Consider the following 45,776-nt stretch of genomic DNA (forward strand, 5'->3'; position numbering starts at 1 on the left):
AACACCTCCTCGCCCCGGACGAGCTGGATGACGTCCACGTCGAGCGGCGTCTCGGCCAGCACCTCACCCAGAGTCCGGCCGACGAGGGGGGAGTCCTCTCGCACGACCACCTCGGTCAGGTAGTCGGCCATCTGGAACTCCTCGGTCAGGTCCTCGCGCGGTCGGATGCGCTCCGGGACGAGCCACCGCCCGACCGTCAGCAGGTACGCCGTGCCGACCACGGAGACGAGGAGGCCGAGATGCGTGAACTCGAACATCGAGAACTCGTGGAGCCGGGTCGCTCCCTCCTGGGCCGCGGCGAGTTCGCCCGCGAGCTGGCTGGCCAGGATGTTCGTCGACGTGCCGATGAGCGTCAGCATACCGCCGAACATCGAGGCGTACGAGAGCGGCAGCAGGAGTTTCGACGGCGACGTGTTGCCCTCGTGGGCGATGTCGGTCACCATCGGCAGGAGGATGGCGACCGCCGCGGTGTTGTTGATGAACCCCGAGATGGGTCCGACGACGCCGATGGTCGCGCCGAGCTGCTTCGTCTCGCTGTCGCCCGTGACCTGGGATATCTTCCGGCCGAGTATCTGGACGACCCCGGTGCGCTGGACGCCGTGACTCAGGATGAACATCGCCAGCACGGTGATGGTCGCGGTGCTGGCGAACCCCGAGATGCCAAGCTCCGGCGTGATGCCGGTCCACGGTTCGAGGACCATCAGCGCGACCATCACGCCGATGGCGGTGACGTCGATGGGAACGGGTTCGGTGGCGAACAGGACGAGCGCCGCCACGATGATGCCGAAAACTATCAGCATCCCCGCCGTCGGTGCTGGCACGGTACAGGATGGTGACGAGCGCAACAAAAAGCAACCGAACCTGGCCCGCTGCAGTCACGACCTCGCGAAGGACAGCGAAAGCGCGGAGTTCGGGTCGCTATCGGGTGTCGACTCTGACCGTACTGCCCGTGACCTCGGTGATGCGTTCCTGGCCGATTCGGTACTCGTCCTGGTTCTCGTGGCCCTCTCCGAACACCGACTTGATGCGGTCGGTGATGCTGTCGTGCGGCTCGACGAGGATGTCGTCCCCTTCGACGGCGTCGACCGTGCCGATGCGCTCGCCGTCCGAGTCGACGACGCGCTTGCCTTCGTCGTCGGGCGTCAGTTCGACGCGCTCCGTCGCGTCGCGGCTCCCCTCGTCCATGGCCGTCGAGGTCGTCGTTCCGCCGGCGGTCGTGCCCTCGTCGGTCCTCCCTCGACCTATCTCGGGCGTCGTGTCGACGATGCCGGTCATGTGCTCGTGGTCCGTCTCCGACGGGGTTTCGAGCGACTCCACGTCGAGGGTCTCCTCCTCGACGAGTTCGCTCTCGGTCACTTCGCTCGTGACCACGTCGGTGTCGATGACCTCGGCGTCGCGGAGGTCGGCGGTGACGAGTTTCGTCTCGGTCACCTCGCTCTCGATTATCTTCCGCTGGACGGCCGTCCTCTCGGTCGGTTCGCCCTCGATTCGTTCGCGGGTGACCGTCTCGGTCTCCATGGTCTCCCTGTCGGTGACCTCCTCCTCGACGTCGTCGCTGTCGACGAGTCGCTCGTCACCGCTCGTCGTGTGGGCCTCGGTGGTGTCGCTCTCGACGGTCTCTTCGGCCGTCGTGTCGGTGTCGACCACCTCGCTCTGGATGTACTCGCGCTCGAAGGCCTCGCTCCTGATGCGGTACGTCTCCAGGACCTCGCTCTCGACGAACGCGCCGGTGGCCGTTTCACTCCCGACGATGTCGGTGTCCATCGCGCCGACGCCGGCGTCGGTGTCCGTTTCTGCCCCGACGGCGTCGGTGACCGTCTCGTCCTCGACGAGGCGGCAGTCGACGAGTTCCCGCCCCACGAGTTCGGTGTCGAGGACGTTGCTACCGATTATCTCGCTGTCGACGACCTCGCTCTCGACGGTCTCTTTCTCGACGACCTCGGTCTCGACGACGCGCGTTCGAACGACCTCCGTCTCCACGGTCTCCCCCTGGACGATCTCGTCGTCGATCGAGGTTCGGTCGATGACCTCGGCGAACTCCACCTCGTCGCCGACGCTGTCGAACTCCTGGTACATGAACGCCAGTTGCTCGTCCTCGAACCGGTCGAAGAACTCGTCCCACGACACCTCATCGTGTCCGGACCGGTCGGTTTCCGCGTCGTGGACGAGCCGGACGCTCGGTTCCTCCGTGCCGGCGGTCGTCCGCCGTACCGGTTCGAGGTTCCGTTCGTCGGCCCAGTTTCGAATCGTTTCGCGGTCTGTAGTTATCTTGCTCTCGACGGCATCTTCGTTCATAATCCCCCACCGAATCGGAACCCACCAGCGCTATAGTTAGTTATACCGGCCACCGCGTCTGGCCGGCGTGCCGTGCTTTACTCCTCTTCGCCGTGGCGCTCTAAGTCCGCGACGATGTCGAACGGGTGGTGGTCCTTGCGGATGCCGTCGAGCATCTTGAACGCCTCGTCGGGCGCGAGGAAGTGCGTCGTCACCACGCGACCGAGGTCGGTCGGTTCGAAGCCGTCGATGAACTCGTACTCCAGCAGTTTGCCGAGCGCGTGCTTGGTCGGCACGTCGCCGATCATCCGGTCGTTCAGGCGCTTGGACTGCTTCCCGGCGACGGTGACGTTCGCCAGCGTCTCCTCGACGGCGGCGCTCTCGTCGTAGAGGGTGCGCACGTCCTCCATCTCGCCTTTCAGCAGCTTGAACGCCACCTCGTCTTCGCTCATCTCCATGCTGTTGTGGTAGCTCCCGTCCGGTTCGACGAGGACGTACACCTTCCCGCGGTCGTGGTAGTCCGGGCGACCCGCCCGCCCGAGCATCTGGTGGAACTCCTGGACGGTGAGCCACTCGATGCCCATCGCCAGCGAGTCGAAGATGACCTGCGACGCCGGGAAGTCGACGCCGGCCGCCAGCGCCGCCGTCGTGACGACCGCGGCGAGTTCCTGGTCGGCGAACATGCGCTCGACCTTCTTCCGGCGGCCGTAGTCTAGACCGGCGTGGTACGGTGCGGAGCTGTACTCCAGCTTCCGGGATATCTCGTGGCAGCGTCGACGGGAGTTGGTGAAGATGATGGTCTGGCCGCGATACCCCTGCGAGGACTCGCGGTCGAACTCCCGGCGGACGAGCTTGTTCTCCACGTCGGGTTTCTCCTTCCCGTCTGCGAACGTGACGTGGCGTTCGAGGGGAACGGGTCGCTCCTCGAACTCGACGAGGTTCGCCCGGAGCGACTCCGCGAGGTCCGATGGGTTGCCGACGGTCGCCGAGAGGTACACCCACTGCGCACCGTCGTACTCCTGTCGGCGCTGCTCGCGCTGCTCGCAGTAGTGCTTGAGCCGCGAGATGAGGCCGTCGAGGCGGTGGCCGCGCTCGCCCTCCTGGAGGGTGTGGACCTCGTCGATGACGACGGTCCCGATGTCGCCGAGGTTCCGCCCCGTCCGGAGCGCGTGGTCGATGCCCTCGTAGGTGCCGACGATGACGTCCGCGTTCGGGTCGAACGCGTGTCCGTCGTCCCGGACACGGCTCGCGCCGACCCGGATGGTCACGTCGACGAGGTCGCCGTACTCCTCCTCGAAGTCCTCGTGTTTCTGGTTCGCCAGCGCGACCAGCGGGACGAGAAAGAGCATCTTCCCCTTGCCGTTCAGCACGCGGTCGATGCCGGTCATCTCGCCGACCAGGGTCTTCCCCGTCGCCGTCGCGCTGACGACGAGCTGGTCCTCGCCGTCCAGCAGGCCGTTCTGGACCGCGAGGCTCTGGACCGGCAACAGCTCCTCGAACCGCGGTTCGAGGAGGTTCTGGATGCCGGGATGCAGCGAGAGCGACTCGACGGGGACGGTGTCCACGTCCTCGACGTTCGCGCTGATCTCGTCGAACTTCGTCAGGTCCGGGTCGAGCTGTCCCTTCAACAGGTTCGTGATGCGTTCGAGGTCCTGGACCTCGACCAGGAGCTCTTCGAGGCGCTCTTTCGCCGAACTCGTCAGGTCGCCCTGGAACGCGAGTTCGCGCTCCAGCTCCTCTTTCGCGCAGTCGGGGCAGATGTACTCCTCGCCGGCGTCGATCGCCGTGTCGCTGTTGATGGGCGAGTAGCGTCCGGCGTTGGCACAGAAGCGACACGTCCGCACCGCCTTCGCGTCGAGCTGGTAGCCCGACAGCAGCGCCTTCAGTTCGTCGCGCGCCCCGCTCGACGTCTGCTGGGAGATGCGGATGCGGCCGGCTCCCCGCGCCAGTTCGACGAACTCGTCCGGGCTGCGCGGCTCCTCGCTGGAGCCCTGCTTGACCCGGAACCGTCCGGGGCGCGGCCCCGCGTCCGTCTCCTTCAGTTCGAGGACGGCCTGGAAGCGTCGCTCGCCGCCCTGCCGGACCACCACCTGGTAGCCCCGGTCCACCTCGTGAAGGAACAGCGTATCCACCTGCTGGGCCTGCTTCGACACGAATATCGGTACACGGTCGAGCTATTTCAGCGATTCGAATCGTTGGATTCGAGGTGCGTATCGTCACCGCGACGGTTCGGGGCGGAGCGACGCCAGCGGAGACGTACGAACGTGGACGGGTCCGGCGAACGACCACCGCCGGGACCACTATCAGGTTTTGCGAAACTTCTTACCTAATCGAGTGCCAAGGGTCACTGAATGGCCCGCGCGGAGAACACAGAACTCGTCGACCGGTTTGAGCAGTTCTACCGGCGCTACTACAGCGACGAGATCGGGGACCTCGCACAACAGTACCCCAACGAGCAGCGGTCACTGTACGTCGACTGGGACGACCTCTATCGCTACGACGCCGACCTGGCGGACGACTACCTCGCACAGCCACAGCAACACCAAGAGTACGCCGAGGAGGCGTTACGGCTCTACGACCTCCCGGTGGACGTGAGTCTCGGGCAGGCCCACGTCCGGATGCGCGGCCTGCCGGAAGTGACGGCCATCCGCGCCATCCGCGCCCGGCACGTCAACACGCTGGTCAGCGTGCAGGGTATCGTCCGTAAGGCGACGAGCGTCCGTCCGAAGATACAGGAGGCGGCGTTCGAGTGTCAGCGGTGCGGCACCCTGACCTACATCCCGCAGGAGGGCGGCGACTTCCAGGAGCCACACGAGTGCCAGGGATGCGAACGACAGGGTCCGTTCCGCATCAATTTCGACCAGTCCGAGTTCATCGACTCGCAGAAGCTCCGCATCCAGGAGAGTCCCGAGGGACTCCGGGGCGGCGAGACGCCTGAGAGCATCGACGTCCACATCGAGGACGACATCACCGGCGAGGTGACGCCCGGCGACCACGTCACCGTGACGGGCATCCTCCACCTCGAACAGCAGGGCAGCGGCCAGGACAAGTCCGCCGTCTTCGACGTGTACATGGACGGCGTGTCGGTCGAGATAGAGGACGAGGAGTTCGAGGACATGGAGATCACCGACGAGGACAAGCAGAAGATAGCGGAACTCTCCAACACCGACGGCATCTACGAGGAGATGGTCGACTCCATCGCGCCGTCCATCTACGGCTACCGTCAGGAGAAGCTGGCGATGATTCTCCAGCTCTTCTCCGGAGTGACCAAGCATCTCCCCGACGGCTCCCGGATTCGCGGCGACCTGCACATGCTCCTCATCGGTGACCCCGGGACGGGGAAGTCCGCGATGCTCCAGTACATCCGCAACATCGCGCCGCGCTCCGTCTACACCTCCGGCAAGGGGTCGAGTTCGGCGGGGCTGACCGCGGCCGCCGTCCGCGACGACTTCGGCGACGGTCAGCAGTGGACGCTCGAAGCGGGCGCGCTCGTGCTCGCCGACAAGGGCATCGCTGCCGTGGACGAACTCGACAAGATGCGGCCGGAGGACCGGTCGGCCATGCACGAGGCCCTCGAACAGCAGTCCATCAGCGTGAGCAAGGCCGGCATCAACGCGACGCTGAAATCGCGCTGTTCGCTGCTCGGGGCGGCGAACCCGAAGTACGGCCGGTTCGACCAGTACGAGTCCATCGGAGAACAGATAGACCTCGAACCGGCGCTCATCTCGCGGTTCGACCTCATCTTCACGGTCACCGACCAGCCGGACGAACAGGAGGACCGCCAACTCGCCGAGCACATCCTCCAGACGAACTTCGCGGGCGAGTTGAACACCCAGCGAACGGAGATGAACGCGCCGAACGTCTCTCAGGAGGCGGTCGACGAGCAGACCGACGAGGTCGCGCCGGCCATCGAGGCCGACCTGCTCCGGAAGTACATCGCCTACGCGAAGGCGAACGTCTTCCCGACGATGACCGACGAGGCGAAACAGGCCATCGAGGACTTCTACGTCGACCTGCGCTCGAAGGGGGCCGACGAGGACGCGCCGGTGCCGGTGACCGCCCGGAAGCTGGAGGCGCTCGTCCGCCTCGCGGAAGCGAGCGCCCGCGTACGCCTCTCGGACACCGTCGAGCGCGAGGACGCCGACCGCGTCATCGAGATCGTCCGCTCGTGCCTGCAGGACATCGGCGTCGACCCGGAGACCGGACAGTTCGACGCCGACGTGGTCGAGACGGGGACCTCCAAGAGCCAGCGCGACCGCATCAAGAACATCAAACAGGTCATCGCGGACATCGAGGAGGAGTACGACGAAGGTGCGCCGGTCGACGTGGTGCTCGACCGCGCGGACGAGGTCGGCATGGACCCCTCGAAGGCCGAACACGAAATCGAGAAGCTCAAGCAGAAAGGCGAGGTGTACGAGCCCTCGACCGACCACCTGAGGACGACGTAGGATGGACTGCATCTCCGCGCTCCGGAACATCGAGGACGCGCTCGCGGACTTCGAGGCCGGCGAGTCGGACCTGCGGGAGACGGAAGAGCGAGTTCTGACGGTGTTGCGAACGTACGCGACCGAGTTCGAGGACCCGGACCTCTCGGCGTATCGAGCGACGGGAGCCGACCCCGCGGACGGCGTCGTCGTCGTGGCGGAGAGCGAAGCCGACGCCCGCGCTCGCGTCGCCGACCTGCTGGACGCCGAGCAACTGGAGTTCGACCTCGAAACGATGTGAGTGTTGACAGTTCCATCGACATGGAAAAATAAATAAGCTTGCTCTCGGAAAGAGAAGACACGAAACTGCGCGTGCGAACGCATCAACGCCCGAAACCACACCCCGGCTTCGACCGGGTTATAGGGTCCATAATAATGGCGGTAGCCCGATGAATTCCACACGATGGCACGGGACGGACCACGCGGCGAGCGGACACGCAGTTCCCGGGAGCATCCACGAATGACCGAACTCACCGAGCTGGACGGGGAATCGTCTATCCTGCTGCTCTCGCCGTCCATGCACTCCGAGACCGACGACGTCTGCCTCGACCTGCTCTCGCAGGAGTCGCCGGAACGAGAGAACGTCCTCTGGGTCACGTTCACCCGGTCGCCGGACGGCTGCGTCCAGGACTGGCTCGGTCACGTCGGCGAACGTCCGGCGAACCTGCGATTCGTCAGCGTCGGCGAGACGGTCCGGTCGGCCGCCAGTTCGTCGCCAGTCCAGGAGACGCCGGCGGACGCCGTCATCGAGACGCTGTCGAACCCGGGCGACCTGACGGGACTCGGAATCAAGATAAGCGAGGTGCTCCAGCAGTGGCAGAACGACGGCAACCGGACCGTGGCCTGCTTCCACTCGTTGACCGCGCTGCTCCAGTACGCCGACGTGCAGACGGTGTACAAGTTCCTCCACGTGCTGACGGGTCGGTTCGCCACGGCGGGCGTCACCGCCCACTTCCACCTCGACCCGGCGGCGCACGACGACCAGACGATAAACACGCTCAAGTCGCTGTTCGACGCCGTCGCCGAGTTCGACGACGGCGAGTGGTCCGTTCGCACGCGCTAGTTAATTTTAAATCTATCAGGTAAGAAGGAACTCGTGTGCTGCTGGTGATAACGCACTCCCAGCCGGCCCGCCAGACGCTCCGGAACGTCTGCAACGCCCACGAGGAGTCCGGCGTCCGGCGTCTCGGCCGCGCGGCGCTGCTGAAGCCGACGGAGTTCGGCGCGTTCCTCGCGCTCAGACTCCGTGCGAAACACGAGGGAGCGGTCCAGCTAGAGCGGACCGCGCCACTCAACGAGTTTCGCGACGTGCCGGACGCGGTCAGGGAGGCGGCGTCGTCGTACGAGGACCGCGACCACGCGAGCACGCCATACGCCCAGTTCGCGGCCGGAACGGGGCACCCGTCCCCCGAGTCGATGCGCGGCGAGGAGCTATGAACGTCCTCGTCGCGGGCGAGCGTCGCTCGGGGCGGGCCGTCGACCTCTCGGCGCACGACCTCGACCCGACCGACGTCGCCGCGGCGGTCCGTGCCGCAACCGGTAACCCGGCGGACGGGAGCGGTCCCGGACGAGACGACCTGGTGGTGCGCTGTCCCGACCCGGGACCGGTCCACGACCGGGTCGGCGTCGTCGGTCCGGACGCGACCTGCCGGGTGCGCCCCGCGCTGGCGGCCGCGGCGCACTCTCGCGGCTGACCGCGCCGCAGGCCGACGAGATAGCGCGCCTGGAGCGGCGCATCGCCGACCTCGACGTGCCCGCGGTGTCGCTCCGGGACGCCCGCCGTCGCGTCGCGGAGGCGGCCGGTTCGGAGACGGAACTGCGCGAGCGTGTCGCCGCGTTGCGCGGCCGGGTGCAGGCGCTGCGCGAGGCGGACGCCGACCCGACCGATGCGGAGGAGCGCCTCCTCGAAGCGACGTGTCGTCTCTCGGAGGCCGAGACGGAGCGCATCGCCGCCGAACAGGCGCTCGACCGCGCCCGCGAGCGGGCCGAGTCCGCCCGCAACGACCGGGAGAGACGACTCCGCCTCCGGGACCGGAAAGCGAACCTCGAACGTGAGGCGCGCGCCCACCTCGCCCGGCAGGTCCGCGACGAGTTCGCCGACGCGGTCGCGGCGGTGCGGGACGACGGTTCGGCCGGGGCGGAACGGGACGTCGACGTGGCCGAGCGGGGCTCGAACGAGGCCGTCGCCGGAGCGACTCCGGAGGACGGCACGGCGGCCGCGATTCGGGACGGCGGCCCGTCCCTCCGTTCGCCGCCGGACGACGTGACGGCGGCGCTCGCGGTCGTCCGCGTCGCCGACCTCGCCGCGCCGGTCGTGCTGGCCTGCGACCGCTTTCCGTCGGCGGCCGCGGCGGCCGACCGCCTCGACGCGCCCGTCCTCTACGTTTAAGAGTGAAGACGGGACCACGCCCGACCATGGTGACGCTTCGCTGGTCGACCGACGCGCGGACAGGCGTGCACGGAACGGTGACGCTCGTCGAACTGGTCGTCGAGAACCCGGCCGAGACCGCGACCCGGATTCGGGTCGGCAACCGCCTCGACGGACCGGTCTGGCCGCCGCGGCGCGAGGGCGTCCCCGAATCCGGCTGGGACGACGGCGGCTTCGAGAGCGTCGTCGCGGCCGACAGCAGTCGCTCGCTGGGGTACGCCAGCCCCGCCGCCCCGGAGGACCCGCCCGTCGAGGTCGTCTGGACCGAACGCGCCGGGACGCCGACCGACGATTCCGGGTCCGGTCCGGCCGGCGGTGCCGGCCTCGACGCCGCGGCCGTCGCCGTCGACGCGGAGGCGACCGTGGCGGGTGCGATTCGCTCGCTCGGCGACCCCCGACCGCCCGCGGACGCGGTCGCGCCCTTGCCCGACGGCGAGCGGTCGGCCGACGACGAGCGGTCGGACGCGGAGGCGACCTCCCGGTCCCGGTCGCGGAGTGGCTGGCGGCGGTCGAGCGGCGGGTGGAGCGCCGGGAGGCGCTGGCGGACGCGCGGTCGCTCGGGGCGGCCGCCGACCGACTGGAATCGGCGGGCGGACTTGCGGGCGCAGAAGAACTCCTGGCCGCGACCCGCGAGGACCGCGCGGCGCTCCGGGCGCTCGAAACCCGCGCGGCCGACCTGCGCGAACGCACCGCGGCCGACGTTCCGCTGTCCGCGTTCCGGAGGCTCGCGTGATAGTCGCGGTCGCGGGCGGAAAGGGCGGCGTCGGCAAGTCGACGATCGCGCTGAACCTCGGCGCGGAACTCGACGGCGTCGTCGTCGACGCCGACCTCGCCATGGCTGACCTTCCGGCGGGTCGCGGGCCGGACCTCCACGACGTGCTCGCCGGACGCGCCGACCCCTGCGAGGCCGTCACGCGGGCCGGACCGGTCGCGTTGCTCCCCTGCGGACGGACGCTGGCCGGCGCGCGCGCCTGCGACCTGACCGGTTTCGCGTCGTCGATGGCGGACCTCGCCGCGGAGCGCGAGTGGGTCGTCGTCGACTGCCCGGCGGGAATGGCGGCGGACGCGGGCCTGCCGCTGGTCGCGGCGGACGCCTGCGCGCTCGTGACGACGCCCCGGCGGGCCGCGCTGGCCGACGCGGTCAGGACGCGGGCGCTCGCCCGTCGCTTCGACGCCGGTCTCGCCTGCGTCGCGCTGAACCGCACCGGTCGGGACCCGCCGACCGACGACGTGGCGCACACGCTGGGCGCGCCCACAACCGCGATTCCGGAGTCGGCGACGGTCGCACGGGCACAGCGGCAGGGTCGCCCGGTCGCGTCGCTCGCGCCGGAGAGCGTGGCGGCGGACCGCTTCGAGGCGCTGGGACGAGCGATTCGCCGGGCGTCGGTCGCCTCCCGTCGGGCGCGGGTCGAGTAACGTTCGGACCGACGACACGATTTATAATCCAGAGTCTTCTCATGGTCCGTAGATGAACGCGCGCCGTCGCCGCCGGATAACGGCCCGGGACGTCGCCGGATGGGACGACCTCGACGCCGTCGTAGAGACGCTCGGCTATCGCGGCCTCGACGATGCGAGCGCGCCGGAACTGACCGACGACCAGCGGAACGCACTCGCCGGCGCGGACGTCCGCTTTCTCGAACTGGCACCGGAGGCGCTCGTCGGCGTCGTCGAGGCCGCCGAGGGTCGGTCGCCGACGGACTACGAGGACGCCCTCGGCGGGCGGTTCGGTACCGCACTGGTCACCGACGACTACCGGCGGTTCACGTTCCTCACCCGCGAGCGGCCGTTTCGCCCGGGGGGACGCGTCTCGTACCGGCGGTTCGCCTTCGAGAAGCGCTATGTCGGTCCCGACGGCGGGCGGTTCTCCGTCCTCGACAGGCTGAACGGCGTCGCGGCCGGCGACCCGACCTCCGTCCGGAACCTCTACGTCGCGAGCGACGTGGTCGAGGCGTTCCACCGGGCGTTCGCGTCGCTTCGCGCCGACCTGACCGAGGCTGTGTCGGGCGTGACCGCGAGGAAGGCCGGCGACGCGAAGCGGCGGTACGTGCAGGTCCTCTTCGACCGCCTTCTCTTCCTGCAGTTCGTCCAGGCGAAGGGACTGCTCGACGGGAACCGAAGCTACCTCCTCGACCGGCACGCACTCGCCGAGTCGACGGCGACTGGCGTCGCAGAGACCTTCTACGGGCCGTTGTTCGGCGTCCTCGCAGGGGCGGACGACGACGTCGACGCGTCGTTCTTCGAGGACGACTCGCTGCCGTCCCTGGACTGTGGCCTCTTCGCGCCGACTGCGGTCGAGCGCGCCAACCCGGACGTCCGTCTCGGCGACTCCGTCGAACGGGAGAACGCGCTCTACCGCCGCGTCCTGGAGTTCCTCGACGAGTGGCGCTGGCGCGTCGACGAGCTAGCGGCCGTCGTCGAACCGAAGACCCTCTCGCCGTCGATTCTCGGCCACATCTTCGAACAGACGGTCGACCGGAAGGAGATGGGGGCGTACTACACGCCCGACGAGATAACGGAGTACATGGCCCAGGAGGCGATCTACCCGCGCCTCCTCGACGACCTCAACGAGCGAATAGACGGCCACTCCTACGAGTCGCTGGACCGGGCGCTCGACGACGGCACGCACCTCGAAACGCTGTACGCCGACGTCGTTCGCGGGACGAAGGTCCTCGACCCCGCCGTCGGCAGCGGCGCGTTCCTGCTCGCCGCCCAGCGAGCGCTACTGGACGTCTCCCTCCGGTGCATCGACGGCCTCCGCGAGCGGTACTCGCGCCCGACGACCGGCGACCCCCCGGAGACCGTTCGGGCGGCGATAGAGCGCCCGCCCGACGAGGACGAACCGTTCGCGAGGCGGACCATCGTCCGGGAGAACCTGTACGGGGTCGACGTCGACGCCGGTGCCGTCGAGACCTGCAAGCTCCGGCTGTGGCTCTCGACGCTCGCGGCGGTCCGGGACGACCCGGACGCGGTCGAACCGCTGCCGTCCCTCGACTCCAACCTCCGGACCGGCAACGCCCTCATCGGACTCGCCGACGCGGACGAGGACGCGCTCGGGGGACGCCTGCACGAGTGCGTCGCGGCGATCGCGGACCGTCTCGACGCGCGGGAGGCGGCGTCGGGCCGGGAGGCGGCGGCACTCGGTGAACGGGCCGAGACACTGCTGGACGAGTGCCGGCGCGAACTGGACGAACGGGTGCTGGCCGCGTTCCGCGACGCGGGAGTGGACGCGGTCGACGTCGAGGCGGTCCGAGACCACGATCCGTTCCACTGGCCGGTCGAGTTCGCGCGGGCGTACCGCGACGGCTGGTTCGACGTCGTCGTCGGGAACCCGCCCTGGGACCGGATTCGTCCGACCCGCGACGACTTCTTCTCGCAGTACGACGAGTCGTTCCGGAGCCTGCCGCCGGCGGCGAAAGACGACCGGGTAACCGAGCTCCTGGAGCGACGCGAGGGGCTGCGAGCGGAGTACGAGCGGTTCGAACGCGAACACCACCGGTTGGCGGAGTACTTCCGCGGGAGCGACGACTACGAGTTACAGCAGCCGGCGATAGACGGTCGCACGCGCTCGACCGACGCCGACCTGTCGGCGCTCTTCCTCGAGCGCGTCTACCGGCTGGCGCGCGAGGACACGCACGTCGCGCTGCTCCTGCCCGGCAACGTCTTCACCGGCCTCGCGACGAAGGACCTCCGGACCCGGCTGCTCGACCGCAAGCGCGTCGAGTCCATCCTCGGTTTCGAGAACAAGGGAACGTTCGACGACCTGCACGACCAGTACAAGTTCGGCGTCGTCGCGTTCGAGAACTCCGGCGAGACGGACGGTCTCAGAGGAGTCTTCGGCCAGACGGACCTCACCGTCCTACGAGAGCTCCGGAACGGTCGCACGGACCGACTGCTGGAGATTCCCCGGGCGGTGCTCGCCGACTACTCGCCCATCGCGGGGCTCTTCCCGATGGTCCGTTCCCAGGCGCAGGTCGACGTGCTGGACACCGTCGTCGACCACCCGCCGGTCTCGGAGCCAGACGGGGGAAGCTGGTACGCCGACCCCTACCGGGAACTCGACCGGACGCAGGACGCCGACCGGTTCGTCGAGACGGCGGACGACGGCGACTATCCGGTTCTCGGCGGCGCGAGCGTCTACCGCTACGCCTACGACGACCGCGTCCACGACCTCGAACCGCCGCGGTTCTGGTCGGTCGACGACGGCTCGGCCGCCAGCGCCAGACGGCGCGTCCGCGAGAAGGGCCGCCGAACGCTCAAGCGGGAACTGTACGAGTTCGCGACGGAGTCCGACGCCGTCCGGGAACGGTACGGCGTTCGGGCGACCGGGTCGATGCGGTCGACGGTCGACGACCTGCTCGAAGCGGCGCGGGGCGAACCGCTCCGCGCGGACGACGTTCGACTCGACTGCACCGAGTATCGCATCGTCTACCGCGACGTCGCACAGCCGACGGACGAGCGGACGATGATCGCCGCGGTGATTCCGCCCGGTCCCGTGTGTCACAACAAGCTCCACACAGTCCGGCCGTTCGAGATAGTTCCCTCGGTCTCGGACCTGGCGGAGCGGCCGCTCCACGGCGTCTACGAACGGGTGTTCACCGACGAGGAGCTGTTCGCTGCGCTCGGCCTGCTGAACAGCGTCCCGTTCGACTACTTGATGCGGACCAAGGTGGACAAGAGCGTCGTCATGTACAAGTTCCGGGAGTCGCAGGTCCCGCATCTCACCCGGGGTGACGACTACTTCGAGGCCGTCTGGCGGCCGGCCGCGCAACTGAACTGCTACGGCGAGCCGTTCGCGGAGATGCGTCGGCGGCTCGGCGGCCTCGCGGCCGTCGACCCGGACGACGAGGAGACCCGTCGCGAGAAGCAGGCGCGCGTCGACGCGGCCGCGTTCCACGCGTACGGGTTCGACGGCGAGGAAGTCGAGTTCGTCCTCGAGGACTTCCACCGCGTCACGTCCCCGCGCGTCATGGACGAGGACTACTTCGCGGCGGTCGAGGACGCCTACTACCGTCTGCAGTAGGCGACCTACTCCGGGCCGACGGTCGTTCGACCGGAGTCCCGGAGCGTCGTGTACGTCGACCGGAGCGTCACCGGCGTCACGTCCGCGGCGTCGGCGGCCTCGCGCTGGGTGAGCGGGTGATTTCGCTCGCGTGCGGCGGTGTAGAGACACGCCGCGGCGACGCCGACGGGGTTCTTGCCCGCGACGAGGTTCAGGTCGTGGGCCGCCTCGACGAGTTCCCGTGCGCGCCGCTCGACCGGGTGCGGCAGGTCGAGACGGGTCGCGAACCGCGCCAGGTACTCGCCCGGGTCGATGGGACCGGTCGGGAGTCCGAGGTCGCGGTTCAGTGCGTCGTAGGCGCATTTCAGCTCTTCGTGGTCGGCCCGGGCCGCGTCGTCGACCTCTTCGAGACTCCGGGAGATGTCGCGGATACGGCAGACGGCGTACACGGTCGCGGTCGCGAACCCCTCGATGGAGCGACCGCAGAGGAGGTCCTCGTTCTGGGCGGACTCGAACAGCGTACAGGCCTGCTCTCGGACGTAGTCGGGGAGCGAGAGCGCGCCGACGAGCCGGCGAATCTCGGTGAACGCGTACACCTTGTTCCGGTCGGACTTCGTCGGTATCCGGGCGCGGTTGTGCTGGCGTCGCATCCGGGCGACGCGCCGGCGCTTGCGGCCGGTGAGGCGATTGCTTCGCTTGCCGTACCCGATCTCCGTGGTCAGCCCGCGGTCGTGGCGCGAGCGCGTCAGCGGTGCGCCGGTGCGCTTTCGGTTCGAATCGCCGTCGCCCTCGAACGTCCGCCACTCCGGCCCGCGGTCGAGCTGATCTTCGGCGACGACCAGCCCGCACTCGGTGCAGACGGTCTCTTCGCCGCTCGTTCGCAGTTGGCCGTGACACTCCGGACAGCCTTCGACTGGCGCGTGTGCTTTGCTCATCACGTTCGAATCTTCGTCCGAGATGGTATTTAAACGAGCGCCGGAGACGGCGAACGAAACCCGCTCGCGGCGCTCGAACGTACCGGTAACCGGTAGGTTCCGCCCGCGGGGAGATATCACGACTGATACCTGTCTAGAAGTTTGAAGTAGGTGGCGGACGGACCTCCGAACGTGACGCTCTCCGACATCGTCGCGGGGCTGGAGGTGACGGCCGAGCAGTGCGACCGCGGCGTCGCCGTAGTGGACGACACGGACGGCGACCTCCGGGAGCGTCTCGTCCCGTTCGCGGACGACCTGCCCTGCGACCCCACCTCGGCGGCGACGGTCGTCGAATCGTTCACGGCGGGCGCGTCGGTCGGCGACGCCGGCCGTGACGCCGGGGTCGCGCCCGTCACCGCGGCGAAGACGCTCCACCTGCTCGGGCTCGACGGCGTCTCCCCCCTCGGCCCGACGGCCCGGGACGTGGTTGGAGACTGGCTGACGGCGGACCTCTCGCGGTCGGACGCGAAGGCGCTCACCGGCGCGAGCGAGACGGAGTTCGCGCTGGCGGCGTTCGTCGAGACCCACGACCCGCTGGACGGGGCCGTCAAGGCGGTCGAGGGAGCGCTCTCGCCCGCGGGCGACGCCACCGTCAGGAAGCGCGACGAACTGGGGGAGACGATGAGCGACGTCGGTGACCTGCTCTGACTCTCGTGTCGGAGCGACGTCGCCGCGTGACGAGCGAGTGACGTCGACGACCTGCACCGAGTTCATCTCGGAACGGCGTCGCACCGCGGTGGAGTGACGTCGGCAACCTGCCCCGACTTCGGACGACCGCGAACCGTCGCCTCCGCGGGGAGGTTTAAGGCGGTTCCGGCGCTACGTACGTCTATGAGAAGCTTCAGAATCGGGAGCGCCTTCGGCATCCCGATAAAGCTGGACCTGACGTTCCTGTTGATTCTGCCGGTGTTCGCGTGGATCATCGGGACGCAGATCGGTCAGTGGGTCGACATCCTGAACATGCTCTGGGGAGTGCAACTGACGGTCGAGCCGTTGACCGGCGGGTCGATGCCGTGGATTCTCGGCACGATAGCGGCGGTCGGCCTGTTCGCCGGGGTCGTCCTCCACGAACTCGGTCACTCGCTGGTGGCGATGCGCTTTGGCTTCCCCATCGACTCCATCACGCTGTGGATCTTCGGCGGCATCGCCAGCCTGACCGAACAGCCCGAAGACTGGCTCGAGGAACTTCTCATCGCCATCGCCGGTCCGGCGGTTAGCATCGCGCTCGGCGTGCTCTCCTACGCCGCGCTCTTTCTCGTCCCGGTCGACCTGCAGGCGGTGCGGTTCATCGTCGGCTATCTCGCGCTGATGAATCTCGTGCTCGCCGCCTTCAACCTCCTGCCGGGATTCCCGATGGACGGTGGTCGCGTCCTGCGCGCACTGCTCGCGCGCACTCGACCGTTCGCGCAGGCGACCCAGACCGCCGCGGAGGTCGGCAAGTTGTTCGCCATCCTGCTCGGTCTCCTCGGCCTGCTGCAGATCAACATCGTCCTCATCGGCATCGCCTTCTTCATTTACATCGGCGCGACCAGCGAGGCCCAGCAGACGGTGTTCGCGGCCGCGTTCAGCGACGTCCTGGTTCGGGACGTGATGACGCCCGCGTCGGAACTGAAGACGGTGTCGCCGGACGACTCGGTCGCCGACCTGCTCGACCGGATGCTCCGAGAGCGCCACACCGGCTACCCCGTCGTCGAGAACGGCAATCTCGTCGGCATCGTGACGCTGGACGACGCCCGCGAGGTCGACCAGGTCGAGCGCGACGCGTACCGCGTCGACGACGTGATGTCGGGCGAAGTCCAGACGATATCGGCCGAAAGCGACGCGATAGACGCCCTCCGTGCGCTCCAGCAGCACGGTATCGGTCGGATGCCCGTCATCGACGCGAACGGCGACCTGGCGGGCATCATCTCGCGAACCGACCTGATGACCGCCTTCAACATCATCCAGAGCAGCGGACGGTCGGAAGAAGACGTTCCCCAGCACGAACAGCCGCTGTAGCGGCGTACGCCCGCCGCCCGCTCCGACTGCGGTCTCGCCCTACGGTCGCTACTCGCGCAGCGACACCGACCGCCCGTCGGGGGTGAGCAACTGCGGATTGTACTGCGAGAGCGGGTGCGGTTCGAACCCCTCGACGCGGTCTTTCACGCCGAAGGAGTTGTAGAGGTTGGCGACGGGCAGGTGGACCCGCTCTTCGAGGAGCGTCGTGACGGTCTCCTCGTACAGTCGCTTGCGCTTCCGACGGTCGTCGACCTGGCGGGATCGCTCTAGGTTCTCCATCAGGTCGGGGTTCCGGTAGAACGTCGCGTTGGTCACCCCCTCCATGTTCCGGTGGAAGAGGGGGTAGAGGAACGAGTCGGGGTCCTCGGCCCCGGCCCACGACCCGACGAACATCGCGTACTTCGAGGAGTTGCCGCTCAGTATCGTCTCCCGGAAGCCAGACCACGAGTACTTCTTCGTCCGCGCCTTCCGGAACCCGAGCTTCTTCAGTTCGTGAACGATGGCCTCGGCGAACTTCTCGCGCATCAGGTCCTCGGGCACCGCGACGAGGGGACTCCACGAGCCGACGTCCGCCTCCTCCATCAGCGTCCGCGCTCTCTCCCGGTTCCTCTCGTGCGGGACGTCCTTCCACTTCTCCAGCGGGAAGCCCCACTTCTCGGAGACGTGGCGGGGGAGCGGGCTGTACTGACGCTCGCCGGTCTCCCCGACGAGGTGTTCGACCAGGTCGCTCATCGGGAGGAGGTAGTCGATGGCCTCCCGGACCTTCTTCTTGGACGTCGGGCCGTCGCTCGTGTTGAACCCGACGAACGTGGAGTGGTAGCTCCTCGTCTTCGTGACCCGCGAGCCCGGGAACTTCTTCGTCGCCGACCAGAGCTTCGGCTGGATGCGCTCGACGACGTCGTTCTGGCCGGTCTTGAGGCTCATCGACCGCGCCAGTCCCGCGTGGTTGCTGACGAACTTCACGTCCCGGATGCCCGGGTCGACGTTCTGCCAGTAGCCGTCCCAGCTCGTCAGGAGCGCGGTCGACCCGGGCTTGAAGACGTCGACCTCGTAGGGGCCGGAACCGACCGGCTTCTCCGTCCCGAACGCCTCCTCGTTGCCGTTCCGGGACGCCTTCGGGACGACCGCCCGGGTCAACGTGTGCTCGAACGCCGGATACGGGTGCTTCAGTTCGAACTCGACCGTGCGCTCGTCCGCAACCGAGACGCTCCGTATCGGCTCGACCTGCCAGAGGTTGGGCGACGGCGTCGTCCCGCGATAGGTCGACGGGTCGAGCGAGTACTTCACGTCCTCGGCCCGCACCGCCTGGCCGTTCTGGAACGTCGCCCCCTTCTTCAGCGTCACCGCGTACCGCTTGCCGTCGTCGCTCACCGTCGGCTCGCCGTTCGCCAGCACCGGCACGAGGTTCATCCCCCGGTCGTAGGCGTACAGCCCCTGGAAGACGAGGTTCGCCACCTGCGCCGACCACGGGTCGTCGATGACGACGGGGTCGAGCGTCTGCGGCGGTAGCACCTGCGCGTACCGGAGCTGCTCCGACTTGCCGACGACGCTGCCACAGCCGGCGAGCGACGCCATGCCGGCGACGCTGCCGATTCCCTGGAGCGCTCTTCGCCGCGTGAGTGTCGGTGTGTCGTCTGTCATCGTTTTGGTTCAATCGTCGTTCGAAAAGCCCGGTATCGCGCTCTCTATCGGTCCGCGCTCGAAGTACAGCAGTTCGCTCCCGATGACGAACACGCTGATGAGTATCACGAGGTAGAACGTGCCCGGGCTGTTGAGATAGAGGTTGTACAGCAACAGCGGGAAGAAGGCGGCCGTGCCGACCATGCCGACGACGGGCAGCGGCGTGACGAGACCGTCGATGTCGTCGCGCTCGCGGAAGGCGAGATAGCTCATACCGCCGAAGACGGCGATAAACGCGAGCGACGCGAACGACGTAATCGACGAGAGGCTACCGTACACGGCGAACGCCGCCGACAGCGCCCCGAGGACGATGACGATCTTCGAGGGAACCTCCTGGTCGCCGTCCGGGCTGAACCGTTCCGGCAGCATTCCCTCGTCGATGAGGGTCTGGGAGAACTGCGCGCCGCTGAACAGCGTCGCGTTCACCGCGCTCGCCGTGGAGAACAGCGCCGAGATGCCGATGACGAACGCGCCGACGCGCCCCATGTACGGCAGGGCGGCGTACAGCAGCGACACCTCGGGCGCGACGGCGATGACCGAAATCTCCAGCAGGCTCACCGTGGTGAACGCGACGAGCACGTACAGCAGCGTCGCCACCGGAATCGAGATGTATATCGCCTTCCTGATGTTCTCGACCGGATTCTCGAACTGCGACTGGTCGTACATGAGCAACTGCCAGCCCTGGAAGGCGACGAACGACATCGCCGCGCCGACGATGGGGCTGAAACTGACCGCGGAGAACCCAAACGTCAGCTTCTGGACGTTGAAGGAGTACCAGACGCCCCAGACGCCGAAGACGCCGATGACGAGAATCTTGAAGAAGGTGAGGACGTCCTCCGCCTTCCCCGTCTTGGAAGCGCCCATCAGGTTCAGGCCGACGAACGCCGCGATGAGCAACACGGAGACTACTTTCGGCAGGGAGATGCCCATGTAGTGGAGACGACCGAGCATCTCCGTGAAGAACGAAGAGAACGCGTAGGCGTACAGCGCCATCGACCCGATGTATCCGAACAGCAGGGTCCATCCCGTCATCCCCGCCACCGTCGAGTTGTCGACGACCTCCTCGATGTACGTCGGCGCACCGCCCTTGTCCGACGTGAGTTCGTTCAACTGGACGTAGCTGTACCCGGCACACATCGCCACGAACCCCGCGATGGCGAACGCGAGCCACGCTATCTTCCCCGAGATGGCGACGACGATACCGAACGCGGAGTAGATGCCGCCGCCTATCATCCCCCCGAGAGCCATCGCTACCGCTTCCTTCAATCCGAGCTGCTCTCCCATCGCGTGAAACTCGTCCTCCCAGCCACGGGAATCTGACGGCTGAATTTTCAATGTCGTTTAAGACGAGGGCGGTGACGCGGTGTCCGCGACGTCGTTCGCGTCTCAATCGGCGTCGTCGCTCTCGGTCGTCTCTAGCGCGAGCGTGTTCTGTAGCAGGTTCGCGTGGGCGCGTCGCATGCGCTGGGAGATGGACTGGACGGTGATGCCGAACTCGTCGGCCAGGTCCTCCATCGTCGCGTCTCGCGGCACCTCGAAGTACCCCGTTTCGAGCGCAGTCAGCAGCGTGTTGCGCTGCTCGGCCGTCACCTCGAAGTCGCCGAACGTCGCCGTGTTCGACCGGTCGAACACCTGCTTCAGCGAGTAGTCGTACTCCTCGTCGCAGTGGTCGTCGAACGCCGAGAGTGCGTCCCGAGTGGGGAACACCATCCGGAGGTCCCACACCTCCCCGTCCGTCCTGGCGTGAGTGACGGTCGCTTCGGCATCGCGAATCCCCCTCACAAGGTGGTCGACGTCCTCCGTCCAGTCGCCCCGGTAGAATCGCTCGTCGTCGACGTGTTCGAGCGTCCGGACGTTCGTCACGGTCTCGTCGTCGTCGACGTAGCGCTCGAACTCCTCGAGCGCGTCGCCGGCCACCTGGAAGTACGGCGTGAGACTCGACTCCGTCTGGACCACCCGTTCTATCCCCACGGTTACGTCCGGCCCGCTGCACACGGCGTGGGAGAGAACGAAGTCCTCCGGAGGCACCGCGAAGTCCGCGATGACGCTCATAGTCTCGCTTGGGGCGTCGAACAGTTATGTCTACTTGCCGCGCGAGACACGCCAGTCGGCCGTTCGAACATCTCTCCCGGGCCTTCGACTCGCGTCGACGCTCCGATTCGGCCTCCCGGCCGTCGGTCATTTTCGCGGCCGCTCGGCCGACCGCCGTGGGGAACTAGTTAGGAAGATTCTTCCCGCTCGCTCACGACTATCTTGGCATGAGCACGTTTACTGTTCGCGGACGCTTCCAGGCCCGTAACGGCTGGGAGCAGTTCGAGACGACCATCGACGCAGAGAACGAGTCCGTCGCCGAGGAACACACGTACGCCAACTTCGGCAGCAAGCACGGCCTCAAGCGCACGCAGGTCGACGTCTCGGAGGTCGAAGCCCAATGATGGGTGGCGGCAACCAGGAGCTCCAGCAGCTCCAGCAGCAGTTGCAGGAACTCGACGAGCAGAAAGAACAGCTCGAAAACGAGGTCGAGTCGCTCCGGGACGAGAAGGACGAGGTCGACGAGGCCATCGAGGCCATCGAGACGCTGGAGACCGACTCCGTCGTGCAGGTGCCGCTGGGCGGCGGCGCGTACATCCGCACGACCGTCGACGACATCGACGAGGTCGTCGTCGAACTCGGCGGTGGCTACGCCGCGGAGCGCGACCAGGACGGCGCGGTCGACTCCCTCGAGACGCGCAAGGACACCCTCGACGAGCGCATCGACGAACTCGAAGCCGACATCAACGACGTCGAGGAACAGAGCAGCGAACTCGAACAGAAGGCCCAGCAGATGCAACAGCAGCAGATGCAACAGCAGATGCAGCAGATGCAGCAGCAGGAAGACGACGAGAGCGAGTAATCGCCGATGTTCGACAGCCTGAAGGACAAGATCAGCGGGTTCCGCGAGGACGTCGAGGAGACGACCGAGGAGAAGGCCGAAGAGGCTGCCGACGAGGCCGACGCGACCGAGGCCGAACCGGAACCTGCCGAAACGAACGCGACCGAGGCGGACTCCACGGAATCGGACGCGACCGACGCGGAACCTGCGGAGTCGGACGCGACCGAAGACGAGGCGTCCGAGCCGTCGAACGGTGGCGGTTTCACCCAGAAGGCGAGGTCGTTCGCGCGCGGGGAGATCGTCATCGAGGAGCAGGACATCGAGGACCCGCTCTGGGACTTGGAGATGGCCCTGCTGGAGAGCGACGTGGAGATGAGCGTCGCCGAGGAGATTCTGGAGGGCATCCGCGAAGACCTCGTGGGCGCGACGCGGTCGTTCAACTCCGAGACGGCAGACGTGGTCGAGGAGGCGCTGCAAGACTCGCTGGAGTCGGTCATCAGCGTCGGTCAGTTCGACTTCGACCGTCGCGTCGCCGAGGCCGACAAACCGCTCACCATCATCTTCACCGGCGTCAACGGTGTCGGAAAGACGACGACCATCGCGAAGCTCTCCCGGTATCTCGAAGAGCGGGGATACTCGTCGGTGCTGGCGAACGGCGACACCTACCGCGCCGGGGCGAACGAACAGATTCGCGAGCACGCCGACAATCTGGACCGGAAGCTCATCGCCCACGACCAGGGCGGTGACCCGGCGGCCGTCATCTACGACGCCGTCGAGTACGCCGAGGCGCACGACGTCGACGTGGTGCTGGGCGACACGGCCGGTCGACTCCACACCAGCGAGGACCTGATGGACCAGCTGGAGAAGATAGAACGCGTCGTCTCCCCGGACATGACGCTGTTCGTCGACGAGGCCGTCGCCGGCCAGGACGCCGTCCAGCGCGCCAAGCAGTTCAACGACGCCGCCGAGATAGACGGTGCCGTCCTCACGAAGGCGGACGCCGACTCGCAGGGCGGTGCCGCCATCTCCATCGCGCACGTCACGGGCAAACCCATCCTCTTTCTCGGCACCGGTCAGGGGTACGACGACATCGAGACGTTCGACCCCGAGCGCCTCGTGAGCCGGCTCGTCGGCGAGGACGAGGCGTAACGTCCGACCCCGTCTTTCCGCCGCGACCGTCGACGAGGAGCGGCGTCGCTCGCGACGGTTCGGCGGAGGGGAGAATCCGGACTAGAAAAAGCATTTAAACGAGTACGGAGCCAAGAAGGGACAACGATGGTACTCGACAATCTCGGCAGTTCTCTTCGCGGGTCGCTCGACAAGTTGAGCGGCAAGTCGCGCGTCAGCGAGGAGGACGTCGAGGAGATCGTCAGGGAGATTCAGCGGTCGCTCCTGCAGGCCGACGTCGACACCAGCCTGGTGATGGACCTCTCGTCCTCTATCGAGGAGCGTGCGCTCGAGGAGGAACCGCCGGGCGGAACGACGGCCCGCGACCACGTACTCAGCATCGTCTACGAGGAACTGGTCGACCTCGTCGGCGAGTCGACCGACCTGCCGCTGGAGAGCCAGACCATCCTGCTCGCCGGTCTCCAGGGGTCGGGGAAGACGACCACCGCCGCCAAGATGGCGTGGTGGTTCTCGAAGAAGGGGCTACGGCCCGCAGTCGTCCAGACGGACACCTTCCGTCCCGGCGCGTACGACCAGGCGAAAGAGATGGCCTCCCGGGCCGAGGTGGAGTTCTACGGCGATCCGGACAACGACGACCCCGTCGACATCGCCCGGAAGGGACTTGAGGAGACCAGCGACGCCGACGTACACATCGTCGACACCGCGGGTCGCCACGCGCTCGAAGACGACCTCATCGACGAGATAGAGCAGATAGAGCGCGTCGTCGACCCGGACCGCAACCTGCTCGTGCTCGACGCCGCCATCGGTCAGGGCGCGAAACAGCAGGCCCAGCAGTTCGACGAGTCCATCGGCATCGACGGCGTCGCCATCACGAAACTCGACGGGACCGCGAAAGGTGGGGGCGCGCTGACCGCCGTCAACGAGACGGACTCGTCCATCGCCTTCCTCGGTACCGGGGAGACGGTCCAGGACGTCGAGCGCTTCGAGCCGAACGGCTTCATCTCCCGGCTGCTCGGGATGGGCGACCTGAAACAGCTCACCGAGCGCGTCGAGCGCGCGATGGAGGAGACCCAGGAGGAAGACGAGGACTGGGACCCCGAGGACATGCTTCAGGGCTCGTTCACCCTGAAGGACATGCGAAAGCAGATGAACGCGATGAACAAGATGGGGCCGCTCGACCAGGTGATGGACATGATTCCGGGCATGGGCGGCGGCATGATGGACGAACTCCCCGACGACGCCATGGACGTGACGAAAGACCGGATGCGGGACTTCGAGGTCGTCATGGACTCGATGACCGAGGCGGAACTGGAGAACCCGCGCGCCATCGGTGCGAGCCAGGTCGAACGCATCGCCCGCGGTAGCGGCAAGGGCGAGGAGCGCGTACGCGAACTGCTCGAACAGCACAAGATGATGGCCCAGACGCTCAAGCAGTTCCAGGGCATGGGCCAGGGCGGCGACATGGAGCGGATGATGAAGAAGATGCAGGGCGGCGGTGGCGGCGGCGGTGGCGGCATGGGCGGGATGGGACCGTTCGGGTGAGATGTCCGCCTCCCGGCCCACAGAGCTATCGACACCGCCGTCGACCGGTCGTACCATGCCGTCCGTCCGGTGTCACGGCGCGGACCTCTACTTCGAGGACGAGGGAACGGGACCGCCGGTACTTCTCCTGCACGGGGTGATGGCGGGACTTCGCTTCTTCGAGCCGCAGCTCTCGACGCTCCCGGCCGACCATCGGACGGTCGCGCTCGACTACCGGGGCCACGGCCGCTCGCTCGAAGAACCGGACCGCTTCAGCCGGACCGTCGGGGAGTTCGCCGCGTCGCCGTGACCGCGACGACGTTCGACCGTCGCCCGCGACGAACGTTTTTTTGTCCGGGGGCGGTGACACGGGAATAGATGAGCGTCCGCGACGTCGCCGTCGATGCCTACCGCGAAGCCCTGCCTGCGCTGGGTGCGAGCGTGGTCGGCGGCCTGTTCGCGGGCGTGGTCCTCGGCGGGATGCGCGCGGAACTCCGGGCGGTGCCGGGCCTGCTGGTGCTGGTGCCCGCGCTGCTGGCGACGCGCGGCAACGTCTACGGCTCGCTCGGCGCGCGGCTCGCCTCCGGTCTCCACCAGGGGCTGGTCGACCCGGAGGTCGTCGCGAGCGACGAGCGCGTTCGGGCAGCCGTCGCGGCGGCACTCGCGAACGGCGTCCTCGCCAGCCTGTTCGCGGCGGCCGTCGCGTTCCTCGTCCTGCAGGTGCTCGTACGGCCGGTCGCGCCGCTGCCGACGCTGCTCGCCATCGCGCTCATCGCGGGCGTCCTGTCCGGCGTGGCGCTGACCGTCGCCGTCGTCGTGGTCGTGTTCGCCGGCTACCGACGCGGCCAGAATCCGGACACCCTGGTCGGACCGCTCGTGACGACGACGGGCGACGTGTTCGGCATCGCCTTCCTGTTGCTCGCGGTGCGAATCGTGCTCGCGCTCGGGGGTGGGTGAGTGCCGACGTCCTGGACCGTTCGCGCCATCACGCGGGCGACGCTCCCGGTTCTGCTCGCGCTCACCGTCGTCGAAATCGGTAGCGGACTCGTCCTCGGATCGTTCGAGAGCGAACTGCTCCGGTACCCCTCGCTGCTCGCGCTGGTCCCCGTCATCATCGGCACGGCGGGCAACCTCGGGAGCATCCTCGCGGCGCGACTCTCGACAGCGTTCCACCTCGGCACCCTCTCGTTCGAACGCGGCGACGAACTCCTGGCGGGCAACGCCGCCGCGACCATCGCGCTGTCGGTGACCGTCTTCCCCGTCGTCGGTGCCGGCGCGTGGGTGTTCACGCGAGCGACGGCCGGCACCCAACTCGGGTTCGCGACGGTCGTGACCGTCGCGCTGGCCAGCGGCGTCGTGCTGGCGTTCGTCGCGATCGCGGTGACGCTCGTGGCGACGTACGCCGCCTACCGACTCGAACTCGACCCGGACGACGTGGTCATTCCGGTCGTGACCAACGTCTGCGACGTGCTCGGCGTGCTCGTCCTATTCGCCGTCGTCCAGGTGCTGGTGTGAGTCCGGCCGTCTCTCCTCGACTCGAACCACACGGATTGAAACCATCACGGCGGAAACAGGGTAGACAACGGACAACTTCGGGCGACTTCGATTCGAACCCATGCAACCCATCAAGGACAGCGTCCACGACCACGTCGAACTCCCGCCGGTCGCCGAGGACCTGCTCGACACGGACCCCCTCCAGCGACTCCGGCACGTCAAGCAGTTGAGCACCGTCCGCCTCGTCTACCCGTCGGCGAACCACACGCGCTTCGAGCACAGTCTCGGCGTCGCCCACCTCGCGGACCGCGCGCTGGACCACCTCGGAGTCGAGGGCCACCGCGCGAAGATGGTCCGCGCGGCCGCGCTTCTGCACGACGTGGGTCACGGTCCCTACGGCCACCAGACCGAGGGCGTCATCGAGCGCCGACTCGGCCGTCACCACGACGAGGTCGGCGACCTGCTGGCCAGCGGGGAGCTCGCGGCCGTGCTGGAACGCCACGACCTCGACCCGCGCCGGGTGGCCGCGCTCGTCGCGGGCGAGGGGGAACTCGGGCAACTCGTCGCGGGCGAACTCGACGTCGACCGGATGGACTACCTCGTCCGGGACGCCCACCACACCGGCGTCCCCTACGGCACCATCGACCACGGTCGCCTGCTCCGGGCGCTGCGGTTCGCGGGTGGCGAACTCGTCCTCGCGGAGGGCAACGTCCGGGCCGCCGAGAGCCTGCTCGTCGCCCGCGCGCTGATGAACGCGACCGTCTATCGCCACCACGTCTCCTGCATCGCGGGCACGATGCTCGAACGCGCAAGCGAGCGCCTGCTCGACGCGACCGACCTCTCCCCGGAGCGGTTCCGGCGGCTCACCGACGCCGAACTGCTCGCCGCGCTGCGCGACTGCGACGCGACCGCCGAGATGGCCGACCGGCTCAGGGGACGGAACCTCTACAAGCGCGCGACGTGGGCGGAGTGGGACGCGGTGCCCGAGGCCGTCGTCGCCAGCGACCACGAGGCGATTCGGCGCTACGAGCGCGAGATAGCGGCCGAGGCGGACGTCTCGGAGGAGGAGGTCGTCCTGGACGCGCCCGGCGAACCGAGCATGCCCGAGTCGTCCACCCGCGTCGTCGTGAACGGCGAGATTCGACGGCTCGACGACCAGTCTCCGCTCGTCGAGGGGCTACAGGCCGCCCACCGAACCCAGTGGCGACTCGGCGTCTACGCGCCCGAAGCGGAGACGACGGTCGTCGGTGAGGCGGCGGAGGCGGTACTGGGCCTCACTCCTTCAACGCACCCGCGGTCAGACCGCTGACGATGCGCTCCTGAGCGATGACGACCAGCACCGCGACGGGGAGGACGCCGACGATGCTCGCGGCTGCCATCAGGTTGTAGTACGCCTGGAACTGCCCCTGGTAGTTCAGGATGCCCCAGACGATGGGGGCCCAGTGCTGGGCCTGCCCGTCGGTCATCAGGAACGAGAAGAAGAACTCGTTGTACACCGAGATGAAGGTGAGGACGCCGGCGGTGGCGACGCCGGGCGCGGACAGCGGCATGATGACCCGGAACAGCGCGCCGATGCGGGTCGCGCCCTCGACGCGCGCGGCGTCCTCCAGCCCGTCCGGTATCTGGCCGTAGAACGTCGTCAGGATGAATATCGTCAGCGGCATGTACAGCCCCGAGAACGGCGTCACGAGCGCTCCCGGCGTGTTGAACCAGCCCGGGCTCGACACCCCCAGGACCGAGACGTTGCCGGTGAAGAAGTTGAACAGCGGCAGGATGAACGCCGCCGGGGGGAAGTACGAGATGGCCAGCAGGAGGAGCAACAGGCCGGTCCGGCCGCGGAACTCCAGGCGACCGAAGGCGTACCCGGCGAAGCTCCCGATGAAGAGGACGATGACGGTCGTCGTCAGCGCGATGGCGATGCTGTTGAACATGTACCGGTGGAACGGGAGGAGCTGGAACATCTCGACGAACGACCCGGGGTTGAACCCCTTCGGCACCAGTCCCATGTTGGAGATGCGAGCCAGCGGCGTCAGCGCCAGCACGAGCAGCCAGTAGAACGGGAACAGCGTCGTGACGATGAAGAAGATGGCGGCGACGTAGAACATCGCCCGGTACGCCTTCCGGGGGTTCTGGATGGTGCTCTGCACCCAGCGCGTGTACGGTCCGTCCTCGGGCTCCTGTTCGTACGACATGGTTAGCTCACGTCCGCGAACCAGACGATGTACACCATCGCCACCGACCCCACGATGACCGCCGTGATGAACGCCACCGCCGCCGACGTTCCGTATCGTCCCGAGCTGAACGTATCGACGACGAGACACGTGAGGGTGGGGATGTTGCTACAGCTCGTTATCGTCTCGACGATTCCGAACACCCGCATCGCCTGAATCGTCCGGAACAGCATCGCCACCAGGAGCGTCGGCAGCACGAGCGGGAACGTTATCATCTTGAACATCTGCCACTTCGACGCGCCCGACACGCGACCGACCTTGTACAGCGTTCGGTCGACGCTCTGCAGGCCCGCGAGGATGAGCAGCGCCATGAACGCCGACGCCTTCCAGATGTCGGCGACGATGAGGATTATCATCGAGTCGACGCTGTTGATGAGCGGCGTCGACGAGAACACGCCGAGGTCCTGCATCAAGCTCGTGCCGAAGCCGATGCCCGGCTGGAACAGCAGGTAGAAGATCATCCCCTGGATGGCGATGGGGACCGCCCACGGGATGATGATGGCGACCCGTACCCAGCGCCGTCCCCGGAAGTCCTGGTCGAGCACGAGCGCCTGGCCGAAGCCGACGAGCGTCTCGAACGCCACGCTCACGACGGTGAAGATGAGCGTCACGACGATGGCGCTCGAGAACGGCTGGCTCAGACTGAAGAAGGGGTTCCCCAGGATGCTGTCGCGCTCGCCTGTCATGAGGGCGACGTAGTTTTCGATTCCGACGAACTCGTCGACGTAGCCCCCGCCGAAGAGATTGTCCGCGTGGAGCGACAGCTCGAACGTCCGAACGAGCGGCCAGAACGCCATCGCACCGACCAGCAGGAACGCCGGAAGAACGAGCAGGTACGCGAACTGCTCCTCGTCCAGCCGCTCGGTCCAGCTGGCGGGGCGTTTGACCAGCGTTCGCACGGAGCTGCGCTCCGTACTCATCGGGTCAGACGCTCCCCTCGATGTCCTGTAGCGTGCTCTTCAGCGCCGACATCGCCTGGTCCGGCGCCTGCTGCTGGGCGAGCACGGCGTTGACGCGGTCGGCGATGGCCGTCGACTCGTCGGGCCAGACGACGGTGACGGGGCGCGGAATCGCGTTCTCGCCGGCCAGCCGGAGCGTCTCGAGGTAGTCGCCCCAGACGTCCACCTGCTGTGCCTGCTGGGTCTGCAGGAAGGTGCTGTCCGGCGGGAAGTAGCCGAGCTGGCTGAACTCGTACTGCCGGAAGGCGGGTTTGGCGACGGCGTTGAGCACCTCCACCGCGGCCTGCTTGTTCTGGGAGTTGGGGTTGAGCGTGAGGTGCCAGCCGCCGAGGGCGGCCGCCGTGCCGCCGGTCCCCTGCGCCTGGGCCTGGTTCGGTCTGACCCCGTAGGGCATCGGCATGACGCCGAGCTGGTCGCCGAACTTCTGGGCCGCCTGGAAGAGCCCGGACGGCCACCAGCGCATCGCGACGGCGTTCTCGTTCATGAACGCCGACTGCGACGGCCCCTCCGTCCACTGGAGCACGGCCTCCGGAGATATCTGCTGGTACCCCTCCAGCGAGAACTGGTCGTCCTGGCCGTGGACGAAGGTCCGACCGGCCCGGAGCGCCTGGATGACGGGCTCGGCGTCGACCGTGACGGGCCGGTCGCCGACGGGACCGAAGAGGTTCTCGCGGCCGCCGAAGTAGGCGCCGCCGAACGACGTCATCAGTTCGTTGAACGTACAGCACGACAGGCCCTCGTAGGCGTTCGCCTGCCACGAGTAGCCGTACTGGGTGTTCTGCTGTTGCTGGGTCTGGCTGATGACCTGAGAGAAGCGCTCCCACGAGATGGGTTCGGTCGACCAGTTCTGCCCGTCCGGGTCGAACCCGGCGTCGGTCACCCAGTCCTTGCGGTACTGGATCGTCGGCAGGTCGGTGAAGTACGGCACGCCGTAGAGGTCGCCGTTCGGCGCCGACGCGGTGTTGACGCTGGCCGTGAAGTTGTCCTGCTTGATGCGGTTCACGGTCTCCTGAGACAGTTCGTCGCTCAGATTCGCTATCTGATTCCGGGCGATGAACGGTATCGTCCACCCGCTGTCCATCCGGAGGATGTCGGGCTGGTTACGGCCGGCCTGCAACCACTGGCGATACTGCTGCTGGACGTCGTCTGAGATGTTCGAGGTTACGATGACCTCGATTTCGACGTTCTGGGACATTCCCGCGTCGCGTAGCGCCTGGGTTATCGCGTCGACGTTCTGCTTGTCGACGGGATTGCCCGCCCACTGAATCGTGGTCGCTCCCTGTCTCGTCGCGGTCGCGAACCCGGAAACCCCCGTGAGCCCCCCGGCCGCCCCGACGGTCTTTACGAACTTCCGTCGCGTCGTGGCCTTTCGTGCCATTTGTTTCCGCTCCCCACCGGAATACCACAGACGTTCTCAAATGAGTTGCGTATCAGTCGTGACAAGTAGCAGTATAATCACATTCACTCGGACGATTGGTTGAAACCGACCGGTAATCGGGTGAGTGTACGAGGGCGGCGCTCGTCGCATCGATTATACGTTCGATAAGTCTGTTAACACGTTCTGTAATCGAATGCAAGACATGGATACGCTCGCTTATGTGATGGATAGTAACCATACCGGACGTCGTACTGCGAGCAAATGTCGAACTCGGAACTTCTCGGGATAGTCGCCGGCCAACTCCTGGCGGTGGCGGTGCAGGCGGTCCAGTTCGTCGGCTTCTGGACCTCCGTGTCGCTGCCGCTGCTGTACGTGCCGCTGCTCGCAGACGGCCTGGAGGCCGGAGCGGAGCTGTTCGCCGGACTGGTAGCGCTACACGTCGTCTCGCTGGTGCTCGGTCACGAGTACGGACGGGACGAGGTCACCGACGACGTCACCTGACGCCGACTGCGGTCATCCCCGCTCGCCGCCCACCTCGTCGACGGCCTCGGCTTTCGCCCGGGAGCGCTCGACCACGTCCGGTCGCCCCTGGACCGCGAGCGACACCGTCTCCCCGCCGTAGTCGACGCCCTCGACGGTCGCGTGGTCGTACGCCCACGAGACGACTCCCATCGCGTCGTCGCAGTTCGGCATCGTCAGTTCGGCGCGCTCGGTCGGCAGTCGTTCCCGGAGGGCGGCGACCAGCCGCTCGACGTTCGTCCCCGCCGTGACGCTGACCGGGACGACCGCAGGCGCGAGTTCCGCGGCGACGGCCCGTCGGCGTTCGCGCTCGTCGTCGTCGAGCAGGTCGACCTTGTTCAGCGCGGTCACGACGCGCTCGCGCTCGACGTCCTGTGCGTCGAGGACATCGAGCGACACCGAGAGCTTCTCGCGGAGTTCCTCGACCGGATCGCTGGCGTCCGCGACCAGGACCACGGCGTCGGCCGCCGCCGCCTCCGACAGCGTCGCGCTGAACGACTCGACCAGCCAGTGGGGCAGGTCGTCGACGAATCCCACGGTGTCGGTCACCAGCGCCGGCCGCTCGGCGAGCGTCGCCCGGCGTGTCGTCGTCTCCAGCGTCTTGAACAGCCGGTCCTCGACGGCCGCCGTCGCGTCGCGGTCTGGATGGTCCGGCTCCGCGGCGAGGTCGAGGTCGTCGGCGAGTCGGTGCAGCAGCGTCGACTTCCCGGCGTTCGTGTAGCCGGCGAGCGTCACGAGGTCGAATCCCTGCTCGCGGCGGCGTTCGCGGTACTGTTCGGCCGGCTCAGGCAGGTCATCGAGCTTCGACTCCAGTTCGTCGATGCGGTCCCGGACGTCGTACAGCCGCGTCCCCTTCTCCGCCCACCGGTTGAACATCCCCTCGTCGCTCTCCTCGCGAATCCGGGGTAGTTCGTACTTCAGTCGCGCGAGTTCGACCTGCAACTGCGCGCGACGCGTGCTCGCCTGCTCGCCGAATATCTCGAGGACGAGGCGGTAGCGGTCGTAGACGCCGGTCCCGTCCGGGAGCGCGTCTCCCAGCTGTTTGCTCTGGCCTGGCGACAGTTGGTCGTCGACGACGACGCGGTGCGCTCCGGTCGCTGCAGCGCGGTCGGCGAGTTCCTCGACCTTCCCCGCCCCGAGATACGTGCCGGGGTCCTCGGGGCGGACCTGCGTGACCGCTCCGACGACCTCGTAGCCCGCGGCCGCGGCGAGCGCGCGAATCTCTTCTGTTTCGACTGGCTTCGCGTCGGCACGCCGCGCGACGAGCGCCGGCGTGCCGGTTCCCGAATCGTGTTGCATTGCTGTGTAATGACGTGGTATCGGCTAGCGAACGATACCGATCGGCCGGAGTCGAGCCGCGAGTCCGGCCGGCGAACGAAAGAGAACCGGGTAACCGCTACGCTTCCGACGTGGCGACTCCGGAAGCAGGGCCGACGACCCGGCTTAGTGGAAGGATAAGGTCTCCATGGGCCTCGACTCACCAGTCGCGCGACTATCATTAATAATTTCCCCGCCGTGCGGCCCGACTCCGCTCGACGCCCCCTGCCCCACGGGTCGACGCCGCTCGCGGCCGAGCGTCGGAGACCATCACGGGCTCAAAATCGTCGCCGAACGCGAATTTGATATCGCACTATAGGATTTATTCCAACTGCTTTTAAATACGGTAGCGTCGTCCGCCATGGAGTCGTCCGTCATTCGAGACGCTCCGATGCACCTCGCGACGTTACGCGAATCGGATGGTCCGTTCGCGGCCGTCGATCACGGCCTCGGCCCCCATCGGCAGCGGAAGAACCGGCGCCGCGTGGCCGAAGTCGAGGTCGAACACCACCGGCAGGCCGTCTGCGTAGTCGGCGACGGTGCCGGCGATGGCCTCGCGCTGCCGCCGGCGGAACTCCTCGCGGTCCTCCCGAGCACCGCCCGGCGTCTCGGGCTTGCCGACGAGTAGGGCCGCGAGGTCGTCGAGGACGCCCCGTTCACCGAGCGCGACGAAGAACCGCTCGACCTCGCTCGCTCCGGGCGTTTCGCCGGAGGTTTCGACCGCCAGCGCGCAGTCGTCAAGCGAGTCCGGGTCGAAGTACGGCGCCCCGGCGAGCAGGTGGGTACGGAGCATCGACAGACAGCCGCCGACCACGGGTGCGCGCACCCGTTCGTCGGGTCCGTGCCACTCCCAGCCGTCGGCCGGGAACCAGGTCCGGGGTTCCCGGTCGTCGAAGTCGTAGTAGTCGTCGCTCCACCGGGGTGCGGGACGGACCCGACCGAACGGCGTCTCCCCGAGCGCCCGTTCCACGTTCGCGCGCGTGTAGGGGTGGACGGCGGGGTCGGCGGCCAGGTCCGGGAACAGCTGACCGCCGTAGAAGGAGACGAGACCGGCGCTGTTGAGGAAGAGGTGGAGGTGGGTGTTGTCGCTGGACCCGAAGAACCGCTTGGGGTTCCGGGCGACGGCGTCGGCGTCGAGGTGGTCGAGCAACTGGACGGCGCGGTTACCGCCCATCGCGGCGACGACGGCGTCCGTCTCGTCGTCCCGAAAGGCGTCCATCACGTCCTGCGCTCGGGCCTCGGGTCGGTTGCGAAGCCACGCCGTGTCTCGGGTCGCCGTATCGAAGAGCTTCGTCCGGACGCTGAACGACCGGAGACGGCGCAGACCCTCGTCGAACCCGTCGGGCGGGGCGTGGGAGGGAGCGATGACGGCGACGGTGTCGCCGGCCGTCACGGGCGGCGGATAGTCGCAGTCGAACATGCCAGCGAAAGGAATCCGGGTTCGGAGTTACGTGTTCTGGCCGGGGAACCCCGCATTCTTTAAATGTTGTATCGTATGTCGCTATACAGAATCCCTTTCCGACCGTCTTGCTCTCCTCACTCTCTTCGGAGGTACGGAAACACACCCGCCAGAAATACAATCGCCGCTGGATGTCGAAGTACTACCTCGTCGTCGGGGTGCCCTATGACTGCTATGACTGAGACGACTTCATCCCGGGACGGGCGTCATCTGGTCGGAGAGGTGACTCGATGGTTTCTGCTCACCGGCAACCGCCTCCTCGTCTCGCTCGTCCCGTTCGCGATACTGGGGGCGTACATCCTTCGCGTGGCGACCATCGCCCGACGAACGGCGGCGTTCGGCCCGTTCGTCCCCGAAACCGACCGTCGGTCGAGCGGCGACGAGACGTAGGGTCCGGGGGTCGACGCGGACTTCGACGAGGGTGGACGCCCCGGTAGGGGGAACCTTCTCTCGGAAACGTCGCGCGTGAGGTGTGACGGGGCCGAGTCGCTACCGGTACACCTCGCCGCGGGGTTCGTACTCCATCTCCTCGCGCACCTGCGTCGCCGTCTCCGCTCCGAACTTCCGTTCGACGAGGTGGAGTGCGAGGTCCAGTCCCGAGGTGACCCCGCCCGCGGTCAGCACGTCGCCGTCGTCGACGACCCGGGCGTCGACGACCTCGGCGTCCGTCGCCCGCAGGTCGTCGAGCGCGCTGGCGTGCGTCGTCGCCGGCCGTCCGTCGAGGAGGCCGGCGCGTGCGAGCAACATAGCGCCGGTACAGACCGACGCGACCGTCGTACCCGCCTCGCTCGCCGCGGCGACCGCGTCCGGAACCGCACCGTGCTCGGCCTCCGTCCACGCGCCCGCCTCGTTACGGTCGTTCCAGCCGCCGCCCGGGACGACGAGCAGGTCGGGCGACAGGTCGTCCAGGTGGGCGTCGACCTCGACGCCGAGGCCGTGGCTCGCTGCGACCCGTTCGCGGTCGTCGAGCGTGCACAGCGACGTCCGGCAGTCCGCGCCGGCGTTCGCGGCGTTCTTCAGCACCTCGAAGGGGCCGATGGCGTCCAGTTCGTCGAAGCCCTCGTACAGCAGGATGGCGACCTTCATGCGACTGGACGACGGTGAACCCCTACCGGCAAAAGGGTTCGCACGGCCGGGCCGCGACGGTGCGTCGCCGGCGACGCGCCGATGGAGCCGACCTCACCGCGCTTTCGACGTCTCGACGGGACCCGGCCAGCGTTCTCGACGTATCGTCGCCGCCTTCGGCGAAAATTCCTTTCCGAATACGGGACGAAGACTTCGGCGTATGTCGCCCAGAGAGTGGGAGTATGAGACGATTCGTCCGCCGCGGGAGTCGACGAAGAAGGAAGCGGCCGACCCGAAAGGGAAGCTGAACGAACTCGGCGCGGAGGGGTGGGAACTGGTCGAGAGCATCGAGTACGTCGGCGGAGGGACGAAGTTCCTGGTGTTCAAGCGGCCCGTCGAGGGCGAGGAGTCAACGGATGCCTGAGAGCGACGGCGGGGGCATCAGCACCGCGAACACGATGCGCGAACGGGCCGGAGAGAGTCATCTCAAACTGCGATTTCTGCTACAGAGCAATCGACTGGTGGTGACGGCCGTCCTGGCCGCGTCGGTGTTCGTTCTGTTCGTCCTCGCGGGCGTGTTCGTCTATCCGAACTTCGCTTCGCAACTGCGGGGGAGCGACACCCTCGAGACGATGTTCTCGACGATGATCAGCGTCGTCGTCACCGGGACCACCCTCGTCGTCACCATCAACCAGCTGGTGCTCTCCCAGGAGACGGGGCCGCTGGGCGACCAGCGCAAGCGGATGAGCGACGCGATGGACTTCCGTACGTACGCCAGTGAACTGATGGGGAAGACGACGCCGTCGGACCCGTCGGCGTTCCTCCGGGAGATAATCGACGTCAGCGAGACCCGCGCCAGACGGTTGCGAGAAGCGGTCGCGGACAGCGAGAACGACGACCTGCGCGACGAGGTCGACGAGTTCGTCGACAGCGTCACGGGCAACGCCCAGACAGTCAAGGAGGAACTCGACGGGGCGTCGTTCGGTTCGTTCGAGGTGCTGTTCGCCGCGCTCGACTTCAACTACTCCTACAAGATATTCCAGGTCGAGCGAATCAGCGACGAGTACGCGGACGACCTCACCGACGACCAGGCGGCCGCGCTCGACGACCTTCGGACTTCGCTGACGATGTTCGGGCCGGCGCGCGAGCACATCAAGACGCTGTACTTCCAGTGGGCGCTGGTCAACCTCTCGCAACTCATCCTCTACGCCGCGGTGCCGGCGCTCATCGTCGCAGGAAGCATGCTGGCGTTCGCCAGTTCGACGACGCTCCCCGGCACCACGTTCGGCGTCGCGAACGTCCTCTGGGTGACGGGCGTCGCGTTCACGGTGACGCTCGTTCCCTTCCTGCTCTTCACGTCGTACGTGCTCCGCATCGCGACCATCGCGAAGCGCACCCTCGCCATCGGCCCGCTCATCCTCCGGGACTCCCAGCGGTAGCGGAACGGGTCCACGGACGCCGACGCAGTCGACCGGGCCGTAGCGAACGACGAAAACGAGACGTTCCCTCTCAGGCGTTCTGGACCTGCTGGAGCACGTCCGGCGCGTCCTCCAGCGCCTCGTCCAGCCTGTCGGCGTCGGGGCCGCCGCCCTGTGCGAAGTCCGGCGGACCGCCGCCGCCACCGCCGACCTTCGCCGCGAGTTCGCTGACGACGTCGCCGGCGTTGACGTCGCTTCCCTCGGGGACGGCGACGACGAATGTCGCGCCGTCGGCTCCGCTGCCGATGACGGCTATCTTGCCCTCCTCGACGAGGGCGTTCGCGGTCGCGCGGAGTTCGTCCATGTCGGCATCGATGCGCTGGACGACGGCCGCCGTGTCCCCGACCGTGACCTCCTCGCCGCCGCCACCGCCGCTGGCGCGGGCCTCGGCGAGTTGCTCTTTCAGGTCCTCGATGGTCTTGCCCCGTTCTTTCCACTCGCGGAAGAAGCGCTCGGCGGTCTCGGGCACCTCCTCCGTGGAGACGTCGAGCGTGTCGGCGGCCGCGCGGAGGTCGTCCTCGGCCTCCTGGGTGGCCTCGATGGCGGCGTCGCCCGCGGCGAACGTGATGCGCTCGACGCCGTCCTGCACTCGTTCGGTGTTCAGTATCTTGATAGCGCCGACGTCGCCGGTCCGCCGGACGTGCGTGCCGCCGCAGGCCTGCACGTCCTCGGCGACGTGGATGAGCCGGATGTTCGTGCCGCCCGGGATGCCGCCCTGGTAGAGGTCGAAGCCGAACTCCTCTTCGGCCTCGTGGCGGTTCGGCCACTCCTGCTGGATGGTCGTGTTCTCCATCACGATGTCGTTGGCGAGGAGCTCTATCTCCTTGGCCGTCTCGCGGTCGATGCGCTCGTAGTGGCGGACGTCGATGCGCGAGCTGTCGGTCCCCTTCTGGGCCCCGGCCTGGCGGACGTGGTCGCCCAGCACCTGACGGGCGGCGTGGACGACGATGTGGGTCGCGGTGTGGTGGCGCATCAGCCGCCGGCGACGCTCGACGTCGATCTGGCCGCGGACGATGTCGCCCTTGCCGACCGCCTCCTCGGTGCGGTGGAGGACGACGCCGTTCTCGATGGTCGTGTCCTCGACCTGGACCGTCTTCTCGTCGGTCGAGATGGTTCCCCGGTCGCCGGGCTGGCCGCCGCCCTCGGGATAGAACATCGTCTGGTCGAGCACCACGTCGTACCCGTCTTCGCGTTCGAACACGTCGAGCACCACCGCCTCGAAGTCGGTGCGGTACTGGTCCTCGTAGTAGAGGCGTTCGGTCTTCGGCAGGTCGGCCAGCCGGTCGTCCTCCTCGACCTCCTCCTCGAACGCCTGCCCGCTATCGTGGCGGTCGGCGACGATGCTGTAGAAGTCGTCGGGGACCTCGACCGCGACGCCGAACTCGTCGGCGATCTCCTGGACCATGTCCGGCTGGAGGCCGTGGGAGTCGTACAGTTCGACGAGCTTCTCGGTCGGGATGGGCTCGCCCTCCTCGGCGTGCTCGCGGGCGAGGCGACGCACCCGGCGACCGCCCTGGTCGAGCGTCTCGCGGTACTTCTCGACCTCGGTGCGGACGATGTCCCGGATGGTGTCGCGGTTCTTGTAGTCCAGGCGCTCGGCCTGCATGTCGACGAGTTCGTCGAGCGGAGCGTCGACGCCGACGTTGTCGCAGAGGCGCTTGGTGCGCCGGAGGACCATCCGTGCGAGGTAGCCCGTACCGACGTTGCTCGGGACGATGCCGTCGCCGAGCATGTAGGCGAGCGTGCGGCAGTGGTCGGCGATGGCGTAGATGTCCTCGAGCGGTTCCAGCAGGTCCTCGAGGCGCGTCGTGGAGACGTCTAGCTTCTCGGCGATGTTGTCCCGGGCGGCCTCCATGTCCTCGGCCTCGTCGATGTCCATGTGGCCGGCGAGCTTCGAGGCGCGGTGGACGAGTTCGGCCTCCTCGTCGGTGTGGTCGATGCCCGCGTTCTCCTTGAGGAACGATATCATCTCGGGGTAGACCGCCTCGTAGACGGTCGGGGTCCCCTGGGACATCCACGTCCACCGTTCGAGGCCGTACCCGGTGTCGACGATGTAGGTGTCCATCTTCGAGTAGCGGTTGCCGTCCTTCATCTCGTACTCGCCGTCGGGGTCCTGCTCCATCGACATGAAGACGAGCGTGGCGAGTTCGGCACCGCGGTAGATGACCTCGATGGCGGGCCCGGCGTTGCCGCCGCCGACCCACGGGTCCTCGATGTAGGTTATCTCCTCCAGGTTCGCGCCCATCGACTCGAAGAACTCGTCGCAGTACTGGACCGTCTCGTCCTTCCAGTACACCTCGCCGGAGTAGGCGTACTGGTCGCCGACCTCCTCGCGGGCGTTGAACGCGTGGTGGGCCATCATCTCGAAGGCCATCGTGTGCCGGCCGGTCTTGCCCACGTTGTCGATGTCCTGCATCCGGATGCAGGGCTGGCTGATGGTGAGGGGGTTCGCCGGCGGCGGCGTCTCGCCCGACGTGACCAGCGGCTGGAAGTCGTAGATCGACGCCTGGGTGAGCAGGACATCGTCGCGCCAGCGGTTCGCGGCGACGGGGTAGGGGTCGATGCGCTCGTGGTCGTTTTCCTCGAAGAACGAGAGGAACGCCTCTCGCATCTCCGTGAGCGACAGTTCCTTGTCGAAGCCCGGATTGTCGATGAACGAGTACTCCTCGCAGGGAGGCTCACCACACGTCGTCCGGTCGTGGTCGCGCGTCCAGAAGTGGTCTCCACACTCCGAACACTCCTTTCGCACGAAGTCGTTGTCCTCGAAATATTCGAGGCGATACTCTTCCTCGAGTTCACTCATTCGTGGTTGTTCCTCGCCCGTCAGCGGGTAAAACAGTTCCGCAAGTACTACCTCCGGCGAATAGGGGCGTCGAGCGTGCGTTCGGCGAACGTCGCGCGAGCGTTGCGCGGCCGGTCGTCGACGGTCTCTCGCTGAAGGGGAAATTCCCCTCGCGGTCACCTCGCTGCGTCTCTCCCCGGCGACGCTGCCGCCGACGCCGGCAGGCGAATCGCCGACCGCTCTCAGAGAGTGAACGTCTCGAACCGGCGGACGGCGTACCGGTAGGCGGCGGGCGGTGCGACGACGCCGAAGAGGACGGCGACCGCGCCGCCGGCCAGTCGGACGGTCTCGGCCCCGGGAGCCAGCGGGACGCCGGCGAGGTCCGCGAGGAAGGCGACGAGGCCGGCGACGACTTTGGGGGCACCCTCGACTGCGAACAGCGCCGCGCCGCCGAAGCCGAGGACGACGACGATGGAGTAGGGCGCGAACGCGGTCTTGCTCGGGACGACGACCCGCCGGCTCCGGGTCACCTTGACCTCGCTGAACCGCGGGAAGGTGGTGCCGACGCCGAGCGCGACGACAGTGCCGGCGACCGTGACGACCGCACTCGCAGCGGCCAGCGCCAGCCAGCGTGCGGGGGCGAGCGGACTCAGGTAGCCCGTGAGCGCGGTCGCCGCGACGACGAGCGGGAGACCGACCAGCGTCGCCGCCAGCACGTGTCCGCGGACGAACCGGTCGCCGTCGACGGTCGAGGTGAGAGTGACGGGGAGCATCGCGCCCTCGTCGCCGAGGGGGTTGAGCGCCGACGCGCCGACCGCCCAGGTGCCGTAGAACGCGAGGAAGACGGGCAGCGACCGGGGGATGAACCCGTTTTCGACGGCGTTGCGAAGCGGCGTGACGAGGAAGAAGAGGGGGTAGGCGACGTAGACGAGCCGCAGCGGCGAGCGCTTCGTCCGCCGCCAGACGTTCGCGGTGACGGTGCGCGTCTGACGGTGGGCGACGCCGGCGAGGAACCCGAGACTCGACTCGCCGGCGGCGTTCCGTTTCGTCCCCGACCCTCCCGTCCGGGACTCGCGCGACTCGGGGCGGACGCGGTCGGTGTACCAGAGCCGGGTCGCCGCGCGCACGTCGACCGCGAGCAGGGCCGGAATCGCGACGGCGACGAGCGCGACTGCGCCGGCGACCCGGGCGAACGAGGGGTCGACGCCCGTCGTCCCGACCAGCAGCGCGTCGCCGAAGTACGCCATCGGGGCGTCCCGGAGGACGGTGCCGAGGCGTAACAGCACGTCGCCGAAGGCCTCCGACGTGATGGCGGCCATGTAGACGAGGAAGGCCGCGACGAACACGACGCTCCTGTAGCGTGCGAGCAGTTCGGACTGCGCGAACGCTATCTTGAGGGCGACGCCGACGACGTGGCCCGCGAGCAGAGCGGTCGCTAGCAGCGCCGCGGCGGTGACGGGGACCGCGACGACGGGCACGGGCGTCCCGAGCGCGACGCTCCAGGCGGCGCTCGTCGCGAGCAGCGGAACGACGGCGATGGAGAACAGGCGACCGAACTCCGCGAGAACCAGTCCGCCGACCACGTCGCGGGCCGGCACGGTCGTCAGCATGCCGGCCTCCCGGTCGATGCGGCCCGTCTTTCCGACGGTGCGCATCGCCGTAATCACGCCGACGCCGACCCAGGCGACGGCGGTCGCACCGCGTGCGGCGGCGAGCAGCGGCAGGTTCGCCGCGATTCGGTCGCCGAACCGGTAGATGCCGTACGCGCCGCCGACGGTCGGGACGCCGACGAACAGCAGGAGGAAGACCCCGAAGCCGAGCATCTGAACGGTGTTGTCGGTGATGGCGCGGACGCTCCGGCGGTACTCGACGCGGGCGATGCGGAGGCTCCGGCGTGGCGTCGGCCAGTTCATCGCTCTACTGCGGCCGGTTCCTCGCTCGTCACGTCGAGGAACACCTCCTCCAGGCTCCGTTCGGCCTCCGCGCGGTGGGTGAGCCGTTCCGGGGAGTCCTCGGCGACGAGGTCCCCGTCGTACAGCACGCCCACCGTGTCGGCGAGTTCCTCGACGACGGGCAGGATGTGCGTCGAGAGGAAGACGGTCATCCCGCGGTCGGTGAGTTCGGAAATCAGGTCGCGCACAGTCCGGGCGGCGCGGGGGTCCAGCCCCGACGTCGGTTCGTCGAGGAAGACGACCGCGGGTTCGTGGAGGATGGCCTGGACGAGCGCCGCCTTCTGTTTCATCCCCTTCGAGTAGGTGTCGACGCGGTCGTCGGCGTCCGCCAGGAGGTCGAACCGGTCCAGCAGCGCGTCGATGCGCTCGTCGGCCGCCCGTTCGTCCATGTCGCGCAGACCGGCGACGTACCGCAGTTGTTCCCGGCCGGTGAGTTCGTCGTACAGCGGCGGCTCCTCGGGGAGGAAGCCGACGTGGCCGACGACCGCCTCGCGGTCGGCGACGGAGTGGCCGGCGACGCGGGCGGTCCCGCTCGTCGGACGAATCAGCGTCGTCAGCATCCGCATGGTCGTCGTCTTGCCCGCGCCGTTCGGTCCGAGGAACCCGTACACCGACTCGGCGGGGACGCTCAGCTCCAGGTCGTCGACGACGGTCGTCTCGTCGTACCGCTTGGTCAGCCCCTCGGTCTCTATCGCCGGGTCGGCGGGCGAGCGACTCATCGCCCCACCTCCCGGCGGTGGCGACGTGAGCGGAGGACCGGGGCAGCCCGAGAGCCGTGGCAGGCGTACGTCATATCCCTACGAGCACGCTGGGGGGTGAAAAGACCATCTCTCGGGCGGAAGAGAGCGTTCTTCGCCGACCGGAACGCTCCCGCCGAACTGGAGGTCGACCGTCTCCGACGACGAACCGAAGCGGGGTCCGGACGACGGAGCGACGGGAAGCCCAGCGAGTCCGGAGGGCGTTCTCGGTCAGTCGTCGAGCGCGAGCGAGGCGAGCATCGCCTCCAGTTGGACGCGCTCGTTCGCGCCTTCCGTGATGCGGTAGTCGGCCTCGCCGACGCGGTCGAGGATGCGCACGGCGTCGTCGTCGTCGAGGTCGAACTCCCAGACGGAGCGGTGAATCTGGTCGATGACGTCGCCGCCGGCCATGCCGCGCTCGGTGAGCAGTTCGTCGAGCGTCGAGCGCGCCTTGCTGAAATCGCCCGCGAGCGCCATGCTGACCATCTCCTCGATGTCGTCCGGGCGGGCGGTGCTGGTGATGGTGAAGACGGTGGACTCGTCGACCGTCTCGCCCATCACGGCGGCGGCCTGGAGCGCATTGATGGCCTTGCGCATGTCACCGTCGGCGGCGTAGACGAGCGCGTCGACGCCGCCCTCGGTCGTCTCGATGTCCTGGTCGGCCGCTATCTCGCGGACGTACTCCGCGATGGCCTCGTCGGAAAGCGGGCCGAACCGGAAGACGGCGCACCGCGACTGGATGGGGTCGATTATCTTGCTGGAGTAGTTACACGACAGGATGAACCTGGTGTTGTGCGAGAACTGCTCCATCGTCCGGCGGAGCGCCGACTGGGCGTCGTCCGTCAGCGAGTCCGCCTCGTCCAGGAAGATGATGCGGTAGTCGTACCCGCCGAACGACGAGCGGGCGAAGTTCTTGATGCGGTCCCGGACCACGTCGATGCCGCGCTGGTCGGAGGCGTTCAGTTCGAGGAAGTTGTCCCGCCAGTCGTCGCCGTACACCTCGCGAGCGATGGCGAGCGCGCTGGTCGTCTTGCCGACGCCGGCCGGCCCGGAGAAGAGGAGGTTCGGGAGGTCGTCCTGCCGGATGTAGCTCTGTAGTCGGTCCGTGATGTCGTCGTGGCCGGCGACGTCGGAGAGCTCCTGCGGGCGGTACTTCTCGACCCAGATATCGCCGCGCCCGGCGGCGCTCTCCTCGTCGGCGTCCGTCGCCTCCTCGGCGGCTTCGGCCGCCTCGGCGTTCGCCCCGGCCTCGTCCGCGTCAGCCTCGGTCATACTCCAGCAGAGGTACCTGTTACCCTTAAAGCCCGCGAGAACGGCCGCGCCGCGGAGCGATAGGTGGCGGTTGGATTCCGCCGTCCGAACCGGAAACATCCGTTTCGGGAGTTATAAGCACTCAATTACTATCCCGACGGTCGTCGTTCCCGGCCGACATGATGGAACGCTCGGCCGCCGTCCTCGCGGTCAGCGTCGTCCTGGTCGCCGCGCTCGCCGCGGTTCCGGCGACGGTCGCGGCCCAGGAGACGCGAACGGGCGGAACGGTCGTCGTCGAGCGCGGCGAAACCGTCGACGGCGACCTCACCGTCACCGCGGGGAGCCTCGTCGTTCGCGGAACCGTGAACGGCGACGTGACGGCGCTCTCGGGCAACGTCGACGTCCCGGGGACGGTGAACGGCGACCTGGTCGCGTTCGCCGGCAACGTCCGGGTGAGCGGCGACGTCGCCGGCTCGGTCAACGCCGCCAGCGGGACCACGATACTCGAACGGGGCGCACGGGTCGGTGCGGTGGAGTCCGCGAGCGGGACCGTCGCCCTCAACGGGACGGTCCGCCGGGACGCCGTCGTCGGTGCGGGTTCGATATCCCTCGGCCCCAACGCGAGCATCGGCGGCGACCTGCGGTACAACGGCGAACTCACCCGTGCTGAGGGCGCGCAGGTCCAGGGGTCTATCATCCAGAGCGACGAACTGCGGGTCGGTCCGGCCCCGGTCGTGCCGAACTGGGTCGGCGCGGTGTACGGCTTCTTCGTGAACCTCCTGCTCGGCGTCGTCCTGCTGGCGGTGTTCCCCACGTTTTCCGAGAGCGTCGCCGGTCGAGCGCGCGCTACTCCGCTGCTCTCTGGAGGCGTCGGCCTCGCGTTGCTCATCCTCGTTCCCCTCGTGCTCGTCATCTTCGCCATCACCATCGTCGGCATCCCCATCGCGGTCCTCGGCGCGCTGCTGTTCGCCGTCCTCCTCTGGGCCGCGGCGGTGTACGGGGCGTATGTCGTCGGTGCGTGGTTGCTCTCGCTCGCGGACGAGCGCAACCGCTGGCTGGCGCTCCTGCTCGGACTGCTCGTCGTCGCGGTGGTGACGAGCATCCCCATTTTCGGGGGACTGGTCCAGTTCTTCGTCCTCCTGCTGGGGCTGGGCGCGCTCTCGCTGACGCTGTGGGCGCGCTACCGGGGGCGGCGCGAGGAACCGACGCGACCCTCACAGCGCGGGCACGGGGGCGACGAGGGACCGACCACCTGAGACCGGGCGACGACACGCTAAAGGCGAGACGGGCGAAACGGGGAGTATGAACGTCACCGTCGAGGTGGTCGGCGAGGACACCCACGAGTTCGAGGTGGAGGAGGCGACGTACGCCGACCTGCTCGCGGAGGTCGGTCTCAGCCCGCACGAGGTGTCCGTGATGGTCGACGGTCGGCCGGTCCCGGAGGACCGACAGGTGGACGCGGCGCACGTGAAGGTGCTCCGGCTCATCAAGGGCGGATGACAGTCCGCGTCGCCGACCCGGACGACCATCTCGCCGTCATGCGTCTCCTCGACGCCGCGATGCTGGAAGCCAACGCCGCCGCCGTCGAAGCGCGCATCGAGGCGGGCGACGTGCTGGTCGCGGTCGAGGAGGGCCGGGTGCTGGGCGCTGCGGTGCTCGAACCGCTCGACGACGGCGTCTTCCTCCGGTCCATCGCGGTCCGGCGCGCCCGCCGCGGGAACGGCATCGGAACCGCGCTCGTCGACCGGGCGACCCGGCGTCACGGACGGCTCACCGCCGAGTTCGACGAGCGCGTGCGACCCTTCTACGCCTCGATGGACTTCGAGATGGAACGTCTGAGCGACGACCGGTTCCGGGGGTCGACCGGGGACGACCTCTGAGCGTCCGCGTCTCGCTCCGCCGCCCGACCGCCGGCCCCGTCGGCGACCGTCGTCCGGTTGCGGACGATGACGACGTCGTAGGCCCCGTCGGACGCGACGCTGGTACCGACGCTGGCGAGCGAGGTGACGACGTGGCCGGCGTCGTCGCTGCCGACGAACACCATCGTCGCGGCGGCGTCTTTCGCCATCCGGCGGATGCGTCTGGCGATGGTTCCCGGCTGCGCGTACCGGTCGACGACTGCGAACCGGAACTCGGCGGCCCGCGCGACCGACGCGACCCGCGTCCGGAGGTGGCTCACCACGTCGTCGAGGTCGAACGCCTCGTCCTCGCCGAGCCATCCTCGCTCCCGCGCGTACGCCGCGTTTCCTTCCGGGACGACGCTCACCACGAGCACGTCCTCTCCGAGGGCGCGGTCTATCTCTGCCGCTCTCCGGAGCGCCGTCGCGGACAGTTCCGAACCGTCGAATGGAACGACCAGTGTCATGTGCGAGGATAGTGTCTCCGGGCTGATATCATCCTCCGGCGATTCCCGGTCTCCGGGAACGGTCTCGCCGCGGCCGGCCCCGTCGGCATCCGAGTCGACCGTCCTCGGGCGACTGCGAACCCAAACACTGACGCGCGTCGCCCGCCAACCGCGACCATGGACGAGACGAAACGGCGTCGACTCGCGGGCATCTGGCTCGCGTTCGCCGTCCTGATGGCGTACATCACGCTCGCCGACGGGTTCGTGATGGGCGTCGGCGACCTCCTCGGACTGCTCGTCGCCCTGCTCGGCGTCGCGCTGGCGGTCGTCTACTACCTGAATCCGAGCGGCCTCCTCAGCCTCGACTCCACGTGAGGCACTGTTCAGATTAGCTGATTCCATGCGAAGGCGAGCGTTTGCAACCAATTTTCGGCGGAGCGGTGTGTTGCGTG

General features: G+C 67.9%; 43 protein-coding genes and 2 pseudogenes (1 of these 45 cut by a window edge). 27 read left to right on the forward strand and 18 right to left on the reverse strand.

The genetic code is table 11. From position 1 onward, the window contains the following. The 3 genes from ACRYA2_RS13760 to ACRYA2_RS13770 all read right to left on the reverse strand — a co-directional run. On the reverse strand, positions 1-800 hold the 5' portion of the coding sequence (locus tag ACRYA2_RS13760; protein ID WP_433629179.1) for an SLC13 family permease. The gene continues 1,015 nt to the left of window position 1, outside the view; only the first 800 of its 1,815 coding nucleotides appear in the window; its start codon is at positions 798-800; its stop codon lies off the left edge, out of view. A gap of 118 nt (positions 801-918) precedes the next feature. Next, a complete protein-coding gene (locus ACRYA2_RS13765) occupies positions 919-2,295 on the reverse strand; it encodes a hypothetical protein (protein WP_433629054.1) in 1,377 nt (458 codons plus the stop codon). Between the two features lie 77 nt (positions 2,296-2,372). Next, positions 2,373-4,427, reverse strand: a complete 2,055-nt coding sequence (locus ACRYA2_RS13770; protein WP_433629057.1) for a DEAD/DEAH box helicase — start codon at positions 4,425-4,427, stop codon at positions 2,373-2,375. Between the two features lie 198 nt (positions 4,428-4,625). Between ACRYA2_RS13770 and ACRYA2_RS13775 the strand changes: the two genes are divergently transcribed. The 9 genes and pseudogenes from ACRYA2_RS13775 to ACRYA2_RS13815 all read left to right on the forward strand — a co-directional run bounded on the left by ACRYA2_RS13775 (position 4,626) and on the right by ACRYA2_RS13815 (position 14,206). Beyond that, the gene (locus tag ACRYA2_RS13775) at positions 4,626-6,722 is read left to right on the forward strand and encodes a minichromosome maintenance protein MCM (RefSeq protein WP_433629060.1); all 2,097 of its coding nucleotides are present in this window, start codon (positions 4,626-4,628) and stop codon (positions 6,720-6,722) included. A 1-nt stretch (position 6,723) separates the two neighbouring features. Then, the gene (locus tag ACRYA2_RS13780) at positions 6,724-6,999 is read left to right on the forward strand and encodes a DUF7854 family protein (RefSeq protein WP_433629063.1); all 276 of its coding nucleotides are present in this window, start codon (positions 6,724-6,726) and stop codon (positions 6,997-6,999) included. Positions 7,000-7,218: 219 nt separating this feature from the next. Beyond that, positions 7,219-7,821 carry a DUF7504 family protein gene (locus tag ACRYA2_RS13785; protein WP_433629065.1) on the forward strand — a complete coding sequence of 201 codons (603 nt, stop codon included), beginning with the start codon at positions 7,219-7,221 and terminating at the stop codon, positions 7,819-7,821. A gap of 35 nt (positions 7,822-7,856) precedes the next feature. Then, the gene (locus ACRYA2_RS13790) at positions 7,857-8,195 is read left to right on the forward strand and encodes a DUF7855 family protein (protein WP_433629067.1); all 339 of its coding nucleotides are present in this window, start codon (positions 7,857-7,859) and stop codon (positions 8,193-8,195) included. Next, positions 8,192-9,147 (forward strand): annotated as a pseudogene (locus ACRYA2_RS13800) (DUF7856 family protein). Before ACRYA2_RS13790 ends, ACRYA2_RS13800 begins: the two are co-directional and overlap by 4 nt. A 26-nt stretch (positions 9,148-9,173) precedes the next feature. Continuing rightward, positions 9,174-9,590, forward strand: a pseudogene (locus tag ACRYA2_RS26635) (DUF7857 domain-containing protein); the annotation flags it as partial. Positions 9,591-9,706: 116 nt separating this feature from the next. Continuing rightward, entirely contained in the window at positions 9,707-9,919 is a 213-nt protein-coding gene (locus ACRYA2_RS26640; RefSeq protein WP_472850127.1) for a DUF8080 domain-containing protein, read from the forward strand. Continuing rightward, on the forward strand, positions 9,916-10,602 hold the full coding sequence (locus tag ACRYA2_RS13810; RefSeq protein WP_433629078.1) for a MinD/ParA family ATP-binding protein: 687 nt from the start codon (positions 9,916-9,918) through the stop codon (positions 10,600-10,602). The genes ACRYA2_RS26640 and ACRYA2_RS13810 overlap by 4 nt, the downstream gene beginning before the upstream one ends. 52 nt (positions 10,603-10,654) lie before the next feature. Next, positions 10,655-14,206: an Eco57I restriction-modification methylase domain-containing protein gene (locus ACRYA2_RS13815; protein ID WP_433629081.1), complete on the forward strand. Its 3,552-nt coding sequence runs from the start codon at positions 10,655-10,657 to the stop codon at positions 14,204-14,206. Between the two features lie 5 nt (positions 14,207-14,211). Here ACRYA2_RS13815 and ACRYA2_RS13820 read toward each other — a convergent pair whose 3' ends face one another. Beyond that, positions 14,212-15,120, reverse strand: coding sequence for a transcription initiation factor IIB (locus ACRYA2_RS13820; RefSeq protein ID WP_433629084.1), 909 nt, complete (start codon positions 15,118-15,120; stop codon positions 14,212-14,214). A 171-nt stretch (positions 15,121-15,291) separates the two neighbouring features. On the opposite strand from ACRYA2_RS13820, the gene ACRYA2_RS13825 reads away from it, so the two are divergent. Together ACRYA2_RS13825 and ACRYA2_RS13830 are read left to right on the forward strand one after the other, a co-directional pair. Further along, the gene (locus ACRYA2_RS13825; RefSeq protein WP_433629087.1) at positions 15,292-15,807 is read left to right on the forward strand and encodes a DUF7858 family protein; all 516 of its coding nucleotides are present in this window, start codon (positions 15,292-15,294) and stop codon (positions 15,805-15,807) included. 183 nt (positions 15,808-15,990) lie between these two features. Continuing rightward, complete coding sequence (locus tag ACRYA2_RS13830; protein ID WP_433629090.1) at positions 15,991-17,157, forward strand: CBS domain-containing protein; 1,167 nt, start codon at positions 15,991-15,993, stop codon at positions 17,155-17,157. A gap of 48 nt (positions 17,158-17,205) precedes the next feature. Here ACRYA2_RS13830 and ACRYA2_RS13835 read toward each other — a convergent pair whose 3' ends face one another. From ACRYA2_RS13835 to ACRYA2_RS13845, 3 genes are all read right to left on the reverse strand, one after another. Then, a complete protein-coding gene (locus ACRYA2_RS13835; protein ID WP_433629093.1) occupies positions 17,206-18,798 on the reverse strand; it encodes an ABC transporter substrate-binding protein in 1,593 nt (530 codons plus the stop codon). Positions 18,799-18,807: 9 nt separating this feature from the next. Continuing rightward, complete coding sequence (locus tag ACRYA2_RS13840; RefSeq protein WP_433629097.1) at positions 18,808-20,121, reverse strand: APC family permease; 1,314 nt, start codon at positions 20,119-20,121, stop codon at positions 18,808-18,810. Between the two features lie 102 nt (positions 20,122-20,223). Further along, positions 20,224-20,889, reverse strand: a complete 666-nt coding sequence (locus ACRYA2_RS13845) for a helix-turn-helix domain-containing protein (protein ID WP_433629100.1) — start codon at positions 20,887-20,889, stop codon at positions 20,224-20,226. A gap of 206 nt (positions 20,890-21,095) precedes the next feature. Here ACRYA2_RS13845 and rpl18a point away from each other — a divergent pair, with 206 nt between their 5' ends. The 8 genes from rpl18a (at position 21,096) to ACRYA2_RS13885 (ending at position 27,161) form a co-directional block, all read left to right on the forward strand. Continuing rightward, positions 21,096-21,272, forward strand: a complete 177-nt coding sequence (rpl18a, locus tag ACRYA2_RS13850; protein WP_433629102.1) for a 50S ribosomal protein L18Ae — start codon at positions 21,096-21,098, stop codon at positions 21,270-21,272. Then, positions 21,272-21,730 (forward strand): prefoldin subunit alpha, encoded by a 459-nt coding sequence (pfdA, locus tag ACRYA2_RS13855; RefSeq protein WP_433629104.1) that lies wholly within the window; start codon positions 21,272-21,274, stop codon positions 21,728-21,730. The genes rpl18a and pfdA overlap by 1 nt, the downstream gene beginning before the upstream one ends. A gap of 6 nt (positions 21,731-21,736) precedes the next feature. Beyond that, positions 21,737-22,858 (forward strand): signal recognition particle-docking protein FtsY, encoded by a 1,122-nt coding sequence (gene ftsY, locus ACRYA2_RS13860; protein WP_433629107.1) that lies wholly within the window; start codon positions 21,737-21,739, stop codon positions 22,856-22,858. A gap of 126 nt (positions 22,859-22,984) precedes the next feature. Continuing rightward, positions 22,985-24,379, forward strand: a complete 1,395-nt coding sequence (locus ACRYA2_RS13865) for a signal recognition particle protein Srp54 (RefSeq protein WP_113274630.1) — start codon at positions 22,985-22,987, stop codon at positions 24,377-24,379. A 55-nt stretch (positions 24,380-24,434) separates the two neighbouring features. After that, positions 24,435-24,668, forward strand: a complete 234-nt coding sequence (locus ACRYA2_RS13870; protein ID WP_433629110.1) for an alpha/beta fold hydrolase — start codon at positions 24,435-24,437, stop codon at positions 24,666-24,668. Positions 24,669-24,736: 68 nt separating this feature from the next. Then, positions 24,737-25,315, forward strand: coding sequence for a magnesium transporter (locus ACRYA2_RS13875; protein ID WP_433629113.1), 579 nt, complete (start codon positions 24,737-24,739; stop codon positions 25,313-25,315). Further along, positions 25,316-25,873 carry a magnesium transporter gene (locus tag ACRYA2_RS13880; protein WP_433629116.1) on the forward strand — a complete coding sequence of 186 codons (558 nt, stop codon included), beginning with the start codon at positions 25,316-25,318 and terminating at the stop codon, positions 25,871-25,873. It abuts the gene before it with no gap. Positions 25,874-25,973: 100 nt separating this feature from the next. Further along, on the forward strand, positions 25,974-27,161 hold the full coding sequence (locus tag ACRYA2_RS13885) for an HD domain-containing protein (RefSeq protein ID WP_433629120.1): 1,188 nt from the start codon (positions 25,974-25,976) through the stop codon (positions 27,159-27,161). On the opposite strand, the gene ACRYA2_RS13890 is transcribed toward ACRYA2_RS13885, so the two are convergent. From ACRYA2_RS13890 to ACRYA2_RS13900, 3 genes are read right to left on the reverse strand one after another with little or no spacing between them, the layout of a single operon-like run. Then, a complete protein-coding gene (locus ACRYA2_RS13890; protein WP_433629123.1) occupies positions 27,127-28,044 on the reverse strand; it encodes a carbohydrate ABC transporter permease in 918 nt (305 codons plus the stop codon). The two genes, ACRYA2_RS13885 and ACRYA2_RS13890, sit on opposite strands and share 35 nt — an antisense overlap. Positions 28,045-28,046: 2 nt before the next feature. Further along, positions 28,047-29,003, reverse strand: coding sequence for a carbohydrate ABC transporter permease (locus ACRYA2_RS13895; RefSeq protein ID WP_433629126.1), 957 nt, complete (start codon positions 29,001-29,003; stop codon positions 28,047-28,049). Positions 29,004-29,007: 4 nt separating this feature from the next. Next, positions 29,008-30,420 (reverse strand): extracellular solute-binding protein, encoded by a 1,413-nt coding sequence (locus tag ACRYA2_RS13900; RefSeq protein WP_433629129.1) that lies wholly within the window; start codon positions 30,418-30,420, stop codon positions 29,008-29,010. Positions 30,421-30,681: 261 nt separating this feature from the next. Here ACRYA2_RS13900 and ACRYA2_RS13905 point away from each other — a divergent pair, with 261 nt between their 5' ends. Continuing rightward, the gene (locus ACRYA2_RS13905; protein ID WP_433629131.1) at positions 30,682-30,921 is read left to right on the forward strand and encodes a DUF8028 family protein; all 240 of its coding nucleotides are present in this window, start codon (positions 30,682-30,684) and stop codon (positions 30,919-30,921) included. A gap of 12 nt (positions 30,922-30,933) precedes the next feature. Here ACRYA2_RS13905 and hflX read toward each other — a convergent pair whose 3' ends face one another. Both hflX and ACRYA2_RS13915 read right to left on the reverse strand, forming a co-directional pair. Then, positions 30,934-32,238 carry a GTPase HflX gene (gene hflX / locus ACRYA2_RS13910; protein WP_433629134.1) on the reverse strand — a complete coding sequence of 435 codons (1,305 nt, stop codon included), beginning with the start codon at positions 32,236-32,238 and terminating at the stop codon, positions 30,934-30,936. 424 nt (positions 32,239-32,662) lie between these two features. Continuing rightward, positions 32,663-33,676: a S66 family peptidase gene (locus ACRYA2_RS13915; protein WP_433629137.1), complete on the reverse strand. Its 1,014-nt coding sequence runs from the start codon at positions 33,674-33,676 to the stop codon at positions 32,663-32,665. A 213-nt stretch (positions 33,677-33,889) separates the two neighbouring features. Between ACRYA2_RS13915 and ACRYA2_RS13920 the strand changes: the two genes are divergently transcribed. Further along, positions 33,890-34,105 (forward strand): DUF7972 family membrane protein, encoded by a 216-nt coding sequence (locus ACRYA2_RS13920; protein WP_433629140.1) that lies wholly within the window; start codon positions 33,890-33,892, stop codon positions 34,103-34,105. A gap of 99 nt (positions 34,106-34,204) precedes the next feature. On the opposite strand, the gene ACRYA2_RS13925 is transcribed toward ACRYA2_RS13920, so the two are convergent. Then, the gene (locus ACRYA2_RS13925; protein ID WP_433629142.1) at positions 34,205-34,801 is read right to left on the reverse strand and encodes a DJ-1/PfpI family protein; all 597 of its coding nucleotides are present in this window, start codon (positions 34,799-34,801) and stop codon (positions 34,205-34,207) included. A gap of 199 nt (positions 34,802-35,000) precedes the next feature. On the opposite strand from ACRYA2_RS13925, the gene ACRYA2_RS13930 reads away from it, so the two are divergent. Continuing rightward, positions 35,001-35,204: a hypothetical protein gene (locus ACRYA2_RS13930; protein ID WP_433629145.1), complete on the forward strand. Its 204-nt coding sequence runs from the start codon at positions 35,001-35,003 to the stop codon at positions 35,202-35,204. Next, the gene (locus ACRYA2_RS13935) at positions 35,197-36,219 is read left to right on the forward strand and encodes a DUF7972 family membrane protein (RefSeq protein ID WP_433629148.1); all 1,023 of its coding nucleotides are present in this window, start codon (positions 35,197-35,199) and stop codon (positions 36,217-36,219) included. Before ACRYA2_RS13930 ends, ACRYA2_RS13935 begins: the two co-directional genes overlap by 8 nt. A gap of 70 nt (positions 36,220-36,289) precedes the next feature. Here ACRYA2_RS13935 and alaS read toward each other — a convergent pair whose 3' ends face one another. From alaS to ACRYA2_RS13955, 4 genes are all read right to left on the reverse strand, one after another. Next, positions 36,290-39,061, reverse strand: coding sequence for an alanine--tRNA ligase (alaS, locus tag ACRYA2_RS13940; RefSeq protein WP_433629151.1), 2,772 nt, complete (start codon positions 39,059-39,061; stop codon positions 36,290-36,292). A gap of 221 nt (positions 39,062-39,282) precedes the next feature. Then, positions 39,283-40,953 (reverse strand): hypothetical protein, encoded by a 1,671-nt coding sequence (locus ACRYA2_RS13945; protein WP_433629153.1) that lies wholly within the window; start codon positions 40,951-40,953, stop codon positions 39,283-39,285. After that, positions 40,950-41,711, reverse strand: a complete 762-nt coding sequence (locus ACRYA2_RS13950) for an ABC transporter ATP-binding protein (RefSeq protein ID WP_433629155.1) — start codon at positions 41,709-41,711, stop codon at positions 40,950-40,952. Before ACRYA2_RS13950 ends, ACRYA2_RS13945 begins: the two co-directional genes overlap by 4 nt. 249 nt (positions 41,712-41,960) lie before the next feature. Continuing rightward, on the reverse strand, positions 41,961-43,001 hold the full coding sequence (locus tag ACRYA2_RS13955; RefSeq protein ID WP_433629157.1) for a replication factor C small subunit: 1,041 nt from the start codon (positions 42,999-43,001) through the stop codon (positions 41,961-41,963). Positions 43,002-43,159: 158 nt separating this feature from the next. On the opposite strand from ACRYA2_RS13955, the gene ACRYA2_RS13960 reads away from it, so the two are divergent. The 3 genes from ACRYA2_RS13960 to ACRYA2_RS13970 are packed head-to-tail and all read left to right on the forward strand — an operon-like array spanning position 43,160 to position 44,860. Then, positions 43,160-44,236: a bactofilin family protein gene (locus ACRYA2_RS13960; protein ID WP_433629160.1), complete on the forward strand. Its 1,077-nt coding sequence runs from the start codon at positions 43,160-43,162 to the stop codon at positions 44,234-44,236. 46 nt (positions 44,237-44,282) lie between these two features. After that, the gene (gene samp2 / locus ACRYA2_RS13965) at positions 44,283-44,480 is read left to right on the forward strand and encodes a ubiquitin-like small modifier protein SAMP2 (protein WP_113274650.1); all 198 of its coding nucleotides are present in this window, start codon (positions 44,283-44,285) and stop codon (positions 44,478-44,480) included. Beyond that, positions 44,477-44,860, forward strand: a complete 384-nt coding sequence (locus ACRYA2_RS13970; RefSeq protein ID WP_433629164.1) for a GNAT family N-acetyltransferase — start codon at positions 44,477-44,479, stop codon at positions 44,858-44,860. The genes samp2 and ACRYA2_RS13970 overlap by 4 nt, the downstream gene beginning before the upstream one ends. Here ACRYA2_RS13970 and ACRYA2_RS13975 read toward each other — a convergent pair. Further along, positions 44,785-45,345 carry a universal stress protein gene (locus ACRYA2_RS13975; RefSeq protein ID WP_433629166.1) on the reverse strand — a complete coding sequence of 187 codons (561 nt, stop codon included), beginning with the start codon at positions 45,343-45,345 and terminating at the stop codon, positions 44,785-44,787. The genes ACRYA2_RS13970 and ACRYA2_RS13975 overlap by 76 nt on opposite strands. A 156-nt stretch (positions 45,346-45,501) precedes the next feature. Between ACRYA2_RS13975 and ACRYA2_RS13980 the strand changes: the two genes are divergently transcribed. Next, a complete protein-coding gene (locus ACRYA2_RS13980) occupies positions 45,502-45,699 on the forward strand; it encodes a hypothetical protein (RefSeq protein WP_113274652.1) in 198 nt (65 codons plus the stop codon). Positions 45,700-45,776: the final 77 nt, after the last annotated feature.

It is taken from the genome of Halomicrococcus pelagicus (assembly GCF_050954125.1).

What these genes read in the sequence shown, in the direction of transcription:
- ACRYA2_RS13765 (WP_433629054.1), bottom strand. Translation starts at nt 2,295, where the DNA reads ATGAACGAAGATGCCGTCGAGAGCAAGATAACTACAGACCGCGAAACG.
- ACRYA2_RS13775 (WP_433629060.1), top strand. Translation starts at nt 4,626, where the DNA reads ATGGCCCGCGCGGAGAACACAGAACTCGTCGACCGGTTTGAGCAGTTC.
- ACRYA2_RS13780 (WP_433629063.1), top strand. Translation starts at nt 6,724, where the DNA reads ATGGACTGCATCTCCGCGCTCCGGAACATCGAGGACGCGCTCGCGGAC.
- ACRYA2_RS13785 (WP_433629065.1), top strand. Translation starts at nt 7,219, where the DNA reads ATGACCGAACTCACCGAGCTGGACGGGGAATCGTCTATCCTGCTGCTC.
- ACRYA2_RS13815 (WP_433629081.1), top strand. Translation starts at nt 10,655, where the DNA reads ATGAACGCGCGCCGTCGCCGCCGGATAACGGCCCGGGACGTCGCCGGA.
- ACRYA2_RS13820 (WP_433629084.1), bottom strand. Translation starts at nt 15,120, where the DNA reads ATGAGCAAAGCACACGCGCCAGTCGAAGGCTGTCCGGAGTGTCACGGC.
- ACRYA2_RS13830 (WP_433629090.1), top strand. Translation starts at nt 15,991, where the DNA reads ATGAGAAGCTTCAGAATCGGGAGCGCCTTCGGCATCCCGATAAAGCTG.
- ACRYA2_RS13835 (WP_433629093.1), bottom strand. Translation starts at nt 18,798, where the DNA reads ATGACAGACGACACACCGACACTCACGCGGCGAAGAGCGCTCCAGGGA.
- ACRYA2_RS13840 (WP_433629097.1), bottom strand. Translation starts at nt 20,121, where the DNA reads ATGGGAGAGCAGCTCGGATTGAAGGAAGCGGTAGCGATGGCTCTCGGG.
- ACRYA2_RS13845 (WP_433629100.1), bottom strand. Translation starts at nt 20,889, where the DNA reads ATGAGCGTCATCGCGGACTTCGCGGTGCCTCCGGAGGACTTCGTTCTC.
- rpl18a (WP_433629102.1), top strand. Translation starts at nt 21,096, where the DNA reads ATGAGCACGTTTACTGTTCGCGGACGCTTCCAGGCCCGTAACGGCTGG.
- pfdA (WP_433629104.1), top strand. Translation starts at nt 21,272, where the DNA reads ATGGGTGGCGGCAACCAGGAGCTCCAGCAGCTCCAGCAGCAGTTGCAG.
- ftsY (WP_433629107.1), top strand. Translation starts at nt 21,737, where the DNA reads ATGTTCGACAGCCTGAAGGACAAGATCAGCGGGTTCCGCGAGGACGTC.
- ACRYA2_RS13865 (WP_113274630.1), top strand. Translation starts at nt 22,985, where the DNA reads ATGGTACTCGACAATCTCGGCAGTTCTCTTCGCGGGTCGCTCGACAAG.
- ACRYA2_RS13870 (WP_433629110.1), top strand. Translation starts at nt 24,435, where the DNA reads ATGCCGTCCGTCCGGTGTCACGGCGCGGACCTCTACTTCGAGGACGAG.
- ACRYA2_RS13875 (WP_433629113.1), top strand. Translation starts at nt 24,737, where the DNA reads ATGAGCGTCCGCGACGTCGCCGTCGATGCCTACCGCGAAGCCCTGCCT.
- ACRYA2_RS13885 (WP_433629120.1), top strand. Translation starts at nt 25,974, where the DNA reads ATGCAACCCATCAAGGACAGCGTCCACGACCACGTCGAACTCCCGCCG.
- ACRYA2_RS13890 (WP_433629123.1), bottom strand. Translation starts at nt 28,044, where the DNA reads ATGTCGTACGAACAGGAGCCCGAGGACGGACCGTACACGCGCTGGGTG.
- ACRYA2_RS13895 (WP_433629126.1), bottom strand. Translation starts at nt 29,003, where the DNA reads ATGAGTACGGAGCGCAGCTCCGTGCGAACGCTGGTCAAACGCCCCGCC.
- ACRYA2_RS13900 (WP_433629129.1), bottom strand. Translation starts at nt 30,420, where the DNA reads ATGGCACGAAAGGCCACGACGCGACGGAAGTTCGTAAAGACCGTCGGG.
- ACRYA2_RS13905 (WP_433629131.1), top strand. Translation starts at nt 30,682, where the DNA reads ATGTCGAACTCGGAACTTCTCGGGATAGTCGCCGGCCAACTCCTGGCG.
- hflX (WP_433629134.1), bottom strand. Translation starts at nt 32,238, where the DNA reads ATGCAACACGATTCGGGAACCGGCACGCCGGCGCTCGTCGCGCGGCGT.
- ACRYA2_RS13915 (WP_433629137.1), bottom strand. Translation starts at nt 33,676, where the DNA reads ATGTTCGACTGCGACTATCCGCCGCCCGTGACGGCCGGCGACACCGTC.
- ACRYA2_RS13920 (WP_433629140.1), top strand. Translation starts at nt 33,890, where the DNA reads ATGACTGAGACGACTTCATCCCGGGACGGGCGTCATCTGGTCGGAGAG.
- ACRYA2_RS13925 (WP_433629142.1), bottom strand. Translation starts at nt 34,801, where the DNA reads ATGAAGGTCGCCATCCTGCTGTACGAGGGCTTCGACGAACTGGACGCC.
- ACRYA2_RS13930 (WP_433629145.1), top strand. Translation starts at nt 35,001, where the DNA reads ATGTCGCCCAGAGAGTGGGAGTATGAGACGATTCGTCCGCCGCGGGAG.
- ACRYA2_RS13935 (WP_433629148.1), top strand. Translation starts at nt 35,197, where the DNA reads ATGCCTGAGAGCGACGGCGGGGGCATCAGCACCGCGAACACGATGCGC.
- alaS (WP_433629151.1), bottom strand. Translation starts at nt 39,061, where the DNA reads ATGAGTGAACTCGAGGAAGAGTATCGCCTCGAATATTTCGAGGACAAC.
- ACRYA2_RS13945 (WP_433629153.1), bottom strand. Translation starts at nt 40,953, where the DNA reads ATGAACTGGCCGACGCCACGCCGGAGCCTCCGCATCGCCCGCGTCGAG.
- ACRYA2_RS13950 (WP_433629155.1), bottom strand. Translation starts at nt 41,711, where the DNA reads ATGAGTCGCTCGCCCGCCGACCCGGCGATAGAGACCGAGGGGCTGACC.
- ACRYA2_RS13955 (WP_433629157.1), bottom strand. Translation starts at nt 43,001, where the DNA reads ATGACCGAGGCTGACGCGGACGAGGCCGGGGCGAACGCCGAGGCGGCC.
- ACRYA2_RS13960 (WP_433629160.1), top strand. Translation starts at nt 43,160, where the DNA reads ATGATGGAACGCTCGGCCGCCGTCCTCGCGGTCAGCGTCGTCCTGGTC.
- samp2 (WP_113274650.1), top strand. Translation starts at nt 44,283, where the DNA reads ATGAACGTCACCGTCGAGGTGGTCGGCGAGGACACCCACGAGTTCGAG.
- ACRYA2_RS13970 (WP_433629164.1), top strand. Translation starts at nt 44,477, where the DNA reads ATGACAGTCCGCGTCGCCGACCCGGACGACCATCTCGCCGTCATGCGT.
- ACRYA2_RS13975 (WP_433629166.1), bottom strand. Translation starts at nt 45,345, where the DNA reads ATGACACTGGTCGTTCCATTCGACGGTTCGGAACTGTCCGCGACGGCG.
- ACRYA2_RS13980 (WP_113274652.1), top strand. Translation starts at nt 45,502, where the DNA reads ATGGACGAGACGAAACGGCGTCGACTCGCGGGCATCTGGCTCGCGTTC.